The following is a 55,664-nucleotide window of genomic DNA, read 5'->3' on the forward strand; positions in this document are numbered from 1 at the left end:
TATCGAGCAATTCCACAATCTGGCGTTCACTGGAAATGCCAGTGGCCAACAGGGTCACCTCGAAGCGTGCCAGATAATTGGCGATGTCGGTCATGTGGAAATCGGTGAAGGCCTCGGGCGTCTGGATGAACCGCTCAGCATCGACCCGGAGGGAGCGAACGCCCATGGCCGCCATGTCGGCCACATCGACCCGCAGCGAGGTCATGCCGGCGATGGAAAAGCCTGCGCCCTTGCGCACCATCTGGTCAATTACGGCCCGCTCATGGGTGGTGAGCGACTGCCATTCGGCTTCGGCGACCATGAAAGTAAGAGAGCCGGCGATGGCGCGGTTGGCGTCGAGGGTCACCAGCAATTGCTCAGCTGCGGCTTCATCGCCCAGCGATGCGCGGGACAAGGGGATGTGCAGCATGGCTGGCTGGCCACCCGTGCGCGAGCGCCGGGCAATGGCAATTGCCTCGACGAGGCCCGTCCCCTCGATGAGACGGACTATGTCCCTGCCACCCCGGCGCGGCATGAAATCGGGGGCATCGGCCAATTCGCCGTCCTCGAGCATAAGGCGCGGCACCATATCGTAGCCAACCGCGCGCCGCTGCGGCAGGCGCACCACCGGCTGCACGTGATGGATCAGGCGATTTTCATCAATGGCCTGGCGCAGCATTTCCAGGGGAATGACCGGCTCGGTTGCCGGCACGATCACCTGGGGCGGGGGCGCGGGGGGCGGTGCCGCGATCATGCGCGCATCCGCCGGATCAGGCGCAGGCGAACGCGAGGAGCCGGCCTTGGCCACCTTGTCCTCGACCTCGGCCACAGCCTCGGCCACCTGGCGGATGACCGTGCCAAGCACGGAAATGTCGGCCTCGACGGTTTCGAGGCGCTGTCCGGGATTGAGGTCGGCAATGGCATTGATGCGCTGGCCGAGCACGGCGCCGGCCTGGGCGTCGGTGGCCAGGAGACGCGACAAATCCTCGATGGCGCGTTCCAGCCGATTCTCGGCCCGCTGGCGCAGGACACGCTCCATCAGCACCACGCAGGCGCAGGCGAAAACCACGGCAACGAGAATCGCATTAGCCGGGGTGAAGGTCAGGCCAAAGTAAGCCAATGCCCCCAGTCCGGCTGCGGAAAACGCGATCAACGAATACACAAGAGCCTGCACGGCGGACCTGAAACCCCTGTTTTTTTACGCATAATCTGGCCGGAAACGAGCAACCACTTTCCGGATCATGCGTCGGCGTCGGGATTCGACCGCTTTTACTTAGCACCCTGTCACAGAGGGAAAAAGGCGCCCTAGTTATCTGTCCCGCGCTATTTACCCGCTTCGGCCTCAAACAAGTCCCAGGCGCGCGAGAAGTAGCGGCGGAACAACAGTAGTTGAGCGGCGCCGAAAACTGCAGCGGACGGCCCGGCGAGACCGCGCGCCAGGCGGGGACGGTGCGCGAGCAGAATCGGCAGTTCAGCCAGATGAGCACTGGTGCTCTCAAGCAGCCGAACCAGGATTGATTCGGGCAGATCGCCATTGATGGTCGCCAGATCAATTTCGGCCATGGCCGTGGTGGTGAGGACGGCCTGCGCCAGGGCATGGCCGGCATCATCGAGCCAATCGGCCACATGCGGCTCCAGCGCCGCCCAGTCCCATTCCCGGGCCGGACCACTGGGCGGGTTCCCCCCGGCGTCTGTAATGCGCAGGACCAGGGCATGCAGCGAGGCCATCAAGTGCAGATAGGCAGGCCGGCCGACACGGTCATGGACGATGATGGCGCCGAGATCCGCGGCATTGCCATAGGGGCCTTCGAGCAGGATTCCCCCCGAAACCACCCCGCCACCGACGAAGGTACCTACAAAGAAGCCAGCGACGCCCTTGGGCCGGGGCGTTGGATGAACGGTAATTTCGCGCCAAGCAGCGGCGCTGCCATCATTGACCCAGATCGTGGGCAGGCCGGTCTGCTCGGCCAGGTGCGCGCCGATGTCGATCTCGGCCCATTGCGCCATGACTGCCTCGGGGGCGCCCAGTGGCTCGAGCAGCGGTCCGAAATTGCCGGGCGAGGTGACGCCGATGCCTGCAAACCGCTCCCGTTGCGCTGTGGTCAGTTCCGCCAGCAAGGTTGCGACATCGGCAGCGACCTCGGCAAAGACCGTAAGGGGATCGGGGAACGGGTAGCAGTGGCGGGTCGCGGCGACAGGTTCGCCAGCGATATTCTGCAGCAAGACTTCAAAATGCTGCCAGCCAATTTCCACGCCGATGGAAAAGCCTCCCTGGGGATTGAGCTGGTAGGGCGTTGCCGGCTGCCCGCGCCGGCCGCGCAGAACATCGCCGCGGATAATAAGATCTCGTGCCTCGAGGTCGGCCAGGATGCGCGCTGTAGTCTGCGGCCCAAGGCCGGAGCGGCGGGCTATGTCGGCATTGGAGACGCCGGGAATGCCGGCAATAAGGGTCAGGACGGCGCGTTCATTGGCCAACCGCACACCCGTCTGGGTAATGCCGCGCACAATCGGCTCGAAAACATCCTCGTCAGACTCAATACGCATAGCGCAGAGATAAACGTGGTTTAGATGACAGGCGCAAGAACGGAATATTTACCCTAGTCCGTAACAATTCGCCCAACGACAAGAACGGTCCGATTGCGGACCAAACCAGGATAATCTGCGCAATGACGATGACGAGCGGAAGCGACAACGCGCTGTGCGGCCGGCTTTTGCTGATCGACGCGGATGTCGCCTGTGCCCGCCAAATCGGCGCGGGGCTTTGCGAAGCTCTGCTTGTCGCCCCCAAGATTGCCCAGGTGTCCGGCGGTCGCGCGGCGGCCGACCTGCTGCGCAAGACCCATTTTGACGTGATCATCGCCGACCTCGACAGCTTGCTGGACCTGGCGGCCAGTGTCGAGGATGCGATGCAGCGGCTGGTGCGGCTGGCGGCAGGTGCGCTGATCCTGGCGGTGGCCGGCAGCGGGTCGGTGAGCGCCGCGCTTGGCGCCATGCGAGCCGGAGCCCACGACTATGTCGCCAAGCCGGTCAGTGGCGCGACGCTGGCCGGGCGCCTGGCTGAACTGGCCCAGCGTCACGGACGCCCGCGCTCGCTGGGTGCGGAGGTCGAAGCGGAGCCGGTCGTGGCCGATTTCGCCGGCTTTGTGGGCGCATCGAGCGCCATGCGATTTCTCTATGAGCAGATCGGGCGCGTCGCCACCTCTTCGGCACCGGTCTTCATCACCGGGGAAAGCGGCACGGGCAAGGATGTGTGCGCCGAGGCGCTGCATGCCAAGGGGCCGCGCGCAGGGAACCGGTTTGTTGCCATCAATTGTGCCGCCATTCCGCGCGACCTGATGGAGAGCGAGTTGTTCGGCGTGGTCCGCGGCGCCTTTACCGGCGCACATGAGGACCGCAAGGGCGCAGCCGAGCTGGCCAATGGCGGCACGCTGTTCCTGGACGAAGTGGGCGAGTTGGATCTTTCGCTGCAATCAAAGCTGCTGCGTTTTCTGCAGACGGGCACAATCAGCCGGGTCGGCGAGACGGCGGCGCGCAAGGTGGATGTGCGCGTCATCTGCGCGACCAATCGCAACCCGATGCAGATGATTGCCGAAAGACAGTTCCGCGAGGATCTGTTCTACCGCCTGCATGTCCTGCCCATTCACCTGCCGCCGCTGCGCCAGCGTCCCAGCGATATCATGGTGCTGACCCGGCATTTCCTTTCCCACTATGCGCGGGAAGAGCACAAGAGTTTTGCCGGCATCAGCCCGGAAGCGTCGCAGAAACTGACGGCCGCAGACTGGCCCGGCAATGTGCGGCAATTGCAGAACCTGGTCCGGCGCCTTGTGGTGATGTTCGACGGCGGCGAAATCAGCGCCGGCATGATCGAGGCGGCAGACATAGAATCCAAGGTCGCCACGACCGCCCCAGTCGAGGCGCCGCGGGCCGAGCGACGCATGGTGCTGCCCATGTGGCAGCAGGAGCAACGCATTATCGAGGATGCCATTGCGGCCTTTGGCGGCAATATCTCGATGGCCGCCGCAGCGCTCGAAATCAGCCCCTCGACCATCTACCGCAAGCGCCAGGGCTGGGCGGGCATGCAGGTCGCGAGCTAGCCAAGCGCCACGACCAGGGTGAGGCCCAGTAGCACCACGACCAGCGGCGTCATGGTGAGGCGCTCGGGCAGGCTGCGCGATATGGCATTCATCACCACGCCCAACGCGAGATAAGCAGAAACGGCCCAGGCCGCCGGCACCAGAAAACCTGCCTCGGGCCAAGGGGCGACCACGCCTGCGCGCATGAGCAGGATGATCGAGAACAGGGCGTAGAGCAGGATGGCCACGGCGCTGCCCAGGCGTAGGGCGCGCGGCAGGACGCGGTGTTGTCCGCCCCAGGCAAAATGGCCGAGCGGCGCGCCCCGGATCAGCGCCAGTTGGAAAATGGCCAGGCCGGCCATCAATACCGAAAAGACGATAGCAACTGTGCTGACCATGATGACTCCCCCATGCCGGGGGTAACATCGGGTGAGGGATGACCATGTTCAAGATCGCTGCTGACACGCACTGACACCCAAGCATGTGATCAGGAGGCACAATCAGATGGAGGTTCTCCGAGCATGACCACCGCCCATGTTTTCATTGCCACGAGCCTGGATGGCTATATCGCCCGCAAGAACGGCGACATCGACTGGCTGGTGGGGTTTTCGGCACTGGACGAGGACCATGGCTATGACCGCTTCATCTCCGGGATCGATGCGATCATCATGGGCCGGGGGAGCTTTGAGAAGGTCGCGACCTTTTCGCCATGGCCCTATGACCGACCGGTTCTGGTGCTGAGCAACAGCCTGAATGCGGCCGACATCCCCCAGGAGCTCATCGGCAAGGTTGAAATCATCGCGGCCACGCCGGGCGATGCCCTTGCCCTGGCTGAGCAGCGCAATTGGCGCCGGGTCTATGTCGATGGCGGCGCCACGATCACATCATTCCTGCGCGAAGGGTTGATCGCAGACATGGTGATCAGCCAGGTCCCGGTGCTGATCGGGGATGGGCTGAGGCTGTTCGGGAGCCTTGCGACGGACATTGCCCTGGAGCTTGAGGACACAACCTCGTTCCCCTCGGGGCTGGTGCAATGCCGATACCGGGTCAAAACCTAAGGGGTATTGGCTTCCCGCGCCCTGGCGCGATCGAGGCCCAAATAGCGTTCGCGCAGGATGACGGCGATGCCGGAGCCCACGATCACCAGGGCGCCGATCACCATGGTCACTGTCGGAATATCGGCGAAGATGACGAAGCCGATCAGGATGGTGAGGATCAGCGATACATATTCGAACGGGGCGATCACCGACATGTCGGCATGGCGGTAGCACGAGGTCAGCAGCAATTGCCCGATGCCACCGAAGATCCCGGCGCCCACCAGCAGAGCCGCCTGTTCCGGGGTCGGCCAGACCCAGCCGAAGGGGATGGTCAGGAGGCTAAGCAGGCTGGCGGTGATGAAGAAATAGGTGACGATGGCTTCTGTACGCTCGGTCTGCACCAGGGTGCGGACCTGGAGCATGGCGAAGGCCGAGAGAATGGCCGCGGCCAGGGCGGCCAGCGCCCCGATGGACTCGGCATCCCCCATGGGCGTATCGCCCGACAGGATGGTGAGGCGCGGCCAGAGGATGATCACCACCCCGACCAGACCGACAAGAACCGTGGTCCAGCGAAAGACATGGACCCGCTCATGCAGGAGCACGGCCGAGAGAATAACGATGATCAGTGGAGAGGCATAGCCGATGGCCGTGGCTTCAGGCAGCGGCAGGCGGGTTAGCGCGAAAAAACCCAGGCTCATGGAGGCGACGCCGATTAGACCGCGCAACACATGGCCGAAGGGACGGCGGGTCTGAAAGGCCAGTACCAGGCGGCGGCGCCAGGCCAGGACGGCCAGCACGGGGAGCATGGCGAAGAAGGCACGGAAAAACACCATCTCCCCGGAGGGAATTGTCTGAGTGGCCTTGAGCATGGTCGCCATGACCACGAAGCAGCAGACCGATGTGACCTTGAGGACTATGCCACGAAGTGGATTGTCCACGGGCGCGACAGGTTCAGCAGTCGGGACGGTCACGTCAGTCCTGTTCCGGGTCGCGGAATTGGCCAGGGCCGTATCGCGGACCGCTCTCTGGCGTGCAGGAGGGCGTTACTTGCCCGCGGCTTCCAGCTTTTCCTTGGCAATGCGCGCTGTAGCGAAGGCCTTGTGCTCTTCGCCCACGGCGCTGCCGGTTTTGACGACCTTGCCGGATGCATCCTGAATTTCCCAATGCCAGTTCGCGCTGGCACCGACGCCGCCTGCACGGCGCAACTTGATCTGCAGGGAAGAATTTTCGCTCATGATTGTGCTTATGGCTCAGTCTTGGGATGGGGGGAAGGGGGAATGTGCGCTGCTCGCGAGCCAGCGGCCTAAACCTCGGATACCCGCAGGGAGACGCGGTCGCCACCAAAAGTCAGCATGTCGCGAATGGGCGCATAGGGGCCATCGGCATAGGGATAATACCAGGCCTCGTCCGCGCCATTGGCCGTCAGCGTCTTGATGGTATAGAAATGAGCCGCGCCGAGCCCCTCATCATCCCGCGTGGTGTCGGAGGCCTCAAGGATTCCGGGGTGGACGTCATCAAGCGGCACGAAGACCATCGGGTCCGCGCCGGGACGTTCGAGCTGCAAGGCCTTGGTCGAACTGGCGATCTCCGCGTCATCGAAGGAGATATGCACCCGCCCCGCTACCGGGACGATATTGGGCATTGTCTGGTTGGCGTCAGCCATTTGGGCACCTCATCGCTGGATTGTCGCATCAAGGGGTAACGCCCGAGCAAAAACTTCGGTTCACACGCCTTGACTCGAGACCGGCGCGATCCCTATATCCCCAGCAGCCTATTAGCACTCGAAGTTCGTGAGTGCTAACAGGTCCGAAATTGCATTCAGAAATGATGCCAAGAGGAACATAACCATGGGCTTCCGTCCCCTGCATGACCGCGTTGTCGTCCGTCGCGTCGACAGTGAAGAAAAGACCAAAGGCGGGATCATCATTCCCGATACCGCCAAGGAAAAGCCCTCCGAGGGCGTGATCGTTTCCGTGGGCCCCGGCGCCCGCGACGAGAATGGCAAGATCAATGCGCTGGACGTCAAGGCCGGCGATCGCGTGCTCTTCGGCAAGTGGAGCGGCACCGAGGTCAAGCTGAACGGCGAAGACCTGATCATCATGAAGGAAAGCGACATCATGGGCGTGATCGAGGCCTGAGCCTCGCCACCGATCCTGTCGTTCAACCCACTTTAAGGAGCGCCTCACATGGCTGCCAAAGAAGTAAAGTTCTCGACCGACGCCCGCGAAAAGATGCTGCGCGGCGTCAACATCCTCGCCAATGCGGTGAAGGTGACCCTCGGCCCCAAGGGTCGTAACGTCGTCATCGAAAAGTCGTTCGGTGCTCCGCGCATCACCAAGGACGGCGTGACCGTTGCCAAAGAAATCGAGCTGGAAGACAAGTTCGAAAACCTGGGCGCGCAGCTGCTGCGCTCGGTCGCTTCAAAGACCAACGACATTGCCGGTGACGGCACCACCACCGCGACCGTTCTGGGTCAGGCCATTGTCGTCGAGGGCGTCAAGGCCGTCGCCGCCGGCTTCAACCCGATGGATCTCAAGCGCGGTATCGATCTGGCCGTGACCGATGTGATCGCGAGCCTCAAGGCCTCGGCCAAGGGCATCACCTCGTCCTCCGAAGTTTCGCAGGTCGGCACGATCTCTGCCAATGGCGAATCCGCCATCGGCGAGATGATTGCCGAAGCCATGCAGAAGGTCGGCAATGAGGGTGTGATCACCGTCGAGGAAGCCAAGACTGCCGAGACTGAGCTCGACGTCGTTGAAGGCATGCAGTTCGACCGTGGCTACCTGTCGCCCTATTTCGTGACCAATGCAGAAAAGATGACGGCGACCCTCGAGGACCCGTACATCCTGCTGCACGAGAAGAAGCTCTCGAACCTGCAGGCCATCCTGCCGATCCTGGAAGCCGTGGTGCAGTCGCAGCGTCCGCTGCTGATCATCGCAGAAGACGTCGATGGCGAAGCGCTGCCGACCCTGGTCGTCAACCGCCTGCGCGCCGGCCTCAAGGTCGCTGCCGTCAAGGCTCCCGGTTTTGGTGACCGCCGCAAGGCCATGCTGGAAGACATTGCTGTCCTGACCGGCGGCCAGGTGATCTCCGAAGATCTCGGCATCAAGCTCGAGAACGTGACCCTCGACATGCTCGGCACTGCCAAGCGTATCGAGATCACCAAGGAAAACACCACCATCGTCGATGGTGCCGGCACGGCCGAAGAGATCCAGGCCCGCGTTGGCCAGATCAAGGCACAGATCGAAGAGACCTCTTCGGACTATGATCGCGAAAAGCTACAGGAACGCCTGGCGAAGCTCGCCGGTGGTGTTGCCGTGATCCGCGTCGGCGGTTCGACCGAAGTGGAAGTCAAGGAACGCAAGGACCGCGTCGATGACGCGCTCAATGCAACCCGCGCTGCCGTTGAAGAAGGCATCGTGCCGGGTGGTGGCGTTGCCCTGCTCCGCGCTTCGGTCAACATCAAGGCCAAGGGCGCCAATGCCGACCAGGAGGCCGGTATCTCGATCGTTCGCCGCGCCCTGCAGGAGCCTGTGCGCACCATTGCCAACAATGCCGGTGCCGAAGGCTCCGTCGTGGTGGGCAAGATCCTCGAAAACTCGGCTGCATCGTTCGGCTACAACGCCGCGACAGGCGAGTACGGCGATCTGGTTGCCCTGGGCGTGATCGATCCGGTCAAGGTCGTCCGCACCGCCCTCGAAGACGCCGCTTCGGTTGCGTCCCTGCTCATCACCACCGAAGCCACGATCGTCGAGGCTCCGAAGGACGCAGCGCCGGCAATGCCGGGCGGCGGCGGCATGGGCGGCATGGGCGGCATGGATTTCTAATCCACCCCGAGCCCTACAAGCTTCCAGGATCGTTTCTTCCCAGTCACGATCTTGGTGGAAAGCCCCGGTGGAAACACCGGGGCTTTTTGTCCTTATAGGGATAGGATGTCCCTGCAATAAGCGAGGAATCGATGCGGACACCCAGACGCGGCGGCAGTGCCCTTGATCAGGCAGAAGCTGCCTTCAAATCAGCAACGACGAAGACCGAGGCGGTTCCAGCGAAGCCGGCAAAGCCCCCAGCAGGCAAGGAAATGGTGTCGCTGCGGCTCGACCGCGATGTGCTGGCGCATTTCCAGGACGATGGTCCGGGCTGGCAGGACCGGATCAACGCTACCCTGCGCGTGGCCGCGGAGCTGGACCCGGAGTGATCAGGGAAAGACGAGGAGCTTGATCGCGAGCGCGATCGAGACCAGCACCACCAGCGGCCGAATGACCCTGGCGCCGTAGCGGATGCCGGTGCGGGCACCGATATAGCCGCCGATCAACTGACCCAGCGCCATAACCACGGCAACGGGCCAGACGACATGACCCTGGGGGATGAAGATCGCCAGCGCTGCAAGATTGGAAATGAAATTGAGCGCCTTGGTGCTACCGGTGGCGCGCGTCAGCCCCAGGCCGAACAGAAGCACGAAGCCGATGGTGAAGAACGAGCCCGTGCCGGGGCCGAAAACACCATCGTAAAAGCCGATGGCGAAGCCCATGACCGGCACCAGCGGCCCGAAGGGCAAGCGCGCGGCCTTGTCGGCATCGGACAGTTTGGGCGCAAACAAAAAATAGAGCGCGATGGCGATGAGCGCCACTGGCACCGCAATGTCGAGCAGGCTGGTGTCGATCTGGCTGACCGTAAGCGCGCCCAGGAGGCTGCCCGCAAAGGTCAGCGCAATTGCGGGAACCAGACTGGGCAGGTTGACGAAGCCCCGCCGCCAATAGGTGACGACCGCCATGCCCGTGCCCACCACAGACTGCATCTTGTTGGTAGCCAAAGCCGCTACCGGGGGGAGACCGACCGAGAGCAGTGCTGGCAGCGCTATCATGCCGCCGCCGCCGGCAATGGCATCGACGAAGCCGGCCAGCATGCCGACGCCCATCAGGGCGAGAAGAAGGAGTGGATCGAGCATGGGGAGGAACTAGACCTGGTCGGAGCGGCGGCGGAATCGATCGTCGGGAGCCGGCCGATCGGCCAGACGACGTTCGTAGATGGGGATATTGATCATGGACGACATGAAGGCGCTCATCATCAGCTGGAACCCCGTGACCAGCGCCGTCATGGCCAGAATAACCGCTCGCAGGGTGGCGGTGGAGGTCAGCGGGCCGAATCCGCGACGGGCCCATTCGAGCAGGCCCCAGCCCATGGCGGCAAGACCGCCCAGCATAAGCAGGATGGCAAAGAGCAGGATGCGTTCGAGCGTCAGGCTTTCGAGCAGGCGATCATAGGAATTCGAGGGCGGAATGAAGCCGTAGCGCGAGGCAAAGCGCCGCCCGATAATGGCAAAGGCGATGGACTGGGTGCCCATGATGACGCAGAGCGAGGCCACCAGCAGCGAATGGACCCCGAAGCTCACACCGGCCACCTGTACGGGTCCGCGCAGCAACATGGCCCCCACGACCAGGCCAATGCCGAGCAGGGTAAAGCCGGGATAGAGGAACAGCCAGCGCGGCGAAAACAGCAGCAGGAAGCGCAGGTGCCGCCATCCATCGCGGAAGGAGCGCAGATGCGGTCGTCGTGAACGGCCATCAGGCCGGAGCGTGGTCGGAACCTCGCGCACGTCAAGCTGGCTCAACGTGGCCTTGACCACCATCTCTGACGCGAATTCCATGCCGGTGGTGCGTAGGTTGAGATCGCGAACGGCGTCGCGCCGGAACCCACGCAATCCGCAATGGAAGTCGCGAATGGGGGTCCTGAAGAACAGGCGCCCGAGAAAGCTCAGGACCGGATTGCCAATATAGCGGTGATGCCAGGGCATGGCCCCCGGCGCAACACCACCGGCAAAGCGATTGCCCATGACCAGATCGGCGCCGTCGCGCAAGGCGGCCACGAAGGCATCAAGATTAGCGAAATCATAACTGTCATCGGCATCGCCCATGATGACAAAGCGGCCCCGCGCCTCGGCGATGCCAGCGCCCAGGGCAGCGCCATAGCCGCGCTGCGCGACAGAGATCACGCGCGCGTCCAGCGCTTCGGCAATCGCCTGGGAGCCATCGGTGGAGCCGTTGTCGGCAATCAGGACCTCGCCCGCGACGCCGCTGCGGGCCAAAAACACCTTGGCCTTGTCAATGCAGGTCGCCAGGGTCTCTGCCTCGTTGAGACAGGGCATGAGAATGGTCAGTTCAAGCGCTTCGTCCACGACGCCCCTCGCCGGACAGTTTGGTCCATGTGCCGTGATTTGGCCGGAGGAGGCAATGGGGCGGCTCAGTCCCGGCCGTCATTGGCGCCGTCCGCGGGCGCTTCGCCCTCACCCGACGCGGCCCCAAGGGCATTGCCGGTGGGCGGCTCAGGTGGGGCCAGTTGCCGACGCAGGCCGGCATAAAGGATGGCGCCAGTGCCCAGCAAGACGAAGAGCAGGACGAAGGCCAGTTCCATCTTCAGTCTCCCAGGTGACGCAGCAGATCGTCGAGCATGGCCTTGCGCGCTGGCGACCAGTGGGCGGTCTTCGAGACGATCAGATTGGCCTCGCTCCTCAGCATGACGCCATCCTCGAGCACGCGCAGGCCATTGGCGGCCAGGGTCGAGCCGGTGGAGGTGATGTCGACCACGATATCGGCCACGCCCGATGCCGGGGCCGCCTCCGTGGCGCCAAGGCTTTCCACGATCCGGTATTCGGCAATGCCGGCGGCGGCGAAATGCTGGCGGGTGATGGTCACGTACTTGGTGGCGATGCGCAGCCAGCGACCGTGACGCGAGCGGAAATCGGATGCCACATCGGCCAGGTCGTGCATATGGGTGACGTCGATCCAGGCCTCGGGCACGGCAATAACAACGTCGGCATGGCCGAATTCGAGGTCGCGCACAAAGCTCACCGAGGCCGGACCGGCTTCGCTGGTTTCGTGGATCAGGTCGCGGCCGGTGACGCCCAGATCAATGGCGCCGCGAATGAGTTCGCGTGCGATCTCGGAGGCCGGGAAAAAGCGCACGGTCACATCCGGCATGCCTTCTATGGCGCCGAGATAGGAGCGGGCGCCGCCTGGGCGGGTGATGGTGAGGCCATGGCGGGCGAACCAATCTCGGGTCAATTCTTCGAGGCGACCCTTTGAGGGCACGGCGAGGGTGATGGATGTCATTTCGAGCCCTCCCCTTCGAGCCGGTCGACCCAGAGGGCGCAGCCGGAGGCGGCAATGGGGGCGGTAGCGCCGAGGCGCTCCAGCAGGCGATCATATTGGCCACCCGAGGCAAGTATCGCGCCGCCCTGACCGCGCATTTCGAAGACGATGCCGGTGTAATAATCTAGGCGCGGCGAGAAGCTGGCGTCGAAAGTGACTCGCGCTTCGCCCAGTCCGTCGAGATGACGGCGGATGGCGAGCAGAGGGACGCCGAGAAAGAGCTTGTGCTTTTCGCCCAAGGCATCGATCTGCTTGAGGGCCGAAAGCGCATCGCCCTTGATGGCGAAATAGTCGCGCAACAGCTTGAGCGTTGCAGCGGGAACATGCGCGGCATCGAGCGCCTGCTGCTCAAGAAAGCGGTCGGCTATTTCTTCGGGCGCGCGACTGTCCGAGAGGCTCAAGCCAGCCGAGACCATGCGGGCGGTGATGTCCTCGATGAGGTCGTCGCGGCTCGGCTGCTCGGTGCGCGGGCTATCGGGCGCCTGTTCGAGGCGGGTGAGAAGGCGATCCATGGCCTCGGTATGGCCGAAGCGGTGGCGGATGCGCGGGCGCCAGGCGTCGGGCATGTCGGCTTGGGCGAGCAGTGCCTCGAAGAGGCCAACGCCGCCTAACTGCACCTGCGGCGTAATCCCATAGAGCGACAGCGCGGCGCGGGCGAAGGTCAGCACCTGATCGAGCGCAATGTCGCCATCGGGCTGGGCCAGCAGTTCTATCCCCGCCTGGTCGAACTCGGCCGGGCCAGTGCTGCGCTGGCGGAAGATGGGACCAAGATAGGAGAAGGCCGCCGGCGCCCCTGCCCCCTGCTCGATGTAGTCGGCGACGATGGGCAGGGTGAAATCGGGCCGGAGGCAGTACTCGGCGCCGGTGAGGTCGGTGGTGAGCAACAGGCGGCGACCGAATTCCTCGCCGGCCAGATCGAAATAGGGATCGGCGCTGAGCAGCAAGGGCGGCGTGGCGCGACAGCCGCCCTGGGCTTCGACGAGGGATTCGAGCTGGGAGCGGCGCATGGCGGCGTTGGTCATGAGGCCATATCCATCAGCACACTCGTTGTCATCCCGGCGAAAGCCGGGGTGACACGGTGGTGGGGGACAAGATGGAGCACTGCGATCATTGCTCGCTCAACAGCTTCTGGACCGCCGCAACAAGCTCTTCGCGCTTGATTTCGAACTGGCCGGGGCGGGCGGCTTTCCATTCGGCGTTATCGGTGATGGCCTGGGCGGCCTGCTTGCCGGCGACGAGGTCCTTGATCTGCAGGATACCCTGTTCGCGCTCCTGCGATCCTTCGATGATGACGGCTGGGGAGTTGCGCTTGTCGGCATAGGCGACCTGCTTGCCGAAATTCTTGGTATTGCCGAGGAACATCTCGGCGCGGATGCCGGCCTGGCGCAGTTCGGAGACCATGGCCTGGTAGCGGGCGGTTTCGGCCTTGTCCATGACGAGGACGACGACCGGGCCGACGGGCTCGGTGGCGCCGAGATTGCCGGTGAGCTTCAAGGCATTGGCCAGCCGCGAGACGCCGATGGAAAAGCCGGTGGCGGGCACCGGTTCGCGGCGGAAACGGGAAACAAGGCCATCATAGCGGCCACCGCCGCCGACCGAGCCGAAGACCACGTCCTGGCCCTTTTCGTTCTGCACCTTGAAGGTCAGTTCGATCTCGAAGACCGGGCCGGTGTAATATTCGAGGCCGCGGACGACGGAGGGGTCGATCTTGATGCGGTCATTGTCATAACCTGCAGCATCAAAGAGCGACCGCATCGTCTCCAACTCAGCTATGCCATCACGGCCAGCCTGTGGCATGCCCAACAGTTCGGCAAGTTTCTCAAGTTCACCAACGGCTTGAGCGTTAGTGTTCTTTTCGACCCCATCGGTAGCGCTCATCCCCAAATAGGTGATGATTGCACCAATCTGCTTTGCGTCCAGTCCCGCGCCTTTTGTGAAGTCGCCACTTTCATCCTTGCGACCGGCGCCGAGTAGCAGTCTCACGCCTTCCACACCGAACTTGTCGAGCTTGTCGATGGCGCGCAGAACAGTCAGCTTCTGCTCATCGGAGGTGACGCCAGCCGCTTCGAGCACACCATCCAGAACCTTGCGGTTGTTGACCCGGACGACGTATTTGCCCTGCAAGCCCAGCGCATCCATGACGTCGGCCATCATCATGCACATTTCTGCGTCGGCTTCGGGGCCGGCGGCACCGACCGTGTCGGCGTCGAACTGCATGAACTGGCGGAAGCGGCCGGGACCAGGCTTTTCGTTGCGGAAAACATAGCCCTGGCGATAGGAGCGGTAGGGTTTTGCCAGGGTCTCGAAATTTTCGGCGAAGTAACGAGCGAGCGGCGCGGTGAGGTCGTAGCGCAGGCTCATCCACTGCTCGTCATCGTCCTGCAGGGAGAAGACGCCTGCATTGGGCCGGTCGGTATCGGGCAGAAATTTTCCGAGCGTCTCGGTATATTCAAACAGGGGCGTTTCGACCGGGTCGAAACCATAGCGCTCATACACCGCCTTGATCTTCTCGATCATGGCGCCAACGGCAGCGATTTCGCCAGGCGTGCGGTCTTCAAAACCGCGCGGCAGGCGGGGCGTGATGAGCTTGGTCTTTTCGGTCATTTTTCTGCCCTGGAAAGTCGGCCCGTCCTGGAAATTCCAGGGATCTTGTTGTCGCGTGGTCGAGGTGCAGAAGTCTGCAACTTTTGCTGACCACGCTCTAGACGATCAAGGCCTGAGAGACAATGGCGGGATAGGCGGCAGCCGGGGGGCCCCGGCTGCCTTTTTCAATCACGGGCCACCCCGGTCGGGGGGGTGCAGCCGATAGGCGTGCAGATCAAAGCCCATCCATCGAAAGCGGTCTTCTGCAGGCGGCAGGCCGACATCTTCGCGCAGATAGTCGGGCACCGGCGCGTAGCGGACGGGCCGCATGGCCCACCAGGCGCGGATGGCGCTGGCCAGAACGGGGACGAGCCCCCGCTGATGGACAGCATCGGCGATGGAGAATTCAAGGCGCAGCACGACGCTGCGCTCATCGAGCACGTTCGAAGACATTGCTATTTCCGGCAGAAATGACTCTGCCGGCCTCTAAAGGATGAAGTTGGGAGAAAGGCGGATTCCGGACGCAATACGACCCGGATTCAGCGTTTCAGGTTTGGTGGTGGGGTGTCCGCGGGCCGGAAAGCGGCCGAGGTACCGTCAGTGGGGGAGCTTTAAGCTCGTGCCCAAAGATGGCAGGTAGGCCCCGAGTGGCGGAACGAATTTGCTGTCATAAAACGCCTCCCTCGGATGGCTGTTGCGAACCAGGACTGGATAACTCACGAATCCGTGAGCTGCAAGCGCAAGATGTGGCAGCATGTCGCAGCAATTGGCACCTGTTGCAAGGAAGTCACGGTCCGGAGCGCCGCCCGGTTCAATGCACGTAGATCACCGAATTGACGAGGTCGGGCGGACAGCGGCCAAATGCAGGCCCCTGCATGCAGCGGGACGGGTGAGGTGGTGGTGGTTCCGGAACGGCTGAGGGCGCTGGTGGTGGACGACAACAGCCATGCGCGCGCCATCTGCACCATGGGGCTGACGCGGCTGGGTTTCGGTGCCATTGAGGAAGCCGAGGGCGGGGCGGAGGCCCTGCTCATGTTGATGAGCCGTTCGTTCAGCCTGGTGCTGATGGACTGGTACATGCCCGATATCAGCGGCGCGGGGGTGATGCAGGTGCTGCGTGACCCGCGCTTCGGCGCGCCGCCGGACCTGCCCGTCATCCTGATGACGGCCTACCCCTCACATGACAATCTGGTCCGCGCCCGCGCGCTGGGGGTTAACGACATCCTCGCCAAGCCCTTCAGCACGCGGCATCTGGACCTAGCCCTTAACCGGGTGCTGGCGCCAGAGCGGCTGGTGGGCGACGTGGCGTATCTCTAAGCAAGCTTTTGTTATCCCTTTGAAGCCACTGGGAATTAACCACGTAGCTTGACCTCTCCTTTGCGCTTCTGGGGGACATTGTGGCCAAAGGCATTTAGGGAATGCAGGTCATGAGAACTCGAATTTTGCGCGCGCTGGTTGTCATGCTGGCCATAGTGACCACCCTGCCGGTACAGGCAGAGACCTTCCGACCTGGCTGGCGCGCTGCGCCGCCACCCGGCATCACCATCACCGATAGCAGGCCGCGCCATGCGCTGGCCTTACAGGGCAATCCTTATGTGTCGCCCATCTATCTGCGGCAGGTGGTGCCCTATGCCACGGGTGAGCGCAGCGGCACCATCGTGGTCGATACGCGCCAGCATTTCCTCTATTTCGTGCTCGGCGACGGCCGGGCCCTGCGCTATGGCATCGGGGTGGCGCGTGACGGGTTCGAGTGGAGCGGTACGCACCGGGTCACCCGCAAGGCCGAATGGCCGAGTTGGACCCCGCCGGCCGAAATGCGGCGGCGCCAGCCCGGATTGCCCACCTTTATGGCAGGCGGACCGGACAATCCCATGGGCGCGCGGGCGCTTTATCTGGGCTCCACGCTCTACCGCATTCACGGCACCGTCGAGCCCTGGTCCATCGGCCAGAACGTCTCGTCGGGCTGCATCCGCATGACCAATGCCGACGTGATCGACCTCTATGGACGGGTGCAATTGAACACCAAGGTGGTTGTGCTTTCCTAAGGAGTTTGCGCCACAGTCGGGGCTGCAGCGCTAACAAGGTGCCTTACATGTCCTCATTCGCACCGCTCCTGCGGCGGTTCGCAAAAGACGAAAGCGGCGTTTTTGCCGTGTTGTTCGGGCTGATGGCCATTGTGCTGATCGCCCTGGGCGGCGCCGTGGTGGACTATGTGACGCTGGAGCAGACACGGCAGCGTGCCCAGGTGGCGCTCGACGCTGCGGTGCTGGCGCTGCAGCCGGATATTTTTACACCTGGCATGACCGAGGAATCGCTGCGCGCCCGTGCCGAAGCCATCGTGCTTGAGCGGATCGGCGACATCAACATCATCGAGGCCAAGGTCGACCGTGCCGAAATGGACCTGGAAGCCGGCAGGCTGTTCCTGAGCGGTGAGTTCACACTGCCCACCTTGTTCGTAAGCCTGGTCGGCGTGACCCAGTTGCAGGCCGGGTTCAGCGCCGAGGCTTTGCGCGGCGCTGTGGACATCGAAGTGGCCTTGGCGCTGGACGTAACCGGCTCGATGAGCGGGCAGCGCATTGCAGCGCTCAAGGATGCGGTCGGCGATCTGGTCGATGTTATCGTGCAGGATGTGCAGGAGCCGACCTATTTCAAGGTGGCCCTGGTGCCCTATGCGCAGGCGGTCAACGTGGGATCGTTTGCTGAAGCGCTGCGTGGTCCGATTCGGGAGTCCAAGGATATCCGTGCGATGAATTGGTCGACGGGCTCGATAAGAAACATCACCAATATCAGCGACCACGGCTCGGCCCGCTTCACAACCTCTGGAAACCACGGGTTCAGGAATGGCGACTGGGTCTATATCTGGGATGTCAGCGGTCCGACCAATTTCAACTACCGCGCCTTCCAGATCAGCAATGCCAGCGGCAATGAATTCCGCCTCTCAGGCGTCCGGAGGAACAACACCTATAACGGCGGCGGCCATGTGATCGAATGCCTGGCTCAAGACTGCAATACGGTGGTCACCTCCACTAACCACGGCTTTGCCACCGATCAATGGGTTCGCGTCACCGGTGTCGGTGGCTGGCAGCAGGGCAATTATACCAATAATGAGGACTACCGGGTAACCACTCTAACGGCCAACACGCTGGTGCTGCGCGGCCACACGATGATGACCAATGGCAGCTACAATGCCAATTCTGGCGTGATGCACTGCACATGGCAGACTGCGACCGAGGGCTGCCCGTACTACCGTTATACCGGGGTATGGGGCGACACCTATACCTATGCAATCACCGACTGTGTGACCGAGCGCGCCGTCAACCCGTTCAACGATGAGCCGCCCAGCGTCACCTATGTAGGCCGAAATTACGTACCCAGCAACGAGTGCCCGAACACCCAGATCGTCCCATTGACGGACGACCGGGATGAGTTGCATGACGTGATCGACAACCTGCCGGCATCCGGCAATACCGCCGGCAGCCTGGGAATCCTGTGGGCCTGGTATCTGCTGTCACCCAATTTCGGATATGTCTGGCCCGAAATCAGCCGGCCCGCCCCCTATGGCCAGCAAAACTTGCTCAAGGCGGCCATCATCATGACCGACGGCGAGTTCAACACCGTTCATTGCAACGGTGTTCCGGCAAGGGGCTCCGCTGGTGGTTCTGACAATATCAACTGTGGCCCGCATAATGGCGAACCCTATCCGCAATCACGCGCCTATTGCGATGCCATGAAGGCCACGGGCATTGTCGTTTACACCGTCGGCTTCGGCATCACCGCAGGCAGCTCGGCCGCCAATGTGCTGAGCTATTGTGCATCGAGCAGCAGCAATGCCTACCTGGCCTCGGACGCCGCCGCGCTGTCCGATGCTTTCGAACAGATCGCGCGCAACATCTCGTCGCTGCGCCTGACCCGGTAGTCGCTGCTGGTGGGGTGGGTGGTACCGCCTCCCCGGATTGAACGGGGGACCTCTAGATCCACAATCTAGCGCTCTAACCAACTGAGCTAAGGCGGCAGGACCGCATCGGAGGGCCAGCGCGAGGCCGGGTTCCGAAAGCGGGCGGAACATAGGTCGAGATGGACTTGATGACAAGCACCGATTTCAAGCTGTGGACAGAGCGCGATTTTACGCAGGCTCGAGGCAAATTTCAGCCCCTGGCGTGATCAATCCTTAGGAAAGGCGACTTAACCATTGGGCGTGATGCAGCCCATCACCGGGAAGGGTCGGGCTGGATTCGTTCGCCCCGGCACTATATTGAAGAACACTTAAGGAACTTCGGACCTCTGTGCCGATATGGCACAGACCAACGAGGTCGAGACCACGCAAAGGCCGTCCATGGATGACCGCTGGAACAATCTGCCGGATGCGCGCCGTGTGCTGCAGCATGAGGATGACGCACGTCCGGCCTGGCTATGGTCGCTGGACGGGCGGGACCTGATCTGGTCGAATTCGGCAGCAGACCTGTTCGGCGCCAAGCTCAAAAAGCACGGCCTCAAGCGCGCAGCGCCCGCGGTGCCGATCAAGGGCCAGGTAGCGCGCATCGTGCGGCTGGGGTCATCGGGACGAACCAGCCTTGCGCGTATCCAATTTCTGGCCGGTGAAAAGCCGGTATCGGCAACCTGTGCCACGACCCCGCTGGCTCGGAGCGACGCGGAGCCCGTGCTGCTGATCGTAGGGGTCGACCCCATTGATCCGGACATAATGGCTGCGGCGCTATCCGGCGATGACGGCGACCCGGTTGAGGCGGCGGCCCCGGCACCGAAAGATGACGACGAAGCGCCGGAGGTGTGCGAAGCCGCACCGGACGGTGACGGGGAAGCCTCCCTAGAGCCCAAAGTCGCGCCGGCCGAACCTGGACCCATGGAGGGCGAGGCCATCGCGCCGGAGCCCGAAATTGTTGCCTCGACTGGCGATGACAATGCCTATGCGCATGAGTTGCAGAGCTGGCACGACACCGACGCGGAAACGGCCTACGCTCTAGCGACGGAAGCCGCCACCACGCCAAATGCGGATTCGCCGGAAGACTGGATCGAGGCGCTGGGCGATGCGCCGGTCAATATCTCCGAGCTTCCCACGGTGGAAAATGTCGAAGCGCCCGTGACGGATGCCCCCACCGATACCCACGGGGCGTCACCAGAGGCCGAAGAGGCTGAGGATGGCTTGCAGGATGTGTCCCGCCGGTTGAGCGACCTGGTGGACCGACTGGCGGCCGATGAGGCGCTTTACGCCCCGCTGACCGAAGATGACGACATGCCGCCGACCGAAACGGCAGAGAGCGATCCGCAAAGCGATGCCATCGTGGCGGCGTTCTACAAGGTCACCGGACGGGGTCTTCGCAATGCGACGACCGCCGAAACCACCCAGGAAACGACCTCCACGGACGAGCCCGCGCTGGCGGCCGAGCCCGACCCCGAGGCGGTGGAGCGTGTCTCGCGGTACAATTTCGATGAATTGTCGCGCATCCTGACCGATCGGGTCGGAGAGCGAAACTGGCAGGCTGCCGAACCGGGTCCACCAACGCCCGTGACCGCGCCACCGGCAACGGCAGGCTCGGGCGCTTTGATCAACTTGGGCGGTGAAACGCTGGTGCTGAACCGGTTGCCGCTCGGCATCATGGTTTTTCGCGACCAGCAGGTATTGTTCGCCAATCGCGCCATCACCGAAATGGTGGGCTATGAGTCGGTGGAGAGCCTGCGGCAGGCGGGTCTCGCCGCCATCTTTCCGGTCATGGGCACCGAGGGGCAGGATGCCGGCCCGGTGAACCACCTGGTGCAGCGCGATGGTACGCTGGTGCCTGTCACGGCGCGGCTGCAATCCATATCCTGGCATGGCCGCCCGGCGCTGATGCTGTCGGCCAGCACCACCGAGGTGCGCACTGGCCATGAAGATGCCGTCAAGGCGTTCGGCCAGACTTTTGCCGACATCCGTGGCGATGGCTTCATCGAGGCCAATCGCAATGGCATGGTCAGCGCAGCCAACGCCCCTGCGATCACCCTGCTGACCGGCGGCAAGCCGCTGAACGGGCGTGCGATTGCATCGCTGGTGAGTGAAGACGATGCAGTGGCGCTCCGAGCTTTCCTCGAACGTCCGGCCCGCTTTGCGGAGACCGCCCGGCCCTGCCTGACGCTGCGCTCGGTAGATGGCAAGGCCGACATCTTGCTCTTTGCGCTTGGGCAGGCCGGCGTGGTTTCAGGCTATTTCGGCCTGGTCAATGCGCGCCAGACCACCCCAGCCCGTATCGGCGCGCCGGTGGATGTCGATCCTGCCCTTTTGGGGCGGATCAGCCGGGGCGTCCGTCGTCCGCTCAATACGGTCATCGGTTTTTCCGATATCATTCGGTCCAAGGCTTTCGGCGCACTGAATAGTGAGCGCTATGAAGCCTATGCCGATGATATCGCCCAAGCCGGGCAAGAAATCGCCGCGCTGGTAGACGAACTGGACGATTATGCGCGGCTGCGCGATGGCCGCTATCTACCGCAGCGAGCGAGCCTCGATCTCACCGACCTCCTGGAACATTGCGTGGTCCGCATCCGCGACCAGGCCAATGGGGCGCGCGTGATCGTGCGCAATGCCATTTCCGAGATGCTGCCGCGGGTGACAGCTGACCGGGCCTCGCTGGCCCAGGCGGTGCTGAACCTATTGGCCAGCGCCATCGACCAGACCCCGATGGGTGGCGCGGTCGTGATCTCGGCACAACGGCATGACGACCATTCCATTGCCATCCATGTGCGGGACAGTTCCGCCCACGCGGTGGACATGGCTGAGCGCTTCGTGGTGTTCCGCGATGGCGTGGGCAGGAACGGGCAAATGCTGACACCGGTGCGCTCAAGTGTCGGGCTGGCATTGACCCGCTCGCTGCTGGCCGTCAATGCAGTCTCGCTTTCAGTCGATCCGGCCGGAGCCGAGGGCATGCTGTTTACCCTCAGGATTCCCGCTGACCTCGTCAACGAGCAGCCCGTGGCCAAGGAAGCCGAATAGTCCGGTGCTGCGCAAGGGCGCAGATTTTCTATATACTGGCTCGTGCCGTGTCGGCGCCGATGGAGGAAACACGATGCATTCACGCAAATCCCTGGCTCTGGCGATGGCGAGCCTGTTGCTGACGACAGGCAGCGTCCTGGCCCAGCCAACAGAGATTCGGATCGGCGTGGCGCTCGAACCGCCCGCGTTGGACCCGACAGCCGGCGCGGCAGAGGCCATCGACGTGGTGGTCTACCAGAACGTTTTTGAAGGGCTGGTGCGCATCGACCAGACCGGGGCCGTGCAACCGGGCCTGGCGGAGAGCTGGACCATATCGGATGACGGGCTCAGCTACCGCTTTGCCCTGCATGAGGGCGTCACCTTCCATGACGGCAGTGCATTTGATGCCGAGGACGTGAAATTCACTTTTGACCGGCTCTTGGCCGAGGGCAGCGTCAATGCCCAGAAGGCGCTCTATGCGCCGATCTCGGCTGTCAGCGTTGTCGACCCGGTCACGGTCGAATTCACCCTAGAGCGGCCTGACGGGCTGTTCCTGTTCAATCTGGGGCGCGGCGATGCGGTGATTGTGGCGCCGGAAAGTGCTGACAACAACGGCGCCGAACCCATCGGCACAGGGCCCTTCGCCTTTGTGCAATGGGACCGGGGCAGCCGGGTGGTGCTGGAGCAGTACGGACCCTATTGGGGCGAAAAACCGGCGCTGACCAAGGCGACTTATCTCTTCATCTCCGATACCGCGACAATGACCAATGCCCTGCTGGCAGGCGACGTGGACGGCACCAATAATTTCGCCGCCGAAGCCTTACCGGTGTTCGAAGGTAATCCGCAATTCACGGTGCTGGTGGGCTCCACCGAGGGCGAAACCATCCTGTCGACCAATAACCGCAAGGCGCCCTTTGACAATCTCAAGGTGCGCCAGGCCATGGCCCACGCGCTGGACCGCCAGGAAATCATCGATGGCGCGACCTATGGCTATGGCGTGCCCATCGGCACCCATTTCGCGCCGCACCACCCCTATTATCTTGACCTCACCGGCACCTATCCGCACGATGTGCAAAAGGCGAAGGCGTTGCTGGCCGAGGCAGGCTATCCCGAAGGATTTTCGGCGACGCTGAAGCTGCCGCCGGTGGCCTATGCGCGCCTTTCGGGCCAGATCATTGCGAGCCAGTTCGCCGAAGTGGGCATCGACCTGGAACTGATCAATGCCGAGTGGGCGCAGTGGCTGGAAGATGTGTTTGCCAATAAAGACTTCGACCTGACCATCATCAGCCATGTCGAGCCGTTCGATATTGGCATTTATGCCATGCCCGACTACTATTTCGGCTATGACAATCCCGCCGTTCAGGCCCTCAACGAGACGCTCAATGCCACGACGGACGAGGATGAACGCAAGCGGATTGCCCAGGAGATCCAGACGATCATCGCCAATGATGCCGTCAATGGGTATCTGTTTGAGTTGGCCCAGACAGGTGTGTGGAACGCCAAGCTCGAGGGCATGTGGCAGAACGCCCCCGTCGAAGGCGTGGTGCTGCGGGACATCCGCTGGGTGGAGTGAGCCCGTTCGTCGGGTTACTGCTGCCGTCGCCACATATGCCGCATCACCCTCGGACCTGATCCGAGGGCCACTTCAGGCCTGCACCGGTGGTGGACGGCTTTCGGATCAATATCGAGGGCGACCTAGAGCGCATACGGGCACTGCGGGATGACCCTTTTCCTCCTGCGCCGCATTGCAGGCTTTGCCGCGACCCTGTTTGTCGCTGCCTTTATCATATTCGTCCTTCTCGACCTGCTGCCGGGCGACCCGGCCCGGTTCATTCTCGGCATTAATGCCACGCCCGAGGCGGTGGCGGCCCTGCGGGCGCAGATGGGGCTCGACGCGCCAGCCCATGAGCGGTTCTTTGGCTGGGTCCTGGGCATGCTCCAGGGCGATTTCGGCCTCTCGCATACCCAGCGCCTGCCCGTGGCCCAATTGGTCGCGGACCGCATGGCCGTGACCCTGCCGCTTTCGATCCTGGCCATGGTGATTTCCGTGGTGGTGGGCCTGCCCATCGGCATTCTCGCCGCCATGCGGCGCGGCAAGACCACCGATACGGCGCTGATGGTGCTGGCGCAGACGGGTGTGGCCATTCCCAATTTCTGGTTCGGCATGCTGCTGACGCTGCTGTTTGCGGTAACCCTGCGCTGGCTGCCGACCGGTGGCTTCGTGCCCTGGGACGAAGACGCCTGGGCGACGCTGCGCGGACTGATCCTGCCGGGGCTGGCGCTGGCGCTGCCGCAGGCCTCGATCCTGGCGCGGGTGATGCGCACGGCGCTGGTGGACATTACCGAACAGGATTTTATCCGTACGGCACGCGCCAAGGGCCTGACAAAAAACGAAGCCATCTGGCGCCATGGCGTGCGCAATGCGCTCCTGCCGGTGCTGACGATCCTCGGGCTGCAATTTGCCTATCTGATCGCCGGCACCATCATCGTCGAAAATGTCTTCTACCTGCCTGGACTGGGGCGGCTGATCTTCACGGCAATTTCCGAGCGTGACCTGGTGCTGGTGCGCGGCGCGACCATTGCGCTGGTGCTGGCTACCACGATGACCATGCTGGTTGTCGACCTCTGCTATGCCCTGATCGATCCCCGTCTCAAGGGAAGAAGCGCATGAACTGGCGGGCAATAAGGCAGCATCCGAGCCTCGCCATCGGCCTTGCGGCGGCTGCAGGCTTTGCGGTGCTGGGCCTCCTCTCGTTGTGGTGGATGCCCTACCCCATCGAGCAGATCGCTATAGCGCGGCGCTTTCTCGGACCGTCGACTGGGCATTGGCTGGGAACCGACCATCTGGGCCGCGACATGCTCTCGCTGGTGATGAGCGGTACGCTGACCAGCTTTATCGTGGCCTCGATCGGCGTGCTGATCGGGGTCGCCATCGGAGTGCCGATGGGGCTGGCCGCCGTGGCCTGGGGTGGCGTGGTGGAATGGCTGGTGCTGCGCATATCCGACCTGACTTTTGCCTTTCCTGCCGTGGTGGTCGCCATCCTCATCGCCGCGCTGGCCGGGCCGGGTGAGACCAATGCCATCATCGCCATCGGGGTGTTCAACATCCCCGTCTTTGCGCGGGTGGCGCGGGGCGGCGCCCTGGCCATTGCCACGCAGGACTATGTGGCGGCGGCGCGGCTGGCGGGACTGAGCAATGGCGCCATTGCGCTCAGGCATCTGTTCCCCAACATCATGAGCCTTCTCATCGTCCAAGGCACGATCCAGCTGTCGCTGGGTATATTGGCCGAGGCGGGGCTGAGCTATATTGGCCTCGGGACGCAGCCGCCGGCCACGAGCCTGGGGCTGATGCTGCGCGATGCGCAGAGCCTGTTTCTCATCCACCCCTGGCTCAGTCTCGTACCGGGGCTGACCATTGTCCTGATCGTCATTGCCCTCAATATCGCCGGCGACGGATTGCGCGACGCCATGGACCCGCGCCTCAAGCGGGAGGGGTTGAACCATGGCGCTGGTTGAGGTCCAGGACCTGGTCATCACCTTCGGCGGACGACCGGCTGTTTCGGGGCTGACCCTGGCCATCGAGAGCGGCGACCGCTTCGGGATCATTGGCGAGAGCGGTTCAGGCAAGTCCCTGACGGCGCTGGCCATGGCGGGCCTTTTGCCGGAGATTGCGACTGTATCGGGACAAGTCAGTTTCGACGGCAGCCCCCTGCCCGCAAGCGAGCGCGAAATGGCACGTTTGCGTGGTCGGCGCATCGGCATGGTGTTCCAGGAGCCGATGACAGCGCTGAACCCACTGATGCGGATTGGCGAGCAGATCGAAGAGGCCATCGATCTCTCGGGCATCGGGGAAGCAGCGCAGATCGCCCTGCCGAACCTGTTGCGCGAGGTGGGGCTGGAGCCGGGGCATGGGGAGCGGTTTCCGCACCAGCTTTCGGGCGGGCAGCGGCAACGCGCCATGATCGCCATGGCCCTGGCGAGCCGCCCGGAACTGATGATCGCGGATGAGCCGACTTCGGCGCTTGATGTCATCACCCAGCGCGTGGTGCTCGACCTGATCGCGGAAATCTGCACGCGGAGGCAGATGACCCTCTTATTCATCAGCCACGACATCCGTGCGGTGGCGGCGCTGTGTTCCCGCGTCGGCGTCATGCAGGCTGGCAAACTGGTCGAACAGGGCACTACCGACGCCGTGCTGGGGGCCCCAAAAGATGCCTATACGCGCAAATTGCTGGCGGCGAGCCGGATGGAGCGCCGATCATCGCTACCGCACCGTCAGGGTGCGCCGCTGCTGCGGGTCGAGGCGCTCAGCCGCCTCTATCCGCAGGGCGGTCTCTGGCCCTGGCGCGACCCGCCCCTGCGAGCGGTGGACAAGGTGAGCCTCGACATCGGCGCGGGCGAGTGCGTGGCGTTGGTAGGACCGTCCGGGTGTGGCAAGACCACGCTGGCCCGGGTGATCGTGGGGCTCGACAGCGCCAGCGAGGGACACATGGTGCTCGATGGCAGCACCTATCACGGGCGAGATCTGCCGCCGCTCCTGCGGGCCGGGCTGTCGCTGGTGTTCCAGGACCCGTTCAGCAGTTTTGATCCCCGCATGAGTGTTGGGGATTCGCTGGGCGAGCCGCTGCGCCTTTTGGGCCAGCTGTCGCGCCAGGACCGCGAGGCGCGGCTGCGGGAGGCCGTGGAGACCGTGGGGATGGAAGCGGACATGCTGGGGCGCTTCCCGCATGAATTCTCAGGAGGCCAGCGGCAGCGCCTGGCCATTGCCCGGGCGCTGGTGACCAAGCCACGCCTGCTGGTGCTGGACGAGCCGGTGTCGGCACTGGACGTTTCGCTGCGCGGCGATGTGCTGAACCTGCTCTCGCGCCTCCGGGCCGGACATGGCCTGAGCTATCTCATCATCAGCCATGACCTCGATATGGTCGCGGCCATGGCCGACCGGGTGCTGGTGATGGAAAAAGGCAGGATTGTCGAAGCGGGCACGCCCGAGCAATTGTTTGCCGAGCCACAGCACGCGTTGACCCAGGCGCTGATGGCCGCGCGGCTGCCCGACGTCGCCTGATCGATCAATCGCGCATATGCGCCTGATAGAACAGCATGGCGGCGATGGCGAGATTTTCGGGTATCGCCTTGATGGATGCATCATAGCCGGCCCAGTCGGCATCGCTGGCCGTGTCGTCGGGCCCGAAGCCGGGCTGGGCGAGAAGCAAGGCTGTTGCAAGGCGGGTCGCAGCCTCGCCCCGTACATCCTGGAAGGGATGGCGCAGCAATTCATCCCAGGCATCGAAACGCAATTGCATGGCCTGTTCAAAGCCGGACAGCCAGAGCGGCCAGGCGATATCGCCGCTCGCCTCATCGACCTCGTAGAGCGGCGAAAAGCGTCCGTCGGCCAGTTCGCGTTCCATAGCGGCCAGGCGGTTCTGGATCAGGGCCGCCAGTTCCTGCCGGTTGGCGTCGATAACGCCGCGCCCGTCCGAAAGAAAGGACAGGGGCCACCACTCGTCCAGCCCAATCGGATCGGGACTGACAAGCACGCCGCAGAGAAAGCCATCGAGTTCGGAAAGCAGCATGGCGTCATCAACCTCACCCAGGAGGATTTCGAGCCGGGTGAGGGATGTGCTCAGGTCGGTGGTCTGCAATGCCATGGGCGCGGGTCCGCATCGTGGTGACGCGGACCTTTATCCCATCAGCGCGAATTGTGCAGCAGGCCCTGGAAAGAACGATAGCTATCCTTGGGGGTGCGATTCTGACTTTCGTAATCGACATGGACCAGGCCAAAGCGCTTGTTATAGCCCTCGGCCCATTCGTAATTATCGAGCAGCGACCAGGCGAAATAGCCGCGCACATCGGCCCCGGCGGAGCGAGCGGCGAGCACGGCCTTGAGGTGATCCTCGTAATATTTCACCCGGCGCGGGTCATTGTCGCCTTCGACCTCGGCCATGCCGTTCTCGGTGACGTAGAGGGGCAACTTGGTGTAGTCGTTGGACACGCGCACCAGAAGGTCGGTGAGGCCCTGGGGATAGATTTCCCAGCCGATATCGGTCTTTTCGAGCGGACCCTTGACCTGCTCGGCGGGGCGACCCGGCTCGGACGAGGCCTTGTAGAGGCCACGGGTGTAATAGTTGATGCCCAGCCAGTCGAGCGGGCGGGACACAACCGCCATATCGTCCTGGTAACTGGCCGGCAGATGGGGAGCGAGCCATTCGGTCAATTCGGGGGGGTATTGGCCCTTGAGCACGCCGCCCAGATACCAGCGGTTGAACAGGGCATCGCCGATATTGCAGGCGGCCTTGTCGGCGTCGCTGTCGCTGGCAGGCTCGGACTTTTCGAGATTGAGCACAATCCCGAGGTTTTTCGTGCCGGCGGCACGCAGAGCATCGATAGCGGTGCCATGGGCAAAGAGCACATGGTGCATGGCGCGGGCAGCAGCGCGCAGATCGCGATAGCCGGGGGCGTGGATGCCCAGGAAATGGCTGAGAAAGGCAACGCACCAGGGTTCGTTGATGGTGGCTGTGGCTTCGAGCCGGTCACCAAACTTGTTGGCGACCAGCGTCGCATAGTCAGCAAACCAACCAGCGATGTCGCGGTTCATCCAGCCGCCGCGATCCTGCAGAGCAGAGGGCAGATCCCAGTGGTATAGCGTGGCATAGGGCTTGAGCCCGCGTTCCAGCATGCCGTCGATAAGGCGGTCATAGAAGTCGATGCCTGCCTGGTTGATCGCGCCGGTACCTTCGGGAATGAGGCGCGGCCAGGCGAAGGAGAAACGATAGGCGTCGAAGCCGCCATCGCGGATCAGGTCGAGGTCCTGCGGCCAGAGCTCGTAATGGTTGCAGGCATTAAGGCCCGTATCGCCATTATGGACATTGCCCGGCGTGGCCGAAAACGAGTCCCAGATGCACGGGCCGCGACCGTGACCCTGCCCGCCCTCGATCTGATAAGCGGCGGTGGCAACGCCAAATGTGAAGTCGGAACCGAAATCCCGGCGATCAAAAGAGAACATATCCCCTCCGTTCAGGCGTTTTCGCCCTTGTGGGGAAGCCGGATAACATTCACGCGGGCGTCTATGCAATCGATTTCAGCAATCGATATAAATGGTGTACGTGCCTCAAAATTGAGTCAGACCATTCAAGACACGCGGCTGAGCAGGTTGCGGGCGACTGCCCGATAGGCCGCGGCCTCGGGTCCATCGGGGTCGGTGGCGACCGGTGGAGCGCCGGCGTCGGAGTTCTCGCGGATCGACATGACCAGCGGAACAGGACCGAGGAATGGGATGTCCAGGGTCGCAGCTGCCTTCTCGGCGCCGCCAGTGCCGAAAATGTCGTAGCGATGGCCGGTGTCGGGGGCGATAAAGTAGCTCATGTTCTCGACGAGGCCGATCACCGGCACCGACATGCGGCGCAGCATGTCGATGGCCTTTTGCGCGTCGATCAGCGCGAGGTCCTGTGGAGTGGAGACAATGACCACGCCGTCGACAATCGTTTGCTGGAACAGGGCGATATGGATATCGCCGGTGCCGGGCGGCAGGTCGATGATCAGCGCATCGAGGCTCCCCCAGTCGGTTTCGCGCAGCAGCTGACGCAGGCCAGAGGTTGCCATGGGACCGCGCCAAACCACAGCCTGCCCGGGCACCAGCATGGAGCCGATGGACATCACCTTCAGCCCGAACGCCTCATGCGGGGTGAAGATGCCGTCGTCGCGAATGGCCGGCCTGCCCTCAATGCCGAGGAGCTTGGGGACCGAGGGACCGTAGAGATCGGCGTCAAGTACGCCGACCTTCAGACCCTCGGCGGCCAAGGCCAGGGCGATGTTGACGGCGGTGGTTGATTTGCCGACGCCGCCCTTGCCTGAGCCGACGGCAATGATGCGTCTGACGCCGTCAACTTTTGTCTTGCCCTGGGGCTGAGCGGCGCCGTGGCCGAACTTTGGGGCGTTGGTTTTCTCGGCGGTGAGCGACACCATCACCTTGCGGGCGCCGCCAAGGGCCTGGGCGCGCTTGTGGGCTTCGTCCCGTGCGGGACCGAAAGCCGCTTCCATGCCCGGCGCGACAGCAATCGCAAAGGCGATGGCGCCGGGGGTGACGATGATCGCGGAAAGGCCGCCATATCCGGCGAGATCACCGCCGCCGGGGATTTCCACATTGGCAAGGGCGGTCTTGATCTGGGCGGCGAGGTCGGTATCGGCCATGAAATGACGGGCACAGGTGTGCCGCATCTCCGCTGTCATGCCGGCGCAGGCCAGCATCCATCCTGAGGATCATTTCCGCACGCGCATCTCAGGATGGACCCCGGCCTGCGCCGGGATGACATCGCGTTTGCGGAAATATCGAGATCTAAAGAATGCTCTGGCCAGTGCCAGCCCAATCCTTGAGGAAGCCTTCGATGCCCTTGTCAGTCAGCGGGTGCAGGGACAGCTTCTTGATGACGTCGGGCGGGATCGTCGCCACATCGGCACCGGCCAGGGCGGCCTGGGTGACGTGATTGGACGAACGGATCGAGGCAGCCAGGATCTGGGTGTCGAACTGATAGTTATCGTAGATGGTCCGAATGGTCTCGATCAGTTCCATGCCGTCGATGTTGATGTCATCGAGGCGCCCGATGAAGGGCGAAATATAGGTCGCGCCGACCTTGGCAGCGAGCAGGGCCTGATTGGCCGAGAAGCAGAGCGTGACATTGGTCTTGACGCCCTTCTCCGAGAAATACTTGGTGGCCTTGAGGCCAGCGAGGGTCAGTGGCAGCTTGATGACCACATTGGAGGCGATCTTGGCGAGGTGTTCACCCTCGGCGACCATGCCGTCATATTCGAGGCTGGCGACTTCGGCGGAAACCGGATCGGGCGTGATAGAGCAGATTTCCTTGATGACTTCCTTGAAGTCACGGCCGGACTTGGCGATCAGCGACGGGTTGGTGGTCACGCCGTTGAGGAGCCCGGTATCCTGGAGTTCCTTGATGGCGGCGGTATCTGCAGTGTCGACGAAGAACTTCATCGTTCCCTCCTAAAACTCTAATCGATCCGGTCAGTTAGACCAGATGTAACCATCGCGGCGCGGGTCCGCAAGCAGTTGGCCTAGCGGACAGCCTTCAAAAAGGCATCCGCCAGATCGCCCACGCAATCCTCGGGAATGCCGGCGACATTGATTCGACTATCGCCAGTCATATAGACCCCGTTTTCGGCCTTAAGATGTTCGACCGCGTCATTGCTGAGTCCAAGCAGTGAAAACATGCCACGATGGTCCGCCACGAAGTCGAAATCGGTGGAATTGGAGCGCTCGCGAATGGCCTCGGCCAGCTTGTCGCGCAGCATGATCATGCGATTGCGCATCTGGGCCAGTTCAGTTTCCCACTCGGCGCGCAGGCCAGCATCCTCGAGGATGGTGCGGATGATTTCGGCGCCATGATCGGGCGGCTGCGAATAGGCACCACGGATGATGTTGAGGAGTTGGGAATAGGTGGTGTCCGCCTGCTCGCCGTTGCGCGCCACGAGAATGGCAGCACCGACCCGTTCACGATAGAGGCCGAAATTCTTCGAACCGGAAAAGGCGATCATCGTTTCGGGGACCGAAGCGAGAATCTTGCGGGTGCCATAGGCGTCCGCAGCAAGGCCGTCACCAAAGCCGAGATAGGCCAGGTCGATAAAAGGCAATGCGCCAGTGCGCGCCAGGCTTGCCGCGACCTGATCCCATTGTTCGTCAGTCAGGTTGGCGCCGGTGGGGTTATGGCAGCAGCCATGCAACAGCACAACGTCCCCTACCCCAAGCTTGTCGATTGCGGCGAGCATTTCGGAAAACTTCACGCCGCGGGACGCAGGGTCGAAATAGGGATAGGTCGCGATCTTGAGGCCGGCGCCGATGGCGATCGGGTTATGGTTGGCCCAGGTCGGATCCGAGACATGCACCGTCGCGCCGGGGCGGGCGCGGTTGATGAGTTGCATCAGCACCCAAAGCGAGCCCGTACCACCCGGGGCTTGGGCAACGCGCACGCGGGCGCGATCAACGCTGTCACCGAGTACCAGATCGAGCACGACGGCACCAAAGCCCTTGTTGCCGGCAATGCCGAGATAGGTCTTGGTTTTTTCGTTCGAAAGCATGCGCTCTTCGGCCTTGCGAACCGAAGTCATGACCGGGGTCACGCCTGTCTCGTCCTTATAGACGCCGACGCCGAGGTCGATCTTGGTAGAGCGGTGGTCAGCTGCATATTCACCCATCAGCGCCAGAATCTTGTCGCCGGGGGCCTTGGTCAGGTTTTCGAACATTGTTTGAAGGTCCGGTGGAAAGGCGCGGCCTTTATAGGCCGGGCAGGGATTTTTGCAATTGTGGAGCGGGGCCGGTGCGTCAGCGTGTGAGGCCCAGCTTCGTCAGTTCTGCCGTCAGTTGCGGGATAATTTCGAAGAGATCCCCGATCAGCACCACGTCGGCGATTTTGACGATGGGGGCCTCGGCATCGGTGTTGATGGCGACGATCTTTTTGGCGCCCTGAATACCGGCCAGATGCTGGAGTGCGCCCGAAATGCCGATGGCGATATAGAGGTCAGGCGCGATGATCTTGCCGGTCTGGCCGACTTGCCAATCATTGGGCGCGTAACCGGCATCGACGGCGGCGCGGGTGGCGCCAATGGCTGCGCCGAGCGTTCTGCCGAGGGCCACGACCAGCTTGAACCCTTCGGCCGAACCCACCGAAACGCCGCCGCCAACCACGATCTGAGCGGTCGCAAGGTCGGGAATGTCGCTCTCGGTGCGGTAGGCGGCGATGAATCGGGCGGCCGACGCGACCGGGGTGTCGAGCGCTTCGATGGGCGCCGCATTGCCCCCGGCGGCCGGACGGAAGGCCGAGGCGCGGAAGGTCAGCACGTGCTTTGCCTGGCCATCGGTGACCGTCTGCAGGGCATTGCCGGCATAGATGGGCCGCGTGAAACGATTGGCGCCGTTGATGGCGACAATGTCGGTCACTGGCTGAATATCGAGTTTTGCGGCGAGACGCGGCATCACATCCTTGCCAATGGTGGAGGCGGATGCCACCAGGTGTTCATAATCGGGGGCCAGGCCTGCCAGCAGCGAAACCAGGCCATCGGCGAGGACGGTCTCGGCAGCGACCAGAACCTTGGCGACGCCAGAAATGGCAGCAGCGGTTTCAGCGGGGCCGCGCGGACCGGGCACCAGCAGATCGACTGCGCCAAGCTGGGTTGCTGCGGCTACGATGCGCGCCGTGGCGGGCGATAGGACGCCATTGTCGAGTTCGGCGAGAACCAGGACAGCCATCAGATCGCCTCCATCTCGTTGACATCGGCAGCGATAATGGCGGCGAGTTCGGAAACCGATCCGACGGTCTTGCCGGCCACGCGCTCGGGCGGCGGCGAGACGCTTTCGATCACGAGACGAGGCGCCAGGTCGACGCCGAATTCTGTCGCCGGGCGCACGGTCAAGGGTTTGGAGCGCGCCTTCATTACCATGGGGAGCGCGGCGTTGCGGGGCGTATTGAGGCGCAGATCGGCGGTGACGATTGCGGGGAGCGGCAAGGTAATAGTCTCGCGGCCGTAATCGACCTCGCGGGTGACTTCGAGTTCGATACCGCTCAACTTGATCTCGGAGGCAAAGGTGGCCTGGGGTCGATCAGTCAGCGCGGCCAGCATCTGGCCGACATGATTGCTGTCATCGTCGACGGCCTGCTTGCCGAGCAGGACCAGATCGGGCTGCTCCTCGTGAACCACCCTGGCCAGCAGCTTGGCGACGGCGAGGGTTTCGAGCGCTTCGTCGGTTTCGATCAGGATGCCGCGATGGGCGCCCATGGCAAGCGCAGTCAGGATCACGTCATTGGAGGCTTTGGGGCCAATGGACACTATCACGATTTCGTCCGCCTGCCCGGCCTCGGCCAGTTGCACCGCGGCTTCCACCGCATGCTTGCAGAACGGGTTCATCGACATGCGCACGCCATTGATCTCGACGCCCGACCCATCGGGGCGGACACGGATTCGGACATTGTGATCGACCACGCGCTTGACCGCGACGAGGATTTTCATGGCAACTCCCGGAACTTGCGCCCTCAAATCGCAAAATCGTCGCCAAGGGGCAAGGCACGGATGGGGAAATTCGGTTCGGTCTCGGGACAAAGATTGGAAAGCGGTACCGCTCGCCGTCCGAACACGGCCCTCAGGACCCTTCCAGCAGACGTAGCTATTGCCGCAATCGGGCCTATGTCAAAGACTTGAGGCCCGACGTTCTGCCCTTCCCGGTCGAAATGGGCTAGGGTTGACGCCACGAAATAGGACAGAGACATTGTCCTGTAACCCTGCTTCGGAAGTTTTATATGCCTGTTCTCAACCGCGTTGCCGAGTTTCAACCCGAGATCGCCGCCTGGCGGCGGGATCTCCATGCGCATCCCGAGGTACTGTTCGAGGTGCATCGGACGGCGGGAATCGTCGCAGAAAAACTTAGAGAATTTGGCTGCGATGAAGTGGTGACGGGCCTAGGGCGCACGGGCGTTGTCGGCATCATCAACGGGCGCGGCACCGGCACGCGGACAATCGGCCTCCGCGCCGACATGGACGCGCTGCCGATGACGGAAAAGACCGGCCTGCCCCATGCCTCGACCGAAGAGGGGAAGATGCATGCCTGTGGTCATGACGGGCATACCGCCATGCTGCTTGGGGCGGCGAAATACCTGGCCGAAACCCGAAATTTCGACGGTCGGGTGGCGCTGATCTTCCAGCCGGCAGAAGAGGGCGGTGGCGGCGGCAAGGTGATGCTGGACGACGGGTTGATCGACACATTCGACATTGCCGAGGTCTATGGCATGCACAATTGGCCCGGCATGCCAGTGGGCACATTCGGCATTCGCGCGGGCGGCATCATGGCCGCAACAGACCGCTTCTATATAGACATCACCGGCAAGGGCGGTCACGCGGCGCGTCCGCAGCAGACGATTGATCCGATCATCGTCGCCGCTCAGATGGTGACGGCGTTGCAGACCATCGTCTCGCGCAATCTCGACCCGCTGGAAAGCGCGGTGCTGAGCGTCACCATGGTGGAGGCCGGGGAAGCTGACAATGTCATTTCCCGCACCGCTAAGATTACCGGCACGGTCCGCACGCTCGATGGGGATGTACAGGATTTCATCGAGGCCAAGCTGGGCGAATTCGTTCCTCAGTTTGCGGCAAGTTTCGGTGCCAGCGCCACCATGCGCTATTCGCGCGGCTATCCGGTAACGATCAATGCGCCCGAGCAGACCGAATTTGCCGCCTCGGTGGCGCGGGAGATTGTCGGGTCTGAACGGGTGGACGATGCAGTGGCACCCTCGATGGGCGGTGAAGATTTTTCCTTCATGCTCAACGAACGGCCAGGGGCTTATATCTTCCTCGGCAATGGCGACAGTACGGAACTGCACACCGATACCTATGACTTCAACGACGACGCGATTCCCGTGGGGGTGAGCTACTGGGTGCGGCTGGTCGAAAAGGCACTTCCGGCGGGGTGAAACCGGTGTCGTTCAACTTTTAAATTTTTCGCAACCCAGGGTTTTTTCGACCGTTTGCCAAGGGACTATCACTTGAAGCAAGCACGGGATTCCTGACATGTTGAACAAGACGCTCTTACCCTCTATCGCACTCGCGCTGGCGCTCAGCGCGCCTTCTTTGGCTCAAACCACTATCGCCGGCGTCGTGGTGCCGGAAGAGGAGACGCAATTGCTGATTGATCATTGCCGGGCTCTGCTCACGGAAGCCAGCGGCGATGAATATGAGGGCGCGACCCATACTGATCCTACCAATACCGGCTCGGCTGATGATTCCGCTGCGTTCACCACGGACTTCTCGGAAATTACTGTCAGCGACTGCCGCGACGCAGGCTTTCGCGAGCCGAATTCGAGCGACGATGACGAAGGCAATAGCTAACGGCCTAAGCGCGATCACGTAGTCATTGGAGGACCTCTCTCCAGGGGAGGTCCTTTCGCTTGGCGGCGAGAGCGGGAAGATGGCGCTGCGTGTTGAGGTTGGCCGTCGAGCTTTAGTGTCCGCTCGACATGCGATAGAACGGCGCAATGCCCGCCTCAAATATCTCGAAAAACCTGATCTTTCGCGTTCTCCTTACTCTGGTCATTTCCGCAAGTGGAGGTGGCGTTGCAATGTTGCTCGGCTTGCCCGCCGGATGGCTGATGGGCGGCGCTCTGGCCGTGACCATTGCCGCCATGACCGGCGCGCCGGTGGCCATGCCTGATGGCGTGCGCAATGTGGTGTTCGTGCTGATCGGCATGTCCATGGGCGCCAGCGTGGCGCCGGACAGCCTGACCCTTCTGGGAAGCTGGCCAGTTTCGTTGGCGGCTCTGGCGATTGAGCTGGTGATCATCGTGGCGGCGACAGGCTGGATGCTTACGCGAGTGTTCAGGCTCGATCCCGGAACCGCCTATCTCAGCTCGTTTCCGGGACATTTGTCCTTTGTCCTGGGGATCGCGGCGACCGGGGTGGGCAATCCTCGGCAGATCGTCATCATCCAGGTCATCCGCATATTGATGCTGACCATTGCCGTGCCGATCGGGGCGGTATTCCTGCCCATCGACCAAATAGCGCCATCGGTGCCCAATGCTTACCTCAACCCGCTGCAACTGGCCGTGCTGGCGGCAGGCTGTGTTGCGGTAGGCCTCCTGTTCATTCGCATGAAAGTACCGGCCGGCCTGGTGCTGGGCACCATGGGTGCGGCGACGGCGGCCAAGCTGGGCGGGCTCTATACCGAAGCCATGCCATTGCCGCTGGTGACCATCACCTTCATCCTGACCGGGGCGCTGATCGGTTCGCGCTTCGTTGGCATCTCGCGGGCCGAATTCATGGCGGCAGCCAAGGGCGGATTGATTGCCACGGCAATGACGGTGAGCATTGTCACAGTGATGGCGCTGGGCGTGGCGCAACTGGTGGACATGCCGTTCGGGCAGATATGGCTGGGCCTGTCGCCTGGCGCCCTCGAAGGCATGGGGGCGCTGGGCATCGCACTGGGCTATGACACAGCGTTCATCGCTGCGCATCATGTCATCCGCTTGCTGATGCTGAGCTTTGCCATTCCGACCGTGGTGATGCTGATCCGCTGGCAGGAGAATAGAACCCGCGCCGCATAAGGTCTCTCACTGGTCCTTCCTCGTCACTCCCTTTTGTAGCTCACCTTCCCCTCACCTGCCGGGGCCGGGAGAATGGCAAATCCATTGGGTCTGAAGTTGAGTCTGGAGCCGTCCAATTCAGCGTTGTTGCTGACCGGTTCGAGGGTGAGGTCGACCTTGGAGAGCTTTACGCTCAGCGGTTCGGCTGAGAGGTTGAAGACGCAGATGAGGTCCTTGTTACCGGCGGAGCGGCGATAGGCCAGGACGGGTTCGTCGCATTTGAAAAACGTGATGTCGCCTATCAGCAGGGCCGGATGGGTTTTGCGCCAGGCGAGGAATTTTCGATAGTAGTTGAGAGTGGAGTCCGGGTCGGCGTTCTGGACTTCGACACTGAGGGCCGCCGCGGCGTGCTTGACCGGCAGCCAGGGGGTGCCGGTGGTGAAGCCTGCATGGGTCATGCCGTGCTGCCACGGAATGGGCGTGCGGCAGCCATCGCGGCCCTTGTCGCCGGGCCAGAAGCGGATGCCGCGCGGATCGGTCAGTTCCTCATAGAGAATATCGGCTTCGGGCAGGCCCAGTTCCTCGCCCTGATAGAGGCCCGCCGAGCCCTTGAGCGTGAGGACCAGGGCTGCGGCCTGGCGCGAAAGATCGGCCGGCGAAACGCTGTGGGGCGCCCAGCGGGTCATGTGGCGGATGACGTCGTGGTTGGAAAAGCTCCAGCAGGGCCAGCCAGTCTCGCCGGCCGCAAAGAAGGATTCAACCTTGGAGCGGAAGTGCTTGGCGGTGAATTTGGGCCCGAGGAAATCGAAGGAATAGCACATGTGCAGCATGTCGGTGCCGGACGTGTATTGCGCCATCAGCTCGACGCCGCGCTCCTCGTCGCCGACTTCGCCGACGCTGGTGGCGCCGGGATATTGGTCGAGCAGCGCGCGGACCTTCCTCAGCCAGTCGATATTCTCGGGCTGGCTCTTGGAATATTTGTGGCTCTGCATGTCGTAGGGATTGGTGAGCGGCTTGCCCTTGAGGGACTTGAGCGGCGGGTTGGAGCGCAGTTTGGCGTCGTGGAAATAGTAATTGACCGTGTCGAGGCGGAAGCCATCAAGCCCGCGATCGAGCCAGAAGCGCATGACCTCGATCACCGCATCCTGCACGGCAGGATTGTGGAAGTTGAGATCGGGCTGGGAGGTGAGGAAGTTGTGCAGGTAATACTGCTTGCGGCCGGTATGCCATTCCCAGGCCGAGCCACCAAAGACCGAGAGCCAGTTATTGGGCGGGGTGCCATCGGGATTGGCATCGGCCCAGACATACCAGTCTGACCGGGCATTATCGCGGCTGTAGCTGGATTCGGCGAACCACGGATGCTGGTCGGAGGTGTGGCTGACCACCTGATCCATGATGACCTTCAAACCCAGCGCATGGGCGCGGTCCATCAGCACGTCAAAATCGCGCAGCGAGCCGAAGAGCGGATCGACTTGCATATAGTCGGAGACGTCGTAGCCCATGTCCTCCTGGGGCGACATGGTGATGGGCGAGAGCCAGATGCAATCGACGCCAAGGCTGGCAATATGATCGAGCCGGTCGATAATGCCCGGGAGATCGCCGACGCCATCACCATTGCTGTCCTGAAACGAGCGGGGATAGACCTGATAGATCACTCCGCCGCGCCACCATTCGGTCATAGACAACTCCTCCGGGCCCTTGGGCCAAATCAATTGCCGACAGGCTAGCGGGTTCCGGGCGGACTGTTAATCGGGTGGCGATGCAGGGCAGATTTTCGTTTTTGCCGTCGAAGGACGATGGCGTCGACCGTCGTCAGGGCATGAGGAGGACACAATGGCCCATATTTTACGCGCCGCAGACCGGCCACCGAGCAACAGCCGCACCATCCGGTTCGAAGGCGAGGCCTATGGCACGTCGATCTCGTTCTTTGCCGTGGACAATGAAACCGGCCAGGGACCGGGGCTGCACACCCATCCCTATGCCGAGACCTGGGTAGTACGGCGCGGTCGCGCCGAGGTGGTGATCGGGGACGAGCGGTTCGAGGTGGGGCCGGGCGACATTGCCGTGGCGCCGGCCGGCGTGCCGCACAAATTCACCAATCTGGGGCCGGAGCGGCTGGATATCGTGTGCATTCACGCAGCGGGGGTGATGGAACAGGTGAATCTGGAGTGAGGGGGAACACTGCGCTCGCCGGTCCCCCTCCCTGCTCGATTTTACGAACTTAGCAAACGCTGAATCCTATCTCTCTCCCCTCCCGGCAAAGGGGGAGGGTCCCGCTTCGCGGCTACACCACCGCGCTAATCAGTGGCTCGCCTGCGAAGTGTTTTTCGAGATTGGCGACGAGGAGCGCGCCCATGGCGTCGCGGGTCTGGTGGGTGGCGCTGCCCTGGTGGGGGGAGAGGACGACGTTGTCGAGGGCGAGCAGCGCCTCGGGAACCTGGGGCTCGTTTTCGAAGACGTCGAGTGCGGCGCCGCCGAGGCCGCCATTAACGAGGAGTTCGACCATCGCCTTTTCATCGATCAGAGTGCCGCGGGCGACGTTGACGATGCGGCCTTCGGGGCCAAGGGCCTCAAGGACTTTTCGGCTGACAATGCCTTCGGTGCCCTTGCCGCCAGGGGCAATGACGACGAGCCAGTCGCTGTCGCGGGCCATGTCTTCGAGATTGTCGTAATAGTTATAGGGCGAGGCGCGCTGTTGGTGACGGCCGTGATAGACGACGCGCATCTTCATCGCCTGGGCGCGGGTGGCGATCTCCTTGCCGATGCGGCCGAGGCCAAGAATGCCAAGAGTCTTGCCGGTGAGTTCGGAAAAGAGCCCGAAATTGCCACCGGGCCATTCGCCCTGACGCACAAACTGGTCGGACTGCGGGATACGGCGCGCGAGCGAAATCATCAGGCCGATGGTGAGTTCGGCGACGGCGTCGTTGAGCACGTCCGGCGTGTTGGTGACGCGGATATTGCGGGCCTTAGCGGCGCCCACGTCGATATTGTCATAGCCGACGCCGAAGCTGGCGATGATTTCGAGATTGGGGAGCTTGTCCATGAGGCCGGCCTGCACGCCAGAACCGGCATGGGCGCGGATGCCGGCGCCGTTCTCATTGAGCCAGCCATCCTTGTCGGCCATTTCATGCAGCTTGTGCACTGTGTAGCGAGCGGCAAGCGCCTCTTCGCAGGATGCAAGGAGCGGATGGGTCTGAAGGATGTCTATGGTCATTGTGGTGTCCGGAATGGGTGGCTGCGGAAACGGCCGGCCCCTTCGCAGCGCAGTAATGCATTGATTGCGCGCGAATGAGAGCATTTTATACCCTGCCCCTGCAAGCCAGCCCTGCACGAAAAAGCGGCATGCCATGATCTTGAGTGTCTGGACGGCAGATTTCAAACGTGTAGCAATGCAGGGAGCGATGGGACGCCGTATCAACCCGCGGAGTACAATGGCCGACAAAACGCCATTTGATGAAATGTACAATCCGGACGGGTCCGTCCGCGAACCCTACCGTGCCCTCAGTGAATGGTTAGCCGAACAGCCGGACAAGGGACTGGCGCTGATGCAGACCGACGCGGAAGCGATCTTCCGCAGGCTGGGCATTACCTTCGCCGTTTATGGCTCGGACGAGGGGACCGAGAAAGTCATTCCCTTCGACGTCATCCCGCGGATCATCGCCGCCAATGAATGGCGCCGGCTTTCCAAAGGGATCGAGCAGCGCGTCAAGGCGCTCAACGCCTTCCTCTATGATATCTATCACCGCCAGGAGATTTTGAAGGCCGGGCGGGTGCCAGAAAAGCTCATTCTCAACAATGAAGCCTTCTGCCCGCAGATGATGGGACTGGAGCCGACCAAGGGCGTCTATGCCCATATCATCGGCGTCGACATCGTGCGGGTTGGGCCGGAAGAATTTTATGTGCTGGAGGACAATCTGCGCACGCCTTCGGGGGTCAGCTACATGCTGGAAGACCGCGAGGCGATGATGTTGCTGGCGCCGGACCTGTTCCACCGCTCCAAGGTGGCGCCAGTGGAAACCTATCCGGAAAATCTCAGGCGGACGCTGGAAAGCGTGGCGCCGCACGGGTTCAAGGGAACAAGCCCGAACATCGCAGTGCTGACCCCGGGCATCTACAATTCGGCCTATTTCGAGCACTCATTCCTGGCCGACCAGATGGGCGCCCAGCTCTGCGAAGGGCCGGACCTGTTCGTGGACGGCGGCAAGGTCTATATGCGCACCACCACCGGCCCGGAGCAGGTGGATGTGATCTATCGGCGCATCGACGACGACTATCTCGATCCGCTGACTTTCCGGCCCGATTCAATGCTGGGCGTCCCGGGGCTGTTCGATGCCTATCGGACCGGCAATGTGACGCTGGTCAACGCCCCAGGCACCGGCATCGCCGACGACAAGGCAGTCTATACCTATGTGCCGGATATTATAGAATTCTACCTCGGTGAAAAGGCGCTGTTGCAGAACGTGCCGACCTATAATTGCACCGACGAGGACCAGCGCGCCTGGGTGCTGGAGAACATTGCCGATCTCGTGGTCAAGGAAGTGCACGGCTCGGGCGGCTATGGGATGATGGTGGGGCCGACCTCGAGCAAGGCCATGCACGCCGAATTCAAGAAGAAGATCGAGGCGCGGCCGGACAATTACATCGTGCAGCCGACGCTGGCGCTCTCCACCTGCCCGACGCATTTCAACGGCGACGTGGCGCCACGGCACGTGGACCTGCGGCCCTATGTGCTGGTCGGCGACGAAGTGCGGATCACGCCGGGCGGGCTGACCCGCGTGGCACTCAAGAAGGGCTCGCTGGTCGTGAACTCGTCGCAAGGCGGGGGGACGAAAGACACCTGGGTGCTGGAAGATTGAGAATGCTCGGACGTACAGCACAGAATCTGTTCTGGCTCAGCCGCTATGTGGAGCGGGCCGAGAACATGGCGCGCCTGCTCGAGGTGGGCTATCGCATGTCGCTGACCAGCCGCCGCGAAGGCGGGGCCAGCGAGCATCTGGTTTCAATGATGCAGGCGGCCGAAGTGGATGAGGGGTTCGACGCCAAGCATGAGCTGGCCGATGTCGACACCGTCGCCCATTACATGATGTTCGACCCCGACAATCCCTCCTCGGTCTATTCCTGCCTCCAGGCAGCGCGCACCAATGCGCGCTCGGTGCGCACCGCAATCACCACCGACATGTGGGAAAGCATGAACGGGGCCTGGCTCGAATTTTCCCAGATCAAGCCGCGCGATGTGCGCGGCGCCAAGCTGCTGGGCCTGTTGCAATGGGTCAAGCAGCGCAGCCACGAATTCCGTGGGGCGCTGCTGGGCACCATCCTGCGCGACGATGGTTTCAACTTCCTGCAGGCGGGCAATTTCGTCGAGCGCGCGGACAATACCGCCCGCATTCTCGACATGAAATATTATGTGCTGCTGCCGCGGGCCACACAGGTGGGCGGGGATCTCGATATCCAGCAATGGACACTGATCCTGCGGGCGGCCTCGGCGCACCGGGCCTATCGGCATGTCTATCACGACCGCTACAAGGCTCATAACATTGCTGACTTCCTGATCCTCCGGCCCGAAATGCCGCGGAGCCTGGTCTATTGCGCCAATTTCGTGCAGCAGAACCTGGACAGCCTGAGCAAGATCTATGGCCGCAAGGAGAGCTGCAACGAAGCGGCAGACAGCCTCCTGGCCATGGTGGAAAACACCAGCATGGAAGCCATTTTCACCGAAGGACTGCACGAGTTCCTCAATGAATTCATCGCCCGAAACAACCGGGTGACCGAGACGCTCTCGGAAAGCTATAACTTCTATTGATATGCATATCGAAATCGACCACCGCCTGACCCTTGCCGTGCCTCCGGGCACGACGCATGCCTTGCTGCACCTGTTGCTGACGCCGAGCACCGGACCGTCGCAGACGGTCGAGAGCTGGAGCGTGGAAGTGGCCGGGATCGGCAATGCCGGCCGCTTTCGCGATGGCTTCGGCAATGCGGTGCATCTGGTGAACCAGAACCGGCCCGAGGGCGAGGTGCTGGTGGTGGCGCGAGGCGTGGTGACGACGCGGGACACCAATGGGGTGCTGGGCAAGCCCGGGGGAGAGCCGGTGCCAGCGCTCTACAAGCGCGTGACGCCACTGACCAAGGCACCGGTAACCCTCTATGGCAAGTATCGCAATGCCAAGGAGGGCCGGCTCGAGGTGCTGCACGGGCTGATGGCCAGGGTGGGCGAAACACTTGGCCTGGCCGAGGAAGTGGACCCTCCCACCCAGATGCAGGCGACAGGCGAGCAGCGCCAGAGCCAGGGCGGCGAGGAGACACCGACATTGCCCCCTGCCGCCGACTACGCGCATCTGTTCATCGGTGCCGCGCGCGCGCTCGACATCCCGGCGCGGTTTGTCTGCGGCTATGTGGCGGCGAGCGATGGGATGGAAGGCGGATTGCACGCTTGGGCCGAAGCCTATGATGACCGGCTGGGCTGGATCGGGTTCGATGCCCACCAGCAGCTGTGCCCCACCGAGCGCTATGTGCGGTTGGCAATTGGCCTTGATGTCGAATCGGCGCTGCCGCTGCGCACCGTGCCGGTGGCCGAGATCGACCAGAGTGCAAGCGTGACGGCGGCTTAGGCTCGAGAGCGCTCTCAATCGGGAGCCATGGCGCTACGGGCCTTTTCGCTTAGAGACTGAGCACCCAAAGCCAGCCGGAAATTGTCACGGCAGACAGGACCGTGGCGATGAGGATGGTGTTGGCGGCGACGCTGACGCCCCGCTCATAGAAGGTGGCAAAGACATAGATATTGATGCCCGCCGGCATGGCCGAGAGCAGGATGCCATAGCGCGCAATATCCATGGGGACATGGAACACCCAGATCATCAAGGCGTAGGCGAGGGCCGGATGAATAATGAGCTTGATGAGCGAAGCCACGAGGGCCTGCTTCCAATTGTCAGAGAGCTTGAACTCGTTGAGCGCGCCACCAATGCCGAAGAGGGCGGCGGGCACCACGGCCTGGCCGAGCATGGAAAAAAAGGCGGCAATCGGTTCGGCCAGCGTGAGACCGGACAGCGACAGGGCCATACCGCCCAGAATGCCCCAGATCAGCGGGTTCGTGCCGACGCGCTTTGTGGCAAGGACGAGTGTCGGACCAAGGGGCTGACCGCCGCGCCGGGTCAGTTCCATGGTCACCATGCTCAGGGTCAGCAGAATCGCCCCATGCAGGCCAATGATTGAGAGCGTGACGGGCAGTGCGCCCTCGCCATAGGCGCGGCTCATGAGCGGCAAGCCCACCAGCACCGTGTTGGAAAAGGTGCCAGCAAAGCCGACAGACACCGCTTCTCCCGGCCGGTTGCCGAACAAGCGGCGCGCTACAATGATGCCGATAACAAAACAGGCAATGGCGCCCAGATAGAACGGGCCGATAATGCCGATATTGAAGGCGGCGCGAAAATCGCTGGTGCCGATCGAATAGAACAGGAGGCACGGGGTAGCGAAATTGTTGACGAATGCGATCAGCGCCTTGACCCCCTCTGCAGGGTAGAGGCGGAAGCGCACCGCCAGATAGCCCAGCGCGATGAGCGCGAAGATGGGCGCGATAACGGCAAGAATGGAAAGCATCGGCCAGCGACCTGGGCCTTGAGAGCGAATACCCTGCCCTAGCCCCCGCCGCCGACAAGGTCAATGTCCGTCTTGTATGGTAGTTTAAACGAAATGAAATGCCTCCACAAACGAAAGCATATGTCGTATAAACGAACCTCTACTATATTGGGGGTGGCGTGATGCTGGACATTTTCGTTATCGGGGGCGGCATCAATGGCACCAGCGTGGCACGTGATGCGGTTGGACGTGGCTATTCCGTGGCTTTAGCGGAAATGAACGACCTTGCCTCTGGCACCAGTTCGGCCGCTACCAAGCTGATCCATGGCGGACTACGCTATCTCGAACACTACGAATTCCGGCTGGTGCATGAAGCGCTAGCCGAACGCGAAGTCCTTTGGGCGGCGGCACCGCATATCATCTGGCCGCTGCGCTTCGTACTACCGCACCACAAGGGCCTCAGGCCAGCGGCGGTGTTGCGGGCCGGGCTTGCGCTTTACGACTATATGGGCGGACGGCGCCTGCTCCCCCCAACCAAGACGCTGGACCTGACCGGGGACGACGCCGGCAAGCCGCTCAAGCCCGGCTATAGGCTGGGCTTTGAATATTCCGACTGCTGGGTGAACGACGCGCGCTTCGTGGTACTCAATGCCCGCGATGCAGCAGATCGGGGCGCAGCCATTCATGTGCGCACCAAGGTGATCTCGGCGCGACGGACGAACGGCGTCTGGTCCATTGAACTCGATGGCGAGGCAGGCCGGCAGACCGTAGAGGCCCGGGTGCTAGTCAATGCGGCCGGCCCCTGGGTGGACGAAGTCATCAATGGCGTCATGGGCAAGAATGGTGCGCATAATGTGCGCTTGGTCCAGGGCAGCCATATCGTGGTGAAAAAGCTCTATGATCACGACCGCTGCTATTTCTTTCAGAATAGTGACGGTCGCATCTTCTTTGCCATTCCCTATGAGGATGATTTCACCCTGATCGGCACCACCGACAGGGACTATCACGGTGATCCGAAGGATGTGACGATCACTCCGGAGGAAGCGGACTATCTGCTCAAGGCTGCGAGCGAATATTTCGCCAGGGGCGTGACAAAGGACGACATCGTGTGGAGCTATTCGGGCGTCAGGCCGCTGTTCGACGATGGCGCCAGCGCCGCGCAGGAAGCGACGCGCGACTACGTGCTCAAGCTCGACGGCGACGCGGAAACCGGCGCGTTGGTCAATGTGTTTGGCGGCAAGCTGACGACATCGCGGCGACTGGCAGAATCGGTGCTGGAAAGGATCGTGGAGGTTCTGGGCAAGAAGGGGGATGCCTGGACCAAGGGTAGCACTCTGCCCGGCGGCGATTTCGGCCCAAAGAGCTTTGACGCGGAAGTACGGCGGCTGGGCATGGAATATCCGGGTCTGCCGGGAACGCTGTTGCGCCGGCTGATGCGGCTTTACGGAACGCGAGCGCGGATGTTGCTTGGCGCGGCCAGTGCCGAGGCTGATCTGGGCGCGCATTTCGGTGCGGACCTATATGCGACCGAGGTGGATTATCTGGTTGCGAGCGAATGGGCGCGGACGGCACAAGATGTGTTGTGGCGGCGCACGAAACTGGGATTGAAGGTGGGCGCCGAAGATGTGGCGCGGCTTGAGGAGTATCTGCGGTCGCGGGTGTAGCAGCGCACTGGATACAGCACCTCTCCCTGACGGGGGAGGATGAAGAAAGAGCCGTAGGGCCGATGGGGAGTTTTCATGACCAAGTTCATTCTAGCTATCGACCAGGGCACGACATCGAGCCGGGCTATCGTGTTCGATGGGACACGCAGGATCGCCGGTGTCGGCCAGAAGGAGTTCACCCAGCATTTCCCGCAGGATGGATGGGTCGAGCACGATCCGGAGGAAATCTGGGAGAGCGTCGTCTGGTCGGTCAAGACGGCGCTGGCGGAGGCCAATGTCTCGGCGACGAACATTGCCGCCATCGGGATTACCAATCAGCGCGAAACGGTAGTGATGTGGGACAAGGCAACGGGCCAGCCCATCCACAACGCCATAGTCTGGCAGGACCGACGCACGGCAGCACTCTGCGCCGAGCTTAGAAATGCAGGCCACGAAGCGCTGTTCACCCAACGGACCGGGCTGCTGCTTGACCCTTACTTCTCCGGCACCAAGGTCAGATGGTTGCTCGATAATGTGGACGGCGCGCGGGCACGGGCCGAAAAGGGCGAGCTTGCCTTTGGCACCGTGGACAGTTTCCTCATCTGGCGACTGACGGGCGGAAAGGTGCATGCGACCGACGCGACCAATGCGGGACGTACGCTGCTGTTCGATATCGGACGCAATCAGTGGGACGAAGAGCTTTGCGCACTGTTGGAAGTGCCGGCAGCGATCCTGCCGGAGGTCAAGGACTGCGCCGATGATTTCGGGATGACGGAGGCGACACTGTTTGGCACCGCCATTCCCATCCTCGGGGTGGCGGGCGACCAGCACGCGGCCACGATCGGGCAGGCCTGTTTTGAACCCGGCATGGTCAAATCGACCTATGGTACGGGATGCTTTGCCCTGCTCAATACCGGCGCGGACATGATGCCTTCGCAGAACCGGCTGCTCACCACAATAGCCTATCGGCTCGATGGCAAGACGACCTATGCGCTCGAAGGCTCGATCTTCATCGCTGGGGCCGCGGTGCAATGGATCCGCGATGGGCTGAAACTAGTGACACACGCGAGCGAAACTGGCCCATTGGCCCGCTCGGCAGATCCCAGCCAGAACGTTTACATGGTCCCTGCCTTTGTGGGGCTGGGCGCACCCTGGTGGGACGCCGAAGCACGCGGCGCCATCTTTGGCATTACCCGCAATACCGGCCCAGCCGAGATCGCCAGGGCGGCGCTGGAGGCAGTCTGCTATCAGACGCGCGACCTCCTGGAAGCCATGCGCAAGGACTGGAAAGGTGGCGGCACCAAGACGGTGCTTCGGGTCGATGGCGGCATGGTGGCCTCGGACTGGACCATGCAGTTCCTCGCCGACATTCTCGATGCGCCCGTGGATCGTCCGACAATCCTCGAAACCACGGCATTGGGGGCCGCCTGGCTCGCCGGGATGAAGGCTGGCGTGTGGCCGGGAATGGCTGAATTCGCGACCGGCTGGGCGCGGGACCAGCGCTTCGAACCGGAGATGGACGCGGCAAGGCGCCGAGCAAAGGTGGCAGGTTGGGATGACGCCGTGCGGCGGACACTGACCGACTAGGCCAAATCAGCCGCCATTACCGGTCTCGACCTCGGGGGCCGGCGCATCGGGTTCGGCGGGCTCTGCCTGACCAAAATTGGAATTGTCGCGCAGGAATGTAGTTACTTCATTGTCGAGCGCCACCAGGAATTCACTGATCCGCTGGCCGTTCGAGCCGAGATCATGCAAGGCGCCGATGGAGGCAGAACGCATATCCACGGCCGCACCGCCGGCAATGCCAGAGACCCGCAAAACGGCTTCTTCGCGCCAGCCGACAAGGGTCACAATGCGGGCGTTGAGGCGCCCGGGTTCGTTACCGACCGGTTCGCGGCGCTGGCGAATGTCCCAGCCCTCAACCTCGACCAAATGCTCGACGATGGCAAAGAGCTGCAGGACATCCAGCGGATAGCTGCGCGTGATGGCGTTGGGGAAGAAGCGCTGTTGCTCTTCGGGCGTCAATGCGCGCGGCGGCGGCATGGCCGCAGTGTCCGGCTCAAAAACCAGTGGCAGGGCGCCTCGTGGCGCGGTCGCTATATCGGTGACGATGGGATAGCGCAGCGCCAAGGACCCGTAATAGATGAACGGGGCGAGGCACAGGAAGCCAAGGAACATTCCAGCCAGCGCCCTGCCCCAGCCCTGGTCACCCGTGTGCCAAAGCCGCGCCAGGGCCACGAAGGCAGACAGAACCGCCAGGGTGGCGACGCCACAGGCAAATAGAGCAACGACCAGGAATATCCCGGAATCGAGGAACCGCTCGCGGTGCATGATGACCGGCACCACGGTCAACGGGACGGCTAGCCCGCCCAGCCGTCGCGCCAGGGTCGCCCATTTCGAGGTTCTGATCAGTATCCGCACGAAAACTCGTTCCCCAATCCGGCGCGCAGAATAGCCGAAGTGTCTTTCGCTTGTTTGAAGAAGTGCTCCCCCCGGACCCTGGGGCCATCTGCTCCCATGGGAAAGCAGCCATCCTGCATCACGGGTAGAGCCGCACGCTTTCCCAGGGGCTGCCAAGGCCGCTGCGGGTGAAGCGGACGCGATCATGCAGCCGGAACTCGCCATCCTTCCAGAACTCAATGCTCTGCGGCACGAGGCGGAAGCCGGACCAGTGCGGCGGGCGGGGCATGTCGCCTTCCCCAATCATGGCGTTGAGGCCGGCAACTTCGTCCATCATCTGCTGCCGGCTGGGCAGCGGCCGGGACTGTTTCGAGGTCGCCGAAGCAATGCGGCTGCCCCTGGCGCGCGATGCGAAATATTCGTCGGCCTCCGCCTGGGTCACCTGCTCAACCGGTCCGCGCATGCGCACCTGACGCCGGAGGCTCTTCCAGTGCATGACCATGGCCGCCTGAGGATTGGCCAGCAATTGCCTGCCCTTCTCGCTGTCCAAATTGGTGAAGAAGCAAACGCCCCGCGAATCGCGCCGGTTAAGCAGCACCATGCGCACATCAGGCAGGCCAGTTGGGTCGGCGCTGGCGAGGGCCATGGCATGGGGATCATTGGGCTCGCTCTGCTGAGCCAGGGCAAACCATTCCTCGAACACGGCAAAGGGATCGAGGTCAGTCCGATCACTGTCGTCAAAGAGCCGTTCAGTCAGCGTTTGCAGCATGCTCATTTTTCCTTGGCCTTGCCCCGGCAAAACTGGACAAGCCGGGGGGCCATCGCCATATAGGACAGCAATGATGGGGCAAACAATGCCCGAATAAATCACGGGCCTTGCCCGAGAGCAAAGATTGGACCCAATGCGCGATCCTTACACCGTCCTTGGGGTGTCGCGGTCCGCAAGCGAGAAGGACATCAAGTCCGCCTATCGCAAGCTGGCCAAGAAGTACCATCCCGACCAAAATCCCGAAGACCCGACGGCACACGGCAAGTTTGCCGAGGCCACCCACGCCTATGACCTGCTCAACGATAGCGACAAGCGCGGCCAGTTTGACCGTGGCGAAATCGACGCTGAGGGCAATCCGCGCTTTGCCGGCTTCGGCAGTGGCGGATTTGCCGGCGCGGGCCGGGGTGCACGCCCCGGCGCTGGAGCCGGCGGCTTCTCGGCCGAAGACATCCTCAAGGAGTTCATGAGCGGATTTGGCGGTCAGGCGCGCGGTGGTGCCGGCGCCCGTGGACCTGCCGGCGGTGCCCAATGGGACCCCTTTACCGGCACCACTGCCGGCGGCGCTGGCGCGCGCAGTGGCAAGGGCGAAGATATCGTCGTCACGGTCGCTATTTCGCTCGAGGACGCCCACAAGGCCGCCTCGGTGCCGGTGCGCATGCCGACCGGCAAGATGCTTTCGGTCAAGCTCCCAGAGAAGGTCGAGGAAGGCCAGCAGATCCGACTCAAGGGCCAGGGTTCACCCAGCCCCTTCGGCGAGCCTGGTGATGCGCTGGTCACGGTCCGGTTCGAGAAATCGAAGACCTTCCGCAAGGATGGCAACGACGTGCGCACCGATGTGCCCGTGACGCTCTATGAGGCTATATTGGGCGCCAAGGTACGGGTGCCGACGCTGGATGGATCGGTGGAACTCACCCTGCCGCCGGGCGTCGACACGGCCAAGGCGCTGCGGCTCAAGGGTAAAGGTCTTTACGGCGATGGCGACCTGTACGTGAATATCCGCGTGGTGCTGCCGCCCGGCGGCGATGCTGACCTCGAAGCGCTGGCGCGGTTCATGCGGGACCAGAAGCCCTACAATGTGCGGGATTAGGTCGATCGCATGCACATCCGTCAAACGCAGGACAATCTTCGGGCTTGATCCGAGGACGGCGCATTGAAGCGGCGGGCGACGTTGGAGCTGATCGTACTCAGCTTTTTGGTGCGGCAGCTCGCCTCAGCCGGTCATTGATCGCCTCGCCCAGTCCCGTCTCCGGTATCGGGGCCACGGCGATCACGTTTGCGCCGGCCGCATCGAGTTCATGCAGCATGGAGAAAAGGTTGCGAGCGGCCTCGTGCAAGTCTCCGATTTCCGAAAGATTGCGGACCAGGCTGTTGTGGGGGGCCACGGGGCCGAAGGCGAGATAGGCTTCGCCAGGCATGGGGGTGGTATCGAGCCGCATATGGGCGTTGGGGGCATAGTGGCTCAGTAGCATGCCGGGCGCCGAGATCGCGGCCCCTTCCTCCGCCAGTTCGACCGGCCGGTCCATGGCCTTTTCGATGTCTTCGCGCGCAAGGGCGCCAGCCCGGAGCTGGATGAAGCGGGTGCCATCTATGGCGATGATGGTGGATTCAACGCCCGAGGTGCAGGGGCCACCATCGAGAACCGGCACTTTCTCGCCAAATCCGCGTCGGACCTGCCCGGCGCTGGTAGGCGAGAGCTTGCCCGAGGGATTGGCCGATGGCGCCGCCAATGGCCGTCCGGTCGCACGCAGCAGGGCAAGCGCTACCGGATGGTCGGGAACGCGCAAGGCCACGGTGTCGAGACCGGCTGTGGCGATATCGGCCAGGCCATGGCCAGACTTGAGCGGCAGTACCAGGCTCAACGGGCCGGGCCAGAAAGCTTCGGCGAGGCGCCGCGCCAGGGGCCGAAATTGCGCCAGCGTCTCGGCCATGGCCAGATCGGCGCAGTGGACGATCAGCGGATTGAAGCGCGGTCTGCCCTTGGTCTCATAGATCGAGAGTACCGCATCGGAATTGGTCGCATCGGCGCCAAGCCCATAGACCGTCTCGGTGGGAAAGGCGCACAGCTTGCCCGCACGAAGCAGCGCGGCGGCATCATCGATGGCGTTCTGGTCGAGGAGGGTCATGTGCGGTGTTTGACAACAGGCCCGGCCCGCGTCAAGACGAAGAACCAAATGCGGAGAACGCTGTGACGACGCTCCTGGTCAGCCAGCCCAATTTTGCCGACCACCAGACGCCGGAGGGTCATCCTGAACGTCCGGATCGCATCAGGGCGATCGAAGAAGCGTTGACCGGCAGTCGGTTTGCGGCGCTCAAGCGCAGCAGCGCTCCCTATGGCGACCTGATGCTGGCCGAACTGGTGCATGATAGGGCCTATCTGGCGCGGCTGCGCGATGCGCGGCCCGCCGAGGGGATCGGGCAGGTCGATGCCGATACCTTTATTTCGGATGGTTCGCTGGATGTGGTGGCGACCGGGCTCGGCGGCGCCCTGGCGGGCCTCGACGCAGTGCTACTGGGCGAGGTCGACAATGCTTTTTGCGCTATAAGACCGCCCGGTCATCACGCGGAAATTTCAACGCCCATGGGGTTTTGCCTCATCAACACCGTGGCCATCGTGGCGCGGGAGGCGCAGCGGAAATATGGGGCCGAGCGGGTGGCGATCGTGGATTTCGATGTGCATCACGGCAATGGCACGCAGGACATTTTCAAGGACGACCCGAGCGTGTTCTACGCCTCGAGCCACCAGATGCCGCTCTATCCAGGCACGGGTGATCCGAGCGAGACCGGGATGGGCAATGTGGTCAATGTGGCGCTGGCGCCGCATTCGGGCGGGGCGGCGATGCGCGCTGCCTATACCGACAAGTTATTGCCAGCGCTGGATAATTTTGCGCCGGACCTGCTGCTGATCTCGGCCGGATTCGACGCGCATATCCGCGATCCGCTGGCGCAGTTGGAATGGGTGGACGAGGATTTTGCCTGGGTCACGGCACAGTTGATGGAGGTGGCCGGGCGTCGCTGCGGCAACCGGATTGTGTCGCTGCTCGAAGGTGGCTATGACCTCAAGGGGCTCGCCGGGGGTGTGCGCCAACATGTGGCGACGCTCCTGGGGTAGCTTAATGAACAGATTCTGAACGAGCGGAAGCACAATGGCCGAAACTGCACATGACGATGTGAAAACGCTCAGCTTCGAAGCGGCGCTGGAGCAGCTTGAGCAGATCGTAGGCAAGCTCGAAAGCGGCAAGGCGCCACTGGCCGAGTCCATCGCCATCTATGAGCGCGGCGAGGCGTTGAAGGCGCATTGCGAGACGCTGCTCAAGACGGCCGAGGCGCGGATCGAGAAGATCACGTTGAGCCGCGAGGGCAAGGCGATCGGGACTGAGCCGCTGGATGCGGGCTGAGGGGCACCCCCACCCAACCTCCCCCTGATAGGGGGAGGAGTCGCTTCGGTGGGTAATGGCGCGAATGGCGCTCAACGGGATACGAGATGACGACCAACACGACCCTTCGCAATTTCCGCATCGTGCTGTGGGTGCTGGTGGCCGTGGCGGCCATCGGGGCGACAGCGCTTTATGCGTTTCGACCGCCGCAGCGGCCGCTTGGGGTGACGGGACAGGAATTCACCCTGGCCTCGACAAAGGGCGGGACGTTTACGCAGAACGACCTGGTGGGTAAGCCGAGCCTGATTTTCTTTGGCTATACCTTCTGCCCGGATGTCTGCCCGACGACGCTGGCGGAAACGACCGCCTGGCGGGCACAGCTGGGGCTGAGCGAGGACGACCTGCGGATCATCTTCGTGACGGTCGATCCCGAGCGCGATACTGCCGAAATGGTCAGATCCTATGTCGAGGGGTTCGACCCCAGCGTCATCGGTCTGGTGGGCAGTGTCGAAGAGACCGAGAAGGTCAAGGCGTCCTTTGGCGTGTTCTCCGAAAAGTCGGGCGATGTGGAGAGCGAGTTCTACCTCGTCGACCACACGGCACTGACCTTCCTGATCGATGCCGATGGCACTTTCGAGGGCACGATTGCCTATGAGGAAGCGAGCGAAACGGCGCGGGCCAAGATCGAAAGACTGGTCAAGGGGTGAGCCGCACAAGGCTCGACCTGGCGCTGGAGCAACGCGGGCTGATGCCCAGCCGGGCCCGCGCCCGCGACGCCATTCTGCGCGGCACCGTTTCGGTCAACGGCGCCCCAGCGAAGAAGCCCAATCAGATGATCGGCGAGGACGATGTGCTGGCGCTGGACGATCCGGCGGCCGGCTATGTGTCTCGCGCGGCGCTGAAGCTGATTGCGGGGCTGGATGCGGACGGCATCGATGTTACGGGAAAGGTGTGCCTCGATGTTGGGGCCTCGACCGGCGGGTTCACCCAGGTGCTGCTGGAGCGCGGCGCGGCAAAGGTGTTTGCGGTCGATGTTGGGCATGACCAGTTACATGAGAGCCTTCGCAGCGACCCGCGCGTGGTGAGCCTTGAGGGCGTGAATGCGCGGGAACTGGATCGGGAGGGCATCCCTCAGGTCATTGATCTGGTCGTATCGGACGTGAGCTTTGTGTCGGCGACCAAGGTGCTTGCGGCACCACTGGGATTGTGCGGACCGCGGGCCGAGGCGGTGGTGCTGTTCAAGCCGCAATTCGAGGTTGGGCGGGAGTTTGTCGGCAAGGGAGGGATTGTGACGGACCTGGAGGCCGGTGAGCGAGCCATGGGGGAGGTCGTGGCGTTTGTCGAGGGCGCGGGGTTTGCGCTCAGAAGCAAAGTTGCTTCGCCGATTGCAGGGGGCGATGGGAATTTGGAGACGGCGCTGGTGTTTAGGCGGGGGTGAGCCGAAATTCTGCACCATATCTGCGCAGAACAGTCCCCCACCCTGCTCGATCCACGGACTTAGCGTGCCGCCAAGTCCTATCTCGCTTCCCTCCCCGCAAGGGGGAGGGAGCGATGAACATGAGCATTCGACATTAATCGTTAGGCTTGGGCCCAGGCCTCATAGGGTCCGCCGGCGATGAGGGCCCAGTAGAGTTTGCCGGAGCCGGTGCGGGCGAAGGCGAGGCCGAATTCGGTGAAGCGGTTGGAGAGCAGAGTATTGCGGTGGCCCTGGGAGGCCAGCCAGCCTTCGATGGCGGAGGGGAGGGTCTTGTAGCCCTTGGCGACGTTCTCGCCCACGGCCAGTTGATAGCCCGCCGTGCTGACGCGCTGACGCAGGGTGACGCCGAGATCGTGGCTCAGGGTGTCCTTGCTGGCCATCAGCCGGGCCTGGGAGCGCGCCGCACTCTCCAGCAGCGGATTATATGTCCAGGCCCCAGCGCCATTGGCGCGGCGCACCGCGTTGATGGTGGAAACGATCTGCTCGCGCGACAGGTCCTCGGGGCGGTTCGAGACCTTTGCCGGGAGCGGTGGAATGGTCGAGGCGCAGGCCGAGAGCAGGGACGCCGCGCCAAGGGCGAGCATGGTGCGGCGGGACAGACGGAGGGGTGTGGACTGGGTCAAATGGTTCAGACCGCCTGATCATATGCGCTGAGAAGATTGGGAAGGACGGCGAGATCGCCGGTAATGGCATTGCCCGAGGCCAGATCCCAGCAGATCGAAAGGCCGGCATGGGCGGCCGCGAAGCCGAGCAACCGCTTGCGGTCGAGCCCGAGACGGGCCGAGAAGGTATCGGCCATGGCCTTGATCCGCCGCGGATCGGCGGACAGAATGGGCGCACCGAACGGGTTGCGGAAAGAATTGGCGAGTTCGTAATGCGGATCGCCGACCAACCCCTTGGGATCGATGGCCAGCCAGCCGCGATCGGAAGAGAGGATATTGTCGTGGTGCAGGTCGCCATGCAGCGGCCTTTCAGGCATGGGCTTGTCGAACAGTTTTAACGCAATGCCGGCCGAACGCGCATAGAGGTCTCGTGCCGTATGCGGCCAGGCGCGCATTTCGGTCTTGAACAGTGGCTCGAAGCGCTGGCGCAAGGGCTCCAGGTCAGAGGGCGCATCGGCGCGGGGTTGATGCAGGCGGCCCACAAGCGTGGCAATGGCGATACTGGCTTCCTCATCGCGACCGGCGCGGGCTGCATCGCCCAAGGTGCCGCCATCGAGCCATTCCATGAAGATGGTATCGCCGTGCATGTCGAAGACCGTGGCGGCGCCGTCGCCGGCATACCATTGCAGGAGGCGAGCGCCCCTGCCCTCCTCCTCGGCGACGACGGGTTTCAATATCTTCAGGGCGGCAAGGTTACGGCCGTTCTGCTCGACGCGAAAAATCCAGCTGCGCGGCGTTTCCGCGACGGGCGTGGACTTGGTCAGCGACCAGCGGATCATGGCGCGGCTGAGCGCCGTTTCGACAGGAGACTGATTCATCATGGCGCCATTAAAGCAGAAGCCGGGACGGGATTCGACGGCTCTGTGCTGGTGGCGGGTAAAGATGGTGGGAGTGGGGCGGGGCTTCACTATGGGCACCCCAGGG

Annotated in this window: 55 protein-coding genes and 1 tRNA gene (1 of these 56 running past the window's edge); 27 read left to right on the forward strand and 29 right to left on the reverse strand. The window is 62.8% G+C overall.

Features of this window, described 5'->3' with window-relative positions:
• Both ACXYMS_RS08515 and ACXYMS_RS08520 read right to left on the reverse strand, forming a co-directional pair.
• A protein-coding gene (locus ACXYMS_RS08515; RefSeq protein WP_458905411.1) for an EAL domain-containing protein crosses the window boundary here: on the reverse strand, positions 1-1,099 show its 5' portion. It extends 116 nt beyond the left edge of the window; 1,099 of the gene's 1,215 nt are visible here — the first part of the coding sequence; it begins with the start codon at positions 1,097-1,099; its stop codon lies off the left edge, out of view.
• 203 nt (positions 1,100-1,302) lie between these two features.
• Positions 1,303-2,523 carry an ROK family transcriptional regulator gene (locus ACXYMS_RS08520; RefSeq protein WP_458905412.1) on the reverse strand — a complete coding sequence of 407 codons (1,221 nt, stop codon included), beginning with the start codon at positions 2,521-2,523 and terminating at the stop codon, positions 1,303-1,305.
• 122 nt (positions 2,524-2,645) lie between these two features.
• Between ACXYMS_RS08520 and ACXYMS_RS08525 the strand changes: the two genes are divergently transcribed.
• Positions 2,646-4,073, forward strand: coding sequence for a sigma 54-interacting transcriptional regulator (locus ACXYMS_RS08525; RefSeq protein WP_458905413.1), 1,428 nt, complete (start codon positions 2,646-2,648; stop codon positions 4,071-4,073).
• On the opposite strand, the gene ACXYMS_RS08530 is transcribed toward ACXYMS_RS08525, so the two are convergent.
• Positions 4,070-4,450 (reverse strand): hypothetical protein, encoded by a 381-nt coding sequence (locus ACXYMS_RS08530; RefSeq protein ID WP_458905415.1) that lies wholly within the window; start codon positions 4,448-4,450, stop codon positions 4,070-4,072. The two genes, ACXYMS_RS08525 and ACXYMS_RS08530, sit on opposite strands and share 4 nt — an antisense overlap.
• Before the next feature lie 123 nt (positions 4,451-4,573).
• Here ACXYMS_RS08530 and ACXYMS_RS08535 point away from each other — a divergent pair, with 123 nt between their 5' ends.
• Complete coding sequence (locus tag ACXYMS_RS08535; RefSeq protein WP_458905416.1) at positions 4,574-5,110, forward strand: dihydrofolate reductase family protein; 537 nt, start codon at positions 4,574-4,576, stop codon at positions 5,108-5,110.
• Here the strand turns inward: ACXYMS_RS08535 and ACXYMS_RS08540 are convergent.
• The 3 genes from ACXYMS_RS08540 to ACXYMS_RS08550 form a co-directional block, all read right to left on the reverse strand.
• Positions 5,107-6,060, reverse strand: coding sequence for a DMT family transporter (locus ACXYMS_RS08540; protein ID WP_458905418.1), 954 nt, complete (start codon positions 6,058-6,060; stop codon positions 5,107-5,109). The genes ACXYMS_RS08535 and ACXYMS_RS08540 overlap by 4 nt on opposite strands.
• Before the next feature lie 72 nt (positions 6,061-6,132).
• On the reverse strand, positions 6,133-6,324 hold the full coding sequence (locus ACXYMS_RS08545) for a hypothetical protein (protein WP_458905419.1): 192 nt from the start codon (positions 6,322-6,324) through the stop codon (positions 6,133-6,135).
• A 68-nt stretch (positions 6,325-6,392) separates the two neighbouring features.
• Positions 6,393-6,752 (reverse strand): DUF427 domain-containing protein, encoded by a 360-nt coding sequence (locus ACXYMS_RS08550; protein ID WP_458905421.1) that lies wholly within the window; start codon positions 6,750-6,752, stop codon positions 6,393-6,395.
• A gap of 184 nt (positions 6,753-6,936) precedes the next feature.
• Between ACXYMS_RS08550 and ACXYMS_RS08555 the strand changes: the two genes are divergently transcribed.
• The 3 genes from ACXYMS_RS08555 to ACXYMS_RS08565 all read left to right on the forward strand — a co-directional run bounded on the left by ACXYMS_RS08555 (position 6,937) and on the right by ACXYMS_RS08565 (position 9,284).
• A complete protein-coding gene (locus ACXYMS_RS08555) occupies positions 6,937-7,227 on the forward strand; it encodes a co-chaperone GroES (RefSeq protein ID WP_046103399.1) in 291 nt (96 codons plus the stop codon).
• 48 nt (positions 7,228-7,275) lie between these two features.
• A complete protein-coding gene (groL, locus tag ACXYMS_RS08560) occupies positions 7,276-8,916 on the forward strand; it encodes a chaperonin GroEL (RefSeq protein WP_458905423.1) in 1,641 nt (546 codons plus the stop codon).
• Between the two features lie 131 nt (positions 8,917-9,047).
• Positions 9,048-9,284, forward strand: coding sequence for a BrnA antitoxin family protein (locus ACXYMS_RS08565; RefSeq protein WP_458905425.1), 237 nt, complete (start codon positions 9,048-9,050; stop codon positions 9,282-9,284).
• Here ACXYMS_RS08565 and ACXYMS_RS08570 read toward each other — a convergent pair whose 3' ends face one another.
• From ACXYMS_RS08570 to ACXYMS_RS08600, 7 genes are all read right to left on the reverse strand, one after another.
• Positions 9,285-10,034 (reverse strand): TSUP family transporter, encoded by a 750-nt coding sequence (locus tag ACXYMS_RS08570; protein ID WP_458905427.1) that lies wholly within the window; start codon positions 10,032-10,034, stop codon positions 9,285-9,287.
• Between the two features lie 9 nt (positions 10,035-10,043).
• Positions 10,044-11,261 carry a glycosyltransferase family 2 protein gene (locus ACXYMS_RS08575; protein WP_458905428.1) on the reverse strand — a complete coding sequence of 406 codons (1,218 nt, stop codon included), beginning with the start codon at positions 11,259-11,261 and terminating at the stop codon, positions 10,044-10,046.
• Positions 11,262-11,326: 65 nt separating this feature from the next.
• The gene (locus ACXYMS_RS08580) at positions 11,327-11,497 is read right to left on the reverse strand and encodes a hypothetical protein (RefSeq protein ID WP_458905430.1); all 171 of its coding nucleotides are present in this window, start codon (positions 11,495-11,497) and stop codon (positions 11,327-11,329) included.
• Between the two features lie 2 nt (positions 11,498-11,499).
• Positions 11,500-12,195: an ATP phosphoribosyltransferase gene (gene hisG / locus ACXYMS_RS08585; protein WP_458905431.1), complete on the reverse strand. Its 696-nt coding sequence runs from the start codon at positions 12,193-12,195 to the stop codon at positions 11,500-11,502.
• Positions 12,192-13,256, reverse strand: a complete 1,065-nt coding sequence (locus ACXYMS_RS08590; RefSeq protein ID WP_458905433.1) for an ATP phosphoribosyltransferase regulatory subunit — start codon at positions 13,254-13,256, stop codon at positions 12,192-12,194. Before ACXYMS_RS08590 ends, hisG begins: the two co-directional genes overlap by 4 nt.
• Positions 13,257-13,341: 85 nt before the next feature.
• Positions 13,342-14,838: a histidine--tRNA ligase gene (hisS, locus tag ACXYMS_RS08595; protein WP_458905434.1), complete on the reverse strand. Its 1,497-nt coding sequence runs from the start codon at positions 14,836-14,838 to the stop codon at positions 13,342-13,344.
• 168 nt (positions 14,839-15,006) lie between these two features.
• Positions 15,007-15,270, reverse strand: coding sequence for a hypothetical protein (locus tag ACXYMS_RS08600; protein ID WP_458905436.1), 264 nt, complete (start codon positions 15,268-15,270; stop codon positions 15,007-15,009).
• 408 nt (positions 15,271-15,678) lie between these two features.
• Here ACXYMS_RS08600 and ACXYMS_RS08605 point away from each other — a divergent pair, with 408 nt between their 5' ends.
• The 3 genes from ACXYMS_RS08605 (at position 15,679) to ACXYMS_RS08615 (ending at position 18,733) form a co-directional block, all read left to right on the forward strand.
• Positions 15,679-16,134 (forward strand): response regulator, encoded by a 456-nt coding sequence (locus ACXYMS_RS08605; RefSeq protein WP_458905438.1) that lies wholly within the window; start codon positions 15,679-15,681, stop codon positions 16,132-16,134.
• A gap of 110 nt (positions 16,135-16,244) precedes the next feature.
• A complete protein-coding gene (locus ACXYMS_RS08610; RefSeq protein WP_458905439.1) occupies positions 16,245-16,862 on the forward strand; it encodes a L,D-transpeptidase in 618 nt (205 codons plus the stop codon).
• Between the two features lie 47 nt (positions 16,863-16,909).
• The gene (locus ACXYMS_RS08615; protein ID WP_458905441.1) at positions 16,910-18,733 is read left to right on the forward strand and encodes a TadE/TadG family type IV pilus assembly protein; all 1,824 of its coding nucleotides are present in this window, start codon (positions 16,910-16,912) and stop codon (positions 18,731-18,733) included.
• Between the two features lie 19 nt (positions 18,734-18,752).
• Here ACXYMS_RS08615 and ACXYMS_RS08620 read toward each other — a convergent pair.
• A tRNA-His gene (locus tag ACXYMS_RS08620) sits at positions 18,753-18,829 on the reverse strand.
• A 279-nt stretch (positions 18,830-19,108) separates the two neighbouring features.
• Between ACXYMS_RS08620 and ACXYMS_RS08625 the strand changes: the two genes are divergently transcribed.
• From ACXYMS_RS08625 to ACXYMS_RS08645, 5 genes are all read left to right on the forward strand, one after another.
• Positions 19,109-21,793, forward strand: a complete 2,685-nt coding sequence (locus ACXYMS_RS08625; RefSeq protein ID WP_458905442.1) for a histidine kinase dimerization/phospho-acceptor domain-containing protein — start codon at positions 19,109-19,111, stop codon at positions 21,791-21,793.
• Positions 21,794-21,866: 73 nt separating this feature from the next.
• Complete coding sequence (locus ACXYMS_RS08630) at positions 21,867-23,345, forward strand: ABC transporter substrate-binding protein (RefSeq protein ID WP_458905444.1); 1,479 nt, start codon at positions 21,867-21,869, stop codon at positions 23,343-23,345.
• Between the two features lie 147 nt (positions 23,346-23,492).
• Positions 23,493-24,443: an ABC transporter permease gene (locus ACXYMS_RS08635; protein WP_458905446.1), complete on the forward strand. Its 951-nt coding sequence runs from the start codon at positions 23,493-23,495 to the stop codon at positions 24,441-24,443.
• Positions 24,440-25,288 carry an ABC transporter permease gene (locus ACXYMS_RS08640; RefSeq protein WP_458905447.1) on the forward strand — a complete coding sequence of 283 codons (849 nt, stop codon included), beginning with the start codon at positions 24,440-24,442 and terminating at the stop codon, positions 25,286-25,288. Before ACXYMS_RS08635 ends, ACXYMS_RS08640 begins: the two co-directional genes overlap by 4 nt.
• Complete coding sequence (locus ACXYMS_RS08645; protein ID WP_458905448.1) at positions 25,275-26,834, forward strand: dipeptide ABC transporter ATP-binding protein; 1,560 nt, start codon at positions 25,275-25,277, stop codon at positions 26,832-26,834. Before ACXYMS_RS08640 ends, ACXYMS_RS08645 begins: the two co-directional genes overlap by 14 nt.
• Positions 26,835-26,838: 4 nt before the next feature.
• On the opposite strand, the gene ACXYMS_RS08650 is transcribed toward ACXYMS_RS08645, so the two are convergent.
• The 7 genes from ACXYMS_RS08650 to ACXYMS_RS08680 form a co-directional block, all read right to left on the reverse strand.
• On the reverse strand, positions 26,839-27,417 hold the full coding sequence (locus tag ACXYMS_RS08650) for a UPF0149 family protein (RefSeq protein ID WP_458905449.1): 579 nt from the start codon (positions 27,415-27,417) through the stop codon (positions 26,839-26,841).
• A gap of 41 nt (positions 27,418-27,458) precedes the next feature.
• Positions 27,459-28,772, reverse strand: coding sequence for a GH1 family beta-glucosidase (locus ACXYMS_RS08655; RefSeq protein WP_458905451.1), 1,314 nt, complete (start codon positions 28,770-28,772; stop codon positions 27,459-27,461).
• Between the two features lie 125 nt (positions 28,773-28,897).
• Positions 28,898-29,983, reverse strand: a complete 1,086-nt coding sequence (locus tag ACXYMS_RS08660; protein ID WP_458905453.1) for an Mrp/NBP35 family ATP-binding protein — start codon at positions 29,981-29,983, stop codon at positions 28,898-28,900.
• 118 nt (positions 29,984-30,101) lie between these two features.
• On the reverse strand, positions 30,102-30,755 hold the full coding sequence (gene fsa, locus ACXYMS_RS08665; RefSeq protein WP_458905455.1) for a fructose-6-phosphate aldolase: 654 nt from the start codon (positions 30,753-30,755) through the stop codon (positions 30,102-30,104).
• Between the two features lie 80 nt (positions 30,756-30,835).
• Positions 30,836-32,020: an amino acid aminotransferase gene (locus ACXYMS_RS08670; RefSeq protein ID WP_458905456.1), complete on the reverse strand. Its 1,185-nt coding sequence runs from the start codon at positions 32,018-32,020 to the stop codon at positions 30,836-30,838.
• Positions 32,021-32,099: 79 nt separating this feature from the next.
• Positions 32,100-33,023: an electron transfer flavoprotein subunit alpha/FixB family protein gene (locus ACXYMS_RS08675; protein WP_458905458.1), complete on the reverse strand. Its 924-nt coding sequence runs from the start codon at positions 33,021-33,023 to the stop codon at positions 32,100-32,102.
• Positions 33,023-33,781 carry an electron transfer flavoprotein subunit beta/FixA family protein gene (locus tag ACXYMS_RS08680; protein ID WP_458905459.1) on the reverse strand — a complete coding sequence of 253 codons (759 nt, stop codon included), beginning with the start codon at positions 33,779-33,781 and terminating at the stop codon, positions 33,023-33,025. The genes ACXYMS_RS08675 and ACXYMS_RS08680 overlap by 1 nt, the downstream gene beginning before the upstream one ends.
• 287 nt (positions 33,782-34,068) lie before the next feature.
• Here ACXYMS_RS08680 and ACXYMS_RS08685 point away from each other — a divergent pair, with 287 nt between their 5' ends.
• The 3 genes from ACXYMS_RS08685 (at position 34,069) to ACXYMS_RS08695 (ending at position 36,861) form a co-directional block, all read left to right on the forward strand.
• On the forward strand, positions 34,069-35,235 hold the full coding sequence (locus ACXYMS_RS08685; protein WP_458905461.1) for a M20 aminoacylase family protein: 1,167 nt from the start codon (positions 34,069-34,071) through the stop codon (positions 35,233-35,235).
• A 97-nt stretch (positions 35,236-35,332) separates the two neighbouring features.
• The gene (locus ACXYMS_RS08690) at positions 35,333-35,650 is read left to right on the forward strand and encodes a hypothetical protein (RefSeq protein WP_458905463.1); all 318 of its coding nucleotides are present in this window, start codon (positions 35,333-35,335) and stop codon (positions 35,648-35,650) included.
• Between the two features lie 230 nt (positions 35,651-35,880).
• Positions 35,881-36,861 carry an AbrB family transcriptional regulator gene (locus tag ACXYMS_RS08695; RefSeq protein WP_458905465.1) on the forward strand — a complete coding sequence of 327 codons (981 nt, stop codon included), beginning with the start codon at positions 35,881-35,883 and terminating at the stop codon, positions 36,859-36,861.
• Positions 36,862-36,884: 23 nt separating this feature from the next.
• On the opposite strand, the gene ACXYMS_RS08700 is transcribed toward ACXYMS_RS08695, so the two are convergent.
• The gene (locus ACXYMS_RS08700) at positions 36,885-38,519 is read right to left on the reverse strand and encodes an alpha-glucosidase family protein (protein WP_458905467.1); all 1,635 of its coding nucleotides are present in this window, start codon (positions 38,517-38,519) and stop codon (positions 36,885-36,887) included.
• A gap of 154 nt (positions 38,520-38,673) precedes the next feature.
• On the opposite strand from ACXYMS_RS08700, the gene ACXYMS_RS08705 reads away from it, so the two are divergent.
• On the forward strand, positions 38,674-39,012 hold the full coding sequence (locus tag ACXYMS_RS08705; RefSeq protein ID WP_458905469.1) for a cupin domain-containing protein: 339 nt from the start codon (positions 38,674-38,676) through the stop codon (positions 39,010-39,012).
• Between the two features lie 112 nt (positions 39,013-39,124).
• On the opposite strand, the gene ACXYMS_RS08710 is transcribed toward ACXYMS_RS08705, so the two are convergent.
• Positions 39,125-40,054: a 2-hydroxyacid dehydrogenase gene (locus ACXYMS_RS08710; protein WP_458905471.1), complete on the reverse strand. Its 930-nt coding sequence runs from the start codon at positions 40,052-40,054 to the stop codon at positions 39,125-39,127.
• 217 nt (positions 40,055-40,271) lie between these two features.
• Here ACXYMS_RS08710 and ACXYMS_RS08715 point away from each other — a divergent pair, with 217 nt between their 5' ends.
• Genes ACXYMS_RS08715 through ACXYMS_RS08725 form a run of 3 tightly spaced genes read left to right on the forward strand, consistent with a single transcriptional unit; the run spans position 40,272 to position 43,451 of the window.
• Positions 40,272-41,696: a circularly permuted type 2 ATP-grasp protein gene (locus ACXYMS_RS08715; RefSeq protein ID WP_458905472.1), complete on the forward strand. Its 1,425-nt coding sequence runs from the start codon at positions 40,272-40,274 to the stop codon at positions 41,694-41,696.
• Between the two features lie 2 nt (positions 41,697-41,698).
• Positions 41,699-42,643, forward strand: coding sequence for an alpha-E domain-containing protein (locus ACXYMS_RS08720; RefSeq protein WP_458905474.1), 945 nt, complete (start codon positions 41,699-41,701; stop codon positions 42,641-42,643).
• 1 nt (position 42,644) lies between these two features.
• Positions 42,645-43,451: a transglutaminase domain-containing protein gene (locus ACXYMS_RS08725; RefSeq protein WP_458905475.1), complete on the forward strand. Its 807-nt coding sequence runs from the start codon at positions 42,645-42,647 to the stop codon at positions 43,449-43,451.
• Positions 43,452-43,500: 49 nt separating this feature from the next.
• Here the strand turns inward: ACXYMS_RS08725 and ACXYMS_RS08730 are convergent, their stop codons facing one another.
• Complete coding sequence (locus tag ACXYMS_RS08730) at positions 43,501-44,436, reverse strand: AEC family transporter (RefSeq protein ID WP_458905477.1); 936 nt, start codon at positions 44,434-44,436, stop codon at positions 43,501-43,503.
• Positions 44,437-44,582: 146 nt separating this feature from the next.
• On the opposite strand from ACXYMS_RS08730, the gene glpD reads away from it, so the two are divergent.
• Entirely contained in the window at positions 44,583-46,079 is a 1,497-nt protein-coding gene (glpD, locus tag ACXYMS_RS08735; protein ID WP_458905943.1) for a glycerol-3-phosphate dehydrogenase, read from the forward strand.
• A 75-nt stretch (positions 46,080-46,154) separates the two neighbouring features.
• On the forward strand, positions 46,155-47,645 hold the full coding sequence (glpK, locus tag ACXYMS_RS08740) for a glycerol kinase GlpK (protein WP_458905478.1): 1,491 nt from the start codon (positions 46,155-46,157) through the stop codon (positions 47,643-47,645).
• Between the two features lie 6 nt (positions 47,646-47,651).
• Here the strand turns inward: glpK and ACXYMS_RS08745 are convergent, their stop codons facing one another.
• Both ACXYMS_RS08745 and pdxH read right to left on the reverse strand, forming a co-directional pair.
• Positions 47,652-48,479, reverse strand: coding sequence for a DUF1499 domain-containing protein (locus ACXYMS_RS08745; RefSeq protein ID WP_458905480.1), 828 nt, complete (start codon positions 48,477-48,479; stop codon positions 47,652-47,654).
• A gap of 118 nt (positions 48,480-48,597) precedes the next feature.
• Positions 48,598-49,233 (reverse strand): pyridoxamine 5'-phosphate oxidase, encoded by a 636-nt coding sequence (gene pdxH, locus ACXYMS_RS08750; RefSeq protein ID WP_458905482.1) that lies wholly within the window; start codon positions 49,231-49,233, stop codon positions 48,598-48,600.
• 127 nt (positions 49,234-49,360) lie between these two features.
• Here pdxH and ACXYMS_RS08755 point away from each other — a divergent pair, with 127 nt between their 5' ends.
• Positions 49,361-50,314: a DnaJ C-terminal domain-containing protein gene (locus ACXYMS_RS08755; protein WP_458905484.1), complete on the forward strand. Its 954-nt coding sequence runs from the start codon at positions 49,361-49,363 to the stop codon at positions 50,312-50,314.
• Positions 50,315-50,411: 97 nt separating this feature from the next.
• Here the strand turns inward: ACXYMS_RS08755 and ACXYMS_RS08760 are convergent, their stop codons facing one another.
• The gene (locus ACXYMS_RS08760) at positions 50,412-51,350 is read right to left on the reverse strand and encodes an L-threonylcarbamoyladenylate synthase (protein WP_458905486.1); all 939 of its coding nucleotides are present in this window, start codon (positions 51,348-51,350) and stop codon (positions 50,412-50,414) included.
• Positions 51,351-51,412: 62 nt separating this feature from the next.
• Between ACXYMS_RS08760 and ACXYMS_RS08765 the strand changes: the two genes are divergently transcribed.
• The 4 genes from ACXYMS_RS08765 to ACXYMS_RS08780 all read left to right on the forward strand — a co-directional run bounded on the left by ACXYMS_RS08765 (position 51,413) and on the right by ACXYMS_RS08780 (position 54,039).
• Positions 51,413-52,336: a histone deacetylase family protein gene (locus ACXYMS_RS08765; protein ID WP_458905487.1), complete on the forward strand. Its 924-nt coding sequence runs from the start codon at positions 51,413-51,415 to the stop codon at positions 52,334-52,336.
• A 34-nt stretch (positions 52,337-52,370) separates the two neighbouring features.
• Positions 52,371-52,622: an exodeoxyribonuclease VII small subunit gene (locus ACXYMS_RS08770; protein WP_458905489.1), complete on the forward strand. Its 252-nt coding sequence runs from the start codon at positions 52,371-52,373 to the stop codon at positions 52,620-52,622.
• A gap of 86 nt (positions 52,623-52,708) precedes the next feature.
• Positions 52,709-53,308: an SCO family protein gene (locus ACXYMS_RS08775; protein ID WP_458905491.1), complete on the forward strand. Its 600-nt coding sequence runs from the start codon at positions 52,709-52,711 to the stop codon at positions 53,306-53,308.
• Positions 53,305-54,039 (forward strand): TlyA family RNA methyltransferase, encoded by a 735-nt coding sequence (locus tag ACXYMS_RS08780; protein WP_458905492.1) that lies wholly within the window; start codon positions 53,305-53,307, stop codon positions 54,037-54,039. Before ACXYMS_RS08775 ends, ACXYMS_RS08780 begins: the two co-directional genes overlap by 4 nt.
• Positions 54,040-54,179: 140 nt before the next feature.
• Here the strand turns inward: ACXYMS_RS08780 and ACXYMS_RS08785 are convergent, their stop codons facing one another.
• Together ACXYMS_RS08785 and ACXYMS_RS08790 are read right to left on the reverse strand one after the other, a co-directional pair.
• Positions 54,180-54,701, reverse strand: a complete 522-nt coding sequence (locus ACXYMS_RS08785; RefSeq protein WP_458905493.1) for a CAP domain-containing protein — start codon at positions 54,699-54,701, stop codon at positions 54,180-54,182.
• 5 nt (positions 54,702-54,706) lie between these two features.
• Complete coding sequence (locus ACXYMS_RS08790; RefSeq protein ID WP_458905495.1) at positions 54,707-55,648, reverse strand: aminoglycoside phosphotransferase family protein; 942 nt, start codon at positions 55,646-55,648, stop codon at positions 54,707-54,709.
• Positions 55,649-55,664: the final 16 nt, after the last annotated feature.

The sequence above is a fragment of the Devosia sp. CAU 1758 genome (assembly GCF_054482695.1).

Coding starts and splice junctions, on each gene's coding strand:
- ACXYMS_RS08520 (WP_458905412.1), bottom strand. CDS start 2,523: ATGCGTATTGAGTCTGACGAGGATGTTTTCGAGCCGATTGTGCGCGGC.
- ACXYMS_RS08525 (WP_458905413.1), top strand. CDS start 2,646: ATGACGATGACGAGCGGAAGCGACAACGCGCTGTGCGGCCGGCTTTTG.
- ACXYMS_RS08530 (WP_458905415.1), bottom strand. CDS start 4,450: ATGGTCAGCACAGTTGCTATCGTCTTTTCGGTATTGATGGCCGGCCTG.
- ACXYMS_RS08535 (WP_458905416.1), top strand. CDS start 4,574: ATGACCACCGCCCATGTTTTCATTGCCACGAGCCTGGATGGCTATATC.
- ACXYMS_RS08545 (WP_458905419.1), bottom strand. CDS start 6,324: ATGAGCGAAAATTCTTCCCTGCAGATCAAGTTGCGCCGTGCAGGCGGC.
- ACXYMS_RS08550 (WP_458905421.1), bottom strand. CDS start 6,752: ATGGCTGACGCCAACCAGACAATGCCCAATATCGTCCCGGTAGCGGGG.
- ACXYMS_RS08555 (WP_046103399.1), top strand. CDS start 6,937: ATGGGCTTCCGTCCCCTGCATGACCGCGTTGTCGTCCGTCGCGTCGAC.
- groL (WP_458905423.1), top strand. CDS start 7,276: ATGGCTGCCAAAGAAGTAAAGTTCTCGACCGACGCCCGCGAAAAGATG.
- ACXYMS_RS08565 (WP_458905425.1), top strand. CDS start 9,048: ATGCGGACACCCAGACGCGGCGGCAGTGCCCTTGATCAGGCAGAAGCT.
- ACXYMS_RS08570 (WP_458905427.1), bottom strand. CDS start 10,034: ATGCTCGATCCACTCCTTCTTCTCGCCCTGATGGGCGTCGGCATGCTG.
- ACXYMS_RS08580 (WP_458905430.1), bottom strand. CDS start 11,497: ATGGAACTGGCCTTCGTCCTGCTCTTCGTCTTGCTGGGCACTGGCGCC.
- hisG (WP_458905431.1), bottom strand. CDS start 12,195: ATGACATCCATCACCCTCGCCGTGCCCTCAAAGGGTCGCCTCGAAGAA.
- ACXYMS_RS08590 (WP_458905433.1), bottom strand. CDS start 13,256: ATGACCAACGCCGCCATGCGCCGCTCCCAGCTCGAATCCCTCGTCGAA.
- hisS (WP_458905434.1), bottom strand. CDS start 14,838: ATGACCGAAAAGACCAAGCTCATCACGCCCCGCCTGCCGCGCGGTTTT.
- ACXYMS_RS08600 (WP_458905436.1), bottom strand. CDS start 15,270: ATGTCTTCGAACGTGCTCGATGAGCGCAGCGTCGTGCTGCGCCTTGAA.
- ACXYMS_RS08605 (WP_458905438.1), top strand. CDS start 15,679: ATGCAGGCCCCTGCATGCAGCGGGACGGGTGAGGTGGTGGTGGTTCCG.
- ACXYMS_RS08610 (WP_458905439.1), top strand. CDS start 16,245: ATGAGAACTCGAATTTTGCGCGCGCTGGTTGTCATGCTGGCCATAGTG.
- ACXYMS_RS08615 (WP_458905441.1), top strand. CDS start 16,910: ATGTCCTCATTCGCACCGCTCCTGCGGCGGTTCGCAAAAGACGAAAGC.
- ACXYMS_RS08625 (WP_458905442.1), top strand. CDS start 19,109: ATGGCACAGACCAACGAGGTCGAGACCACGCAAAGGCCGTCCATGGAT.
- ACXYMS_RS08630 (WP_458905444.1), top strand. CDS start 21,867: ATGCATTCACGCAAATCCCTGGCTCTGGCGATGGCGAGCCTGTTGCTG.
- ACXYMS_RS08635 (WP_458905446.1), top strand. CDS start 23,493: ATGACCCTTTTCCTCCTGCGCCGCATTGCAGGCTTTGCCGCGACCCTG.
- ACXYMS_RS08640 (WP_458905447.1), top strand. CDS start 24,440: ATGAACTGGCGGGCAATAAGGCAGCATCCGAGCCTCGCCATCGGCCTT.
- ACXYMS_RS08645 (WP_458905448.1), top strand. CDS start 25,275: ATGGCGCTGGTTGAGGTCCAGGACCTGGTCATCACCTTCGGCGGACGA.
- ACXYMS_RS08650 (WP_458905449.1), bottom strand. CDS start 27,417: ATGGCATTGCAGACCACCGACCTGAGCACATCCCTCACCCGGCTCGAA.
- ACXYMS_RS08655 (WP_458905451.1), bottom strand. CDS start 28,772: ATGTTCTCTTTTGATCGCCGGGATTTCGGTTCCGACTTCACATTTGGC.
- ACXYMS_RS08660 (WP_458905453.1), bottom strand. CDS start 29,983: ATGCGGCACACCTGTGCCCGTCATTTCATGGCCGATACCGACCTCGCC.
- fsa (WP_458905455.1), bottom strand. CDS start 30,755: ATGAAGTTCTTCGTCGACACTGCAGATACCGCCGCCATCAAGGAACTC.
- ACXYMS_RS08670 (WP_458905456.1), bottom strand. CDS start 32,020: ATGTTCGAAAACCTGACCAAGGCCCCCGGCGACAAGATTCTGGCGCTG.
- ACXYMS_RS08675 (WP_458905458.1), bottom strand. CDS start 33,023: ATGGCTGTCCTGGTTCTCGCCGAACTCGACAATGGCGTCCTATCGCCC.
- ACXYMS_RS08680 (WP_458905459.1), bottom strand. CDS start 33,781: ATGAAAATCCTCGTCGCGGTCAAGCGCGTGGTCGATCACAATGTCCGA.
- ACXYMS_RS08685 (WP_458905461.1), top strand. CDS start 34,069: ATGCCTGTTCTCAACCGCGTTGCCGAGTTTCAACCCGAGATCGCCGCC.
- ACXYMS_RS08690 (WP_458905463.1), top strand. CDS start 35,333: ATGTTGAACAAGACGCTCTTACCCTCTATCGCACTCGCGCTGGCGCTC.
- ACXYMS_RS08695 (WP_458905465.1), top strand. CDS start 35,881: ATGTTGCTCGGCTTGCCCGCCGGATGGCTGATGGGCGGCGCTCTGGCC.
- ACXYMS_RS08700 (WP_458905467.1), bottom strand. CDS start 38,519: ATGACCGAATGGTGGCGCGGCGGAGTGATCTATCAGGTCTATCCCCGC.
- ACXYMS_RS08705 (WP_458905469.1), top strand. CDS start 38,674: ATGGCCCATATTTTACGCGCCGCAGACCGGCCACCGAGCAACAGCCGC.
- ACXYMS_RS08710 (WP_458905471.1), bottom strand. CDS start 40,054: ATGACCATAGACATCCTTCAGACCCATCCGCTCCTTGCATCCTGCGAA.
- ACXYMS_RS08715 (WP_458905472.1), top strand. CDS start 40,272: ATGGCCGACAAAACGCCATTTGATGAAATGTACAATCCGGACGGGTCC.
- ACXYMS_RS08720 (WP_458905474.1), top strand. CDS start 41,699: ATGCTCGGACGTACAGCACAGAATCTGTTCTGGCTCAGCCGCTATGTG.
- ACXYMS_RS08725 (WP_458905475.1), top strand. CDS start 42,645: ATGCATATCGAAATCGACCACCGCCTGACCCTTGCCGTGCCTCCGGGC.
- ACXYMS_RS08730 (WP_458905477.1), bottom strand. CDS start 44,436: ATGCTTTCCATTCTTGCCGTTATCGCGCCCATCTTCGCGCTCATCGCG.
- glpK (WP_458905478.1), top strand. CDS start 46,155: ATGACCAAGTTCATTCTAGCTATCGACCAGGGCACGACATCGAGCCGG.
- pdxH (WP_458905482.1), bottom strand. CDS start 49,233: ATGAGCATGCTGCAAACGCTGACTGAACGGCTCTTTGACGACAGTGAT.
- ACXYMS_RS08755 (WP_458905484.1), top strand. CDS start 49,361: ATGCGCGATCCTTACACCGTCCTTGGGGTGTCGCGGTCCGCAAGCGAG.
- ACXYMS_RS08760 (WP_458905486.1), bottom strand. CDS start 51,350: ATGACCCTCCTCGACCAGAACGCCATCGATGATGCCGCCGCGCTGCTT.
- ACXYMS_RS08770 (WP_458905489.1), top strand. CDS start 52,371: ATGGCCGAAACTGCACATGACGATGTGAAAACGCTCAGCTTCGAAGCG.
- ACXYMS_RS08775 (WP_458905491.1), top strand. CDS start 52,709: ATGACGACCAACACGACCCTTCGCAATTTCCGCATCGTGCTGTGGGTG.